Origin of the sequence: Bradyrhizobium sp. Mp19 (assembly GCF_029952935.1) — a bacterium.
Taxonomy (GTDB): domain Bacteria; phylum Pseudomonadota; class Alphaproteobacteria; order Rhizobiales; family Xanthobacteraceae; genus Bradyrhizobium; species Bradyrhizobium elkanii.
Genome location: NZ_JASAUT010000061.1, coordinates 1 through 45504, shown reverse-complemented (window position 1 = coordinate 45504; position 45504 = coordinate 1). Strand labels below are relative to the sequence as shown.

The following is a 45504-nucleotide window of genomic DNA, read 5'->3' as shown; positions in this document are numbered from 1 at the left end:
ACGCCTTCACCTCCGAGGAATGTGCCAACTACCTCAAAAATTCAGGCTATCGAACTTAATGCCATCACGCTTTAGGCCTCCGCGCCTCTGCGACAAAGAAAAAGGGTGGGCAACGCGCCCACCCTTTTTGCTTTTGGCGTGCAGGGCAAGCGAACCGCACTCGCCCTGCAATTTCCGCCTTAGTTCTTGCTCTTGTCGACCAGCGCACCCTTCTTGATCCAGGGCATCATGTCGCGCAACTTGGCGCCGACTTCCTCGATCGGATGCTGCGCGAGCTTGGCACGGGTGGCCTTGAACGAGGTCTGGTTGACCTTGTTCTCGAGCATCCAGTCGCGGGCGAACTTGCCGCCCTGGATGTCGGCGAGCACGCGCTTCATCTCGGCCTTGGTCTCGGCCGTGACGATGCGCGGACCGGTGACGTACTCGCCGTATTCGGCGGTGTTGGAGATCGAGTAGTTCATGTTGGCGATGCCGCCTTCATAGATCAGGTCGACGATCAGCTTCACTTCGTGCAGGCACTCGAAATAGGCCATCTCGGGCGCGTAGCCGGCCTCGACCAGCGTCTCGTAGCCGCCCTTGATCAGCTCGACCAGGCCGCCGCAGAGCACCACCTGCTCGCCGAACAGGTCGGTCTCGCACTCTTCCTTGAAGGTGGTCTCGATGATGCCGGCGCGGCCGCCGCCGATCGCCGAGGCATAGCTGAGGCCGAGGTCATGGGCGTTGCCCGACGAATCCTTGGCGATCGCGATCAGGCAGGGCACGCCGCCGCCGCGCTGGTATTCCGAGCGCACGGTGTGGCCGGGGCCCTTCGGCGCGATCATCAGCACGTCGAGGTCGGCGCGCGGATCGAGCAGGTTGAAGTGCACGTTGAGGCCGTGGGCGAACACGAGCGCCGCGCCCTTCTTCATGTTGTCGTGCAGGTGCTCGCGATAGATGTCGCCCTGCAGTTCGTCCGGGGTCAGCATCATGACGAGGTCGGCCCACTTGGCGGCTTCGGCGACTTCCATCACCTTGAAGCCGGCGTTCTCGGCCTTCTTGGCCGAGGCCGAACCCTTGCGCAGCGCAATCGCCACTTCCTTGACGCCTGAATCCTTCAGGTTCAGCGCATGGGCGTGGCCCTGGCTGCCGTAGCCGACGATGGCGACCTTTTTGCCCTTGATCAGGTTCAGGTCGGCATCGCGATCGTAGTAAACTCGCATCGTGGTTTCCTCGTTTGAAGGGGGCCAAAATCGGCCGATGAATCAGGCTTTCGGAAGGTCAGAACCGCCGGGCGCCCGCGAATTTCCGGCGTTGTCTAGAGCATTTTCCCCCTCAGGGGAAACCCTCATCTCGCATGGCGCGGTGCGGCATCATGCGTCCATGAAGACCGGATAGAGCGAGGCCAGCAGCAGGATGGCCATCACCACATTGAAGGCGCGGATCGCCCGGGGCGAGGTCAGGACCGGCCGCAAGGCGGTCCCGAACAGCGCCCAGACGACGCAGGACACCGTACCCAGGATCAGGCTCAGGCCGACCTGGATCGCGATGTTCCAAGGAAAGGCGGCAATCGCCGCATAGGCCGTGATGGTGCCGATCACCATCACCCAGCCCTTGGCGTTGATCCACTGGAACATGGCGGCGCCCCAGAACGTCATCGGGCCGCGGCCGCCCCTGTCGTCCTTGTCCGCTGAGGGCGGCTCGGCCATGGCGATGACGGCGGCGAGATAGATCAGGTAGACGACGCCGCCATATTTCAGGATCGTCTGCAGCACCGGATAGGCGATGAAAACGGCCCCTAACCCGACGCCGACCGCGCCGACCATGAAGGCGAAGCCAACCGTGATGCCGGCGATGTGGGGCACCGTGCGGCGGAAGCCGTAGGTCAGCCCCGACGACAGCAGCATGATGTTGTTGGGGCCCGGCGTGAAGAACATCACGACGGCGAACACGACAAAGGCGAACAGCAGCGAATTCGACATTGCGCCCTCACGCGACTTTCGGCAGAGCTTTTGGCCGTTTCGACAGCAGCATCACGGCGATGCCGGCGATCACAGTGACCATGCCGGCCAGTCGCAGCGGCCCGAATGTCTCGCCGAACACGATGCTGGAGGCGGCGGAGCCGACGAACGGCACCAGCAGCGCGAACGGCACCACCTGCGCCGCCGGATAATCCCGCAGCAGGCGGCCCCACAGCCAGTATGCGATGCTGGTCGAGATGCCGCCGAGACAGAGCATGCAGACGAGCCCGGTCAGCGACATATGGGTCAGCGCATGCCAGGTCGGCTGCGGGCCGTTGGTGATCAAGGTCAGCACCGCAAGCGGCACCGCGGCGGACAGGCACAGCCAGGCGAACAGATCGAACATCGGCGCGCCGTTCGCCTGCCGCAGAAGAAGATTGCCGATCGCGAAGCTGATCGGACAGATCATGATGATCGCAAACGCGGCGACGCTGAAATCGTAGCCGACCGTCCCGCAGATCATCAGCAGGCCGAGCGCGGCGATCGCGATGCCGATCGCCTGGATCCGCGTCGGGATTTCACCGAAAGCCAAGGCAGCAAAGGCGATGGTGAACAGCGCCTGGCTCTGCACGATCACGCTGGAAAGCCCGACCGGAACGCTATGCGCGATCGCAAAGGCCTGTGCGAGGAACTGGCCGAGGAACAGCGTGGCGCTAATCGCGATCAGAAGCGGCCAGGAAACGCCGGGCTTGCGCAGGAACAGGCACGGCAGCGCGGCGATGGCGAAGCGCAGCGTCGTCATCAGCTCCGGCGAGAACTCATCGAGCGCGATCCGGCGTGCGACGAACGCAAGCCCCCAGATCACCGCGACCATGACGGCGATGCCAACATCGGCCGGCTTCATTGTTGTTCTTCTTTTGCTTCCGTTTCGGTCGGGATCTAGATCTGTTCGTCGGGCTTCGGTTTGCGCAGCAGATAGGTGCCGTGCAGCGGCGCGTGGTAATCAACGGAGACCAGCGTGAAACCGGTCTCGGTCAGCATGCGCTCCATCACCCAGCCGAAGGTCGAGTATTCGTCGCGCATATGGGTGATCACGCTTTCGCGCTCGAAACCGTGATTCTTGATCGAGAAGTCGGCCCATCCTTCGACATCGCGATCGACACCGTCGGGCATACCGACGAACACCATGTCGCGCAGATAGAAGTTTGCGCCGGGCTTCAACGCGTTGAAGATTCGCGACAGCGCCACTGCCTTCCAGAAGTCCGGCAGATGGTGCAGCGTGAACTCGCTGACGATGAGGTCGTAGGAATTCGGTTGATAGGCGAACGACAACAGGCCGGCCGGCTGGGTCCGGATCTTCGCCTTGCGGTCGCGCGCATAGATTTCGGCAAGCCCGATCATCGCCGGCGAGATGTCGATGGCATCGACCTCGGCGCCCATCAGCGCCGCCTCGGTGGCCAGCACGCCGTTGCCGCAGCCGATATCCGCGATCCGCCAGCCCGGCTTGACGCCGAGCATGGTCAGCGCCTGGCGGGCACGGACATCACTGTCCTCGCTGACGTCATAGATCGAGGCCACCGCGGTATCGAGACCGACCTGCCGCCGTTGCGTGTAGTACCAGTCGCGCGCCAACATGACTCACATCCCTTCCGGCCCACGCGTGATCGCGGCCACCCCGGTTCGTGACACCTCGACCAGGCCCAACGGACGCATCAGGTCGATGAACTGACTGATCTTGGACGAATTGCCCGTGATCTCGAACACAAAGCTCTCGGTCGTGGCGTCGATCACCCGGGCGCGGAACGCGTCCGCCAGCCGCAGCGCCTCGACGCGGTGATCGCCACCGCCCCGCACCTTGACCATCGCGAGCTCGCGCTCGATCGAGCTGCCGGTCAGCGTCATGTCGACGACGCGGTAGACCGGGATCATGCGGTCGAGCTGATGCTTGATCTGCTGGATCACCATCGGCGTGCCGGTGGTGACGATCGTGATCCGCGAGAGATGTTTCTGGCTCTCGGTCTCCGAGACGGTGAGACTCTCGATGTTGTAGCCGCGGCCGGAGAACAGGCCGATCACGCGCGCGAGCACGCCGGGCTCGTTCTGCACGAGCACGGACAAAGTATGCGTCTCGTTGGGATCGTGACGCTCTTCGAGGAAGTAGGCGGATGCGGGCTGGTTCATGGTCGTCCCCTTACATTCTGTTCACGCCACCGCCCGCTGGGCGGCCGGCGCAGCATCCGTCCCGATCCAGGTCCGGAACAGATCGAAATCGATATTGCCGCCGCTCAGGATCAGGCCGACCCGCTTGCCGGCGAGCCTGCTCTTTTCCTGCAGCGCGGCCGCAAGCGCCGCAGCGCCCGCGCCCTCGGCGAGATTATGGGTGTCGGTCCAGTAGGCGCGGATCGCCTGCCCGACCTCGTCGTCGCTGACCTGCACGATGCGGGACGCCCCCTGGCAGATCAACGCGAACGCATCCGCGTCTGGAATCCGCGTCGCCATGCCGTCGGCAAGGGTGTTGCTGGTCTCGGTGGTAACGATCTTTCCGGCCGCAAACGACAGCGCGTAGGACGGCGCCTCGGTCGACTGCACGCCGACGATCTCGGTCTTCAGTCCGAGCAGGTCGCGCGCCATGATGCAGCCGCAGATGCCGGAGCCCTGCCCGATCGGCACATAGAGAATGTCGAGATCGGGCGCGGTACGGAACAGCTCGAGCGCGTAGGTCGCGACACCCAGCACGAGGTCCGGGTGGAACGACGGCACCATGTGCAGGCCGGCGAATTGGGCGCGGCGCTCGGCCTCTTCCCGCGCGGCCTGGAAGTCGTCACCGTGCTCGACGAGCTCGGCACCGAACGCGTGCATGGCGCGGTTCTTCTCGACCGAGTTGCCGCACGGCACGTAGATCGTCGCCGGCACGCCATGACGCCCTGCCGCGAACGCCAGGCTCTGGCCGTGATTGCCGCGCGTCGCCGAGATGATGCCGGGCACGTCGGGCCGCTCGCGCTTCAGCCGCTCGAGATAGACCAGGCCGCCGCGCACCTTGAAGGCGCCGGTCGGCGTGTGGTTCTCATGCTTGACCACGACCTCGGTGCCGAGCCGCTCGGCGAGCAGCGGCCAGGCGTGCGCCGGCGTCGCCGGCATTGCGGTGCCGACGATCCGGTGCGCGCGCTCGAGCTCGTTGAGGTCAAACATGGGAGCCGCCCTCCATCCGGGCGCGCGATAGGCTCCCTCGCCCCGCTCTTCGCGGGGAGAGGGTTGGGGTGAGGGGCTGCCTCCAAGAAAGCGGTGAGAGACGGACTCGCGGAGACTCCCCCTCACCCGGATTGCGCTCGCGCGCAATCCGACCTCTCCCCGCAAGCGGGGCGAGGTGAAGAGAGAGTGCTCCGCGCCGATCCATCATCACACCAGCGCCTTGCCACCGGAGAAGGCCTTTGCGGTGGCCTCGTCGGTCGCCTCTTCCGGCAGCAGCATCTCGTTGTGCGCCTTGCCCGACGGGATCATCGGGAAGCAGTTCTCCAGCGCGGCGACGCGGCAGTCGAACAGCACCGGGCGCTTGATCGAGATCATCTCCTTGATCGCGCCGTCGAGATCGGACGGCTTGGTCGCCTGCAGGCCGACGCAGCCATAGGCGTCGGCCAGCTTGACGAAGTCCGGCAGCGCCTCGGAGTACGAGTGCGACAGGCGGTTGCCGTGCAGCAGCTGCTGCCATTGCCGAACCATGCCCATGTACTGGTTGTTCAGGATGAAGATCTTGATCGGCAGCTCGAACTGGACCGCCGTCGACATCTCCTGAATCGTCATCTGCACCGAGGCGTCGCCGGCGATGTCGATCACCAGGCTGTCCGGATGCGCCACCTGCACGCCGACCGCGGCCGGCAGGCCGTAGCCCATGGTGCCGAGACCGCCCGAGGTCATCCAGCGGTGCGGCTCCTCGAAGCCGAAGAACTGCGCGGCCCACATCTGGTGCTGACCGACCTCGGTCGTGATGTAGGTGTCCTTGCCGCGGGTCAGCTCGAACAGGCGTTGGATCGCGTATTGCGGCAGGATGATATCGTTGTTCTTGCGGTAGGACAGCGAGTTGCGCGCGCGCCATTGCGCGATCTGCTGCCACCACGACTTGATGTCCGGCTTCTTGGCTTCGGCCTTGAACACCTGCAGCAAATCGCCGAGCACGTTGCCGGCGTCGCCGATGATCGGCACGTCGACGCGGATGTTCTTGTTGATCGAGGACGGGTCGATGTCGATGTGGATCTTCTTCGAGCCCGGCGAGAACGCGTCGGTACGGCCGGTGATGCGGTCGTCGAAGCGCGCGCCGACGCACAGCATGACGTCGCAATCATGCATCGTCATGTTGGCTTCGTAGGTGCCGTGCATGCCCAGCATGCCGAGCCAGTTCGGGCCCGAGGCGGGATATGCGCCCAGCCCCATCAGGGTCGAGGTGATCGGGAAGCCGGTCGCCTCCACCAGCTGGCGCAGCAGTTTCGAGGCCTCGGGACCCGAATTGATCACACCGCCGCCGGAATAGATCACCGGACGCTTTGCGTTGGCGAGCAGCGCCACCGCCTTGCGGATCTGGGTCGCGTCGCCCTTGACGCGCGGCGTGTAGGAGATGTGCACGTCCGATTTGCGCGGCGGATGATAGGTGCCGGTCGCAAACTGCACGTCCTTCGGCACGTCGACCACGACCGGGCCGGGCCGGCCGGTGGTGGCGACATAGAAAGCCTCGTGCAGCACCCTGGCGAGGTCGTTGACGTCGCGAACCAGCCAGTTGTGCTTGGTGGCGGGCCGCGTGATGCCGACCGTATCGCACTCCTGGAAGGCGTCGTTGCCGATCAGGTGGGTCGGCACCTGGCCGGTGATGCAGACCAGCGGGATCGAATCCATCAGCGCGTCGGTCAGCGGCGTCACCATGTTGGTGGCGCCCGGGCCCGACGTCACCAGCACCACGCCGGGCTTGCCGGTCGAGCGCGCATAGCCTTCGGCGGCATGGCCGGCGCCCTGCTCGTGGCGGACCAGGATGTGCTCGACTTCGCTCTGCTGGAAGATCTCGTCATAGATCGGGAGCACCGCACCGCCGGGATAGCCGAAGACATGTTGCACGCCGTGATCGATGAGCGCGCGCACGATCATCGCGGCGCCGGTCATCTGATTGGGATCGTGGCTCTTGTCGGTCATGGTTCGCTCCGGATGCGCTTGTTTTTGCGCGGCTTTTGTCAGTTCTCGTCAGTTCGGCTTCGGGCAATAAAAAGGGGCCCCAGAGGCCCCATGCACACCGCCCGAATTTGGATGGCCGCTAGCCATCCCCGGCGGTGTGCCTGGGTACGACGGCGATAAGCAGCTTGGTAATAATGTTGCGCACGAGACGACCCAGTCTTCCCAAAGGTTGCGCGAACATAGCGGCCAAAGCCTGAATGTCAAGGCAAGGCAAGCACTTTCGCGATTTCCGTACTCTACCGGGGTTCCGCTCGTTCGGCGAGTGTTTTTGCGCAGGCGAACGCGCATGGCTGACGGGCGTGCGGGAAGCTGGCCCGGGCTACCGGACCCGGCTCTCCAGCCATTCCCGGCCAGCTTCCGGCACCACCCATTCGAACTCCGGGAGCTGATGGCGAAACCAGGTGAACTGGCGCTTCGCATAATGGCGGGTGTCGGCCCGGCCGATCTCAGCCGCCTCCTCGCGGCTGATCTCGCCCTTGAGGTGCCGGATCAGCGCCGGCACCCCATGGGCCTTCATCGCCGGCAGCAGCGGATCGAGCCCACGGGCCGCCAGCGCCGCGACCTCGTCGAGCGCGCCGGTATCGAGCATGACACCGAACCGGGCGTCGATCCGTGCATAGAGCGTCTCGCGCTCCGGCGCGAGGAACAGCGCATGAAAATCGCCCGGCGGCAGCAGAGGCGGCAGGCCCTCGCGATGCCAGTCCGGCAGCGGGCGGCCGGTGGCCTCGACCACCTCGAGCGCCCGCGCGATGCGGGTGCGGTCGCGCGGCTTCAGCCGTTCGGCCGACACCGGATCGCGCTCGGCAAGCTCGGCATGCAGCGCCTCGACGCCGCGTTGCTCGAGCCGTGCGCGCACGTCGTCGCGCACATCAGCCGGGATCGGCGGCACCGCCGACAAGCCGCGCGTCAGCGCCTTGAAATAAAGGCCCGAGCCGCCGATGAAGATCGGCAGCCGTCCTTGCGCACGCGCCTCGCCGAGCACCTTCGCCGCATCGGCCACCCAGGCGCCGGCGGAAAAATTCACGCCGGCGTCGACATGGCCGTAGAGCCGGTGCGGAACCAGCGCCTCTTCGCCTGCGGTCGGCCGCGCGGTGATGATCCGGAGGTCACGATAGACCTGCATGGAGTCGGTGTTGATCACGACCCCGTCGGTCCGCTGCGCGAGCTCGAGCGCCAGCGCCGACTTGCCGCTGGCGGTCGGCCCTGCGATAAGCACTGCCTTGTTCAACAATCCCGAATGCGCCTGCATGTCCCTCGTTGCCACGCTGATCTGCAATCCGGCAAGCCCCGCGCTCGACTCCACCATCGTCGACGGTGCGCGGGCCGTGCTGCCCTCACCCGGCCCGGCGCAGTGGCTGTTCAACGAAGTCGCCGCCGACATTCCGTTCGACAGCGAGGACAGCAGCAGGGACGGTATCAAGGCGATCGAGGAACGCCTTCGCCAGGCCCGCGGCGACCTGCCGATCGACATTGTCGTGCAGCCTCGCATCGCCCGGCGCAAGAAGCTTTTTCTGGCCGACATGGATTCCACCATGATCGGCCAGGAGTGCATCGACGAGCTCGCCGACTTCGCCGGGCTCAAGGCCCATGTCGCCGCGATCACCGAGCGCGCGATGCGCGGCGAGATCGAGTTCGAATCCGCGCTGCGCGAGCGGGTGGCGCTGCTCAAGGGCCTCCCGGTCGGCGTGGTCGACGAGGTGCTCGACAAGCGGATCACGCTGACGCCGGGCGGCCGCGAACTGGTCATGACCATGCGCGCGCACGGCGCCTATACCTGCCTGATCTCGGGCGGCTTCACCTTGTTCACCAAGGTCGTCGCGGCGAAGGTCGGCTTTCAGGAGAACCGCGCCAACCAGCTGCAGGTCGCAGGCGGCAAGTTGACCGGCGAGGTGGTCGAACCGATCCTCGGCCGCGCCACCAAGCTCGCCACCCTGATCGAGCTCACCGAATCCTTCGATCTCGACGAGATCGACACGCTGGTGGTGGGCGACGGCGCCAACGATCTCGGCATGATCCAGGCTGCGGGCCTCGGCGTTGCCTATCACGCCAAGCCGGCGGTCGCGGCCGCGGCCGCGGCCCGGATCGACCACGGCGATCTCACCGCGCTGCTGTACGCGCAGGGCTATCGGCGGGATGAGTTCGTCGAGAATTGATCCTCGGCGTCGTCCCGGCCGAGTGCGCGCTTGCGCACGGAGCCGGGACCCATAACCACCGATGCCGGTTACCTAGAAAAGCCCTTGCCCACTTCCTCAACAAGAGAGGCCGCGGCGTATGGGTCCCGGCTTTCGCCGGGACGACACTCCTACTGCACGCCGAGCGCGACGAAGCGCAGTTCGCCGTCGCCGTTCGAGACCAGCAGCAGCACCGACTTCTTGCCGTCCTTCTTGAGCTGATCGACGCGCTTCTTGATGTCGGCGGCACTCGACACCGCCTCCTGCGCCACCTCGACGATGACATCGCCCGCCGACAGCCGCTTCTCGGCGGCATCGGAGTTGCCGTCGACGCTGGTGACGACGACGCCCTTTACGCTGTCCTTGATCTTGTACTTGGTGCGCAGGTCCTTGCTCAGCGCGGCGAGGTCGAGACCGAGCGCCTTCTGGGTCACCGGCTTCTCGGCGGTGTCGTCCTTCGACTTGGCGTTGACCTGCTGAACCTTCTCGTTGTCCTCGAGCCGGCCGAGCGTGACCTTGCGGGTCTCCTCATTGCCCTTGCGGATGACGACGACGTCGACTTCCTTGCCGACCGCGGTGTCGGCAACGATGCGCGACAGATCCTTGGGATCCTTGACGTCCTTGCCGTCGAACTTGACGACGACGTCGCCGGGCTCGATGCCCGCCGGCTTGGCCGGCCCCTTGTCGTCGACACCGGCAACCAGCGCGCCGCGCGCCGGCTTGATGTTGAGGCTGTCGGCGATCTCGTCGGTGACCTGCTGGATGCGCACGCCGAGCCAGCCGCGGCGCAGCTCGCCGAATTTCTGCAGCTGGTCGACGACGCCGGCCACGGTCTTCGACGGCACGGCGAAGCCGAGGCCGATCGAACCGCCGGTCGGCGAGATGATCAGCGTGTTAACGCCAATCACCTCACCATCGAGGTTGAACAGCGGACCGCCGGAATTGCCGCGGTTGATGGCGGCGTCGGTCTGGATGTAGCTGTCATACGGGCCCTGGCTGATGTCGCGGTTCTTGGCCGAGACGATGCCCGCGGTCACCGTGCCGCCGAGGCTGAACGGGTTGCCGATCGCGACCACCCAGTCGCCGAGCCGGATCTTGTCGCTGTCGCCGAACTTGACCGCGGTGAGCGGCTTCGACGGCTTGAATTTCAGGACCGCGAGGTCGGTCTTCTTGTCGACGCCGACCAGCTCGGCCTTGATCTTGGTGCCGTCGTTGAGGATGACGTTGATCTCGTCGGCGTCGGCGATGACATGGTTGTTGGTGACGACGATGCCCGCGGTGTCGACGATGAAGCCCGAGCCGAGCGAGTTGGTCTTGCGTGGCTGGAACTCACCGCTCTTGTCGCCGCCCTTGCCAGGCGGCCCGCGGCGGTTCTTGAAGAAGTCGTCGAAGAATTCCTCGAACGGCGAGCCCGGCGGCAGCTGCGGCATCGTCCGGTCCTTGGCCTCGACGGTCTGCGACGTCGAGATGTTGACGACGGCGTCGATCACCTTCTCGGCGATGTCGGCGATGCCTTCAGGACCGCGTGCGAACGCCGGCACGGAGCTCAGCATGCTCGCAGCACCGATCGAGATCGCGGCTCCCATCATGCGGAAGCGGCGGCTCAGGGCTGGTCTGGCAGCGGTCATGTCGGAGTTTCTCCAGGCAAACGGGTTCAAATGAGCTGGTTACAGAGTGCGCCCGAACGGGCATACGGCGCAAGCATCTCACCCCGGCATTTCGGCGAAAAACCGGCTGCGAGAGGCTCACGATTATGTTCAGTCTTGCTCGTCATTCCGGGGCAGCCCGACAGGGCTGAACCCCAGAGGCGCAATTGCGCCTTGGGGAATCTCGAGGTTCCCCGATGCGCAATCGCGCATTGGCGGTCATGCTTCGCATGCTCCGGAACGGCGACTATCTTCGCACCACCCAGATCAGCACAAGCCCGGCGACCGCCGAGCCGATACCGACGATGCGCAGGATGTTGTCGGGCGTCGCCAGCGCGCTCTTCATCGCCCGGCGCATCCAGGCCGGGCTTGCCGCGAACAGGATGCCTTCGAGGACGAACAGGATTCCCAACCCGATGAGGAAGTCGCCGAACGCTATGGACTTCATCGGATGGCAGCCTCCCGCTCGATACTTGTTGTTTTGGTCGGCGGCGAAGCGTCATCCGCATCGCCGCCAAGTCCTGATGTTCAAGTCGTGACGTTACTGTTTCGGCGCGGCGGCCGCCTCAGGCAACCTGCCGTTTGCGCCGCCGAAGTATCTGAAGAATTCCGAGTCCGGCCGCAACAGGAAACGCGTGTCGCTGGATCGCAGGCCGTTCTCATAGGCCGTCATCGAGCGATAGAACGCGAAGAAGTCCTTGTCCTTGCCGTAGGCTTCGGCGAACAGGCGGTTGCGCTCGGCATCGCCCGCACCGCGGGTCTGGTCCGCGGCTGAGTTCGCCTCGGCGACGATCACGGTCGCTTCGCGGTCGGCCCTGGAGCGGATCTCCTGCGCCTTCTGGTCGCCCTGGGCACGGAACTCGGCCGCCTCGCGCTCGCGTTCGGTCTTCATCCGGTTGTAGACGGCCTGGCTGTTCTGCTCCGGCAGGTCGGCACGGCGGATTCGGACGTCGACGACCTCGATGCCGTATCCGTCCGCTTCCCTGTCGAGCTGCTCGCGAATCCGCTGCATCAGCTTCTCGCGATCGTCACGCACCACGGTGATGAAGTTGACCTCGCCGAGCACGCGGCGCAGCGCCGCGTTCAGCAGCGTGGTCAGCTGCAGATTGGCGGCCTGGATCGAGCCGACGCTGGTGTAGTAGCGCAACGCGTTCTTGATGCGATAGCGCGCGAAGGCGTCGACCACGAGCCGCTTCTGGTCGGAGGCGATCACCTCCTGCGACGGGTTTTCCAGATCGAGGATGCGCTTGTCGACGTTGATCACCGAATTCCACGGCGCCTTGAAGTGCAGACCGGGCTCGGTGACGATGTCGACCGGCTCGCCGAACCGCAAGACGATGGTCTGCTCGGTCTGCTGCACGGTGAACACCGAGCTGTAGCCGACGGCGAGCACAATGAAGAGGATGATCAGGGACACAATGCCGGTGACGGGGGACCTCATCGGGTGGCTCCCTGCTGCTGGCCGGTCGTGGCCGGTGCCGCCGGACGCCGCGGCGTCAGTTCGCCGAGCGGAAGGTAGGGCACGATGTTCTGGCCCGGGCCGCCGTCATAAACCAGCTTCTCGGAGCCGCCGAGCACTTTCTCCATGGTCTCCAGATAGATGCGCTCGCGCGTCACGTCGGGTGCCTTCTTGTACTCTTCATAGACTTTCAGGAAGCGTGCGCTCTGGCCCTTGGCGTCGGCGACCGCCTGCTCCTTGTAGCCTTCGGCGGCCTGCAGGATCTGCGCGGAACGACCGCGCGCTTCCGGCACGATCCGGTTGGCGTAGGTCTGTGCCTCGTTCTGCTTGCGCTCGAGGTCGGCGCGCGCCGCCTGCACGTCGCGGAATGCGTCGATCACTTGCGCCGGCGGATCGACCTTCTGCATCTGCACCTGCGTGATCTGGATACCCGCGTTATAGGTATCGAGCGTCCTCTGCATCAGCTCCTGGACGCTCTGCTCGGTGACGTTGCGCGCCCCGGTCAGGATCGGCTGGATCTGCGAGCGGCCGATCACCTCACGCATCGCGCTTTCGGCAACCGCCTTCACGGTGCCTTCGGGATTCTGGATGTTGAACAGATAGGCGCCGGCCCCACCCGGCTTGATGCGCCACAGCACCGTGAAGTCGACGTCGACGATGTTCTCGTCGCCGGTCAGCATCAGGCTCTCTTCCGGCACGTCGCGCATGGTGCGGCCGCGGCGAGCGGGATCGTCGATCAGCGTCATGCCGATCGAGATCGTGTTGACGCGCAGCGCTTTCGGCAGCAGCACTGTCTCAATCGGATATGGCAGGTGATAGCGGAGGCCCGGCTGCGCATCGCGGACATACTTGCCGAAGCGCAGCACGACGCCGAGCTCTTCGGACTGCACGCGGAAGATGCCGGTCGCGAACCAGATCGCCAGCGCGGCGACCAGCACCAGCGCGACGCCCATGCCGCTGAAATGCCCGCCGGGCAGCCACTGCTGCAGGCGGTCCTGGCCGCGCCGCAGCAGATCCTCAAGATCCGGCGGCCTTGGCCCGGCTGACTGCGGACCGGTGCCCCATGGCCCTTTCGGACCCGAGCCCCAGGGCCCCCCGCCTTGATTTTTCCACGGCATCAAACATCTCCTCGGCAAGTCCGGACGGGACGCCCGGCCTCGAATGTCCGGCCCGGTTATAGGGGACCGCTAGGGCCCTTACAACGCAAGCTTCCTGGCCGGACGAGCTATGCGCCGGGGCATAATTGTCAATGCAAACATTGGTTAACCCCGGCCGCGCCGACGATATGTCACATAGGAGAAGTCGGCACTGTCGTCCGGACCTGCCGGATTTCGCACGCGCGCCACCTCGTCCCATTGCTGCGCATCGATTTTGTCGAACCGTGTGTCGCCGTCCGGCCGGGCATGGACCTCGGTGATCTCCAGGCGATCGGCGGTGCCCATCCACTGCGCGTAGATTTCCGCGCCACCGATGATTGCAATCTCAGTGGCGAAACGCCGCAGCGCGTCACCAAGCGCAATGGCGCGGGCGTTTTCAAACGACGTCGTGACGATGGCGCCGCGCGCGCGGTAGTTGGCATCGCGCGTCACCACGATGTTGGTGCGGCCCGGCAGCGGCCTGCGCAGGGACTCAAAGGTCTTGCGCCCCATCACGACGGGCTTGTTCAGCGTGATCGCCTTGAAGCGCTGCTGGTCGGATTTCAGCCGCCACGGAATAGCGTTGTCGCTCCCGATCACGCCGTTCTCGGCGACCGCTACGACGAGCACGATCTCCATTAGCGCGTCCCTTCCGCGAGCGTCGACAGCGCCTTGCCGGAGACGCGGCAAATCGTCCATTCGTCCATCATCTCGGCGCCGAGCGACTTGTAGAATGCAATCGACGGCGCGTTCCAGTCGAGCACCGCCCATTGCAGGCGCGACCAGCCATTGGCGAGGCATTGCTTCGCCAGATGCACGAGCAGCGCCTTGCCGATGCCCTTGCCGCGCAGCGCCGGACGCACGAAGAGGTCTTCGAGATAGATGCCGTGACGGCCGGCGAAGGTCGAGAAGTTGACGAACCAGACCGCGAAGCCGGCAGGCTCGCCGTTCCATTCCGCGATGTCGCAATAAAGCCGCGGATTGGCGCCGAACAGCGCGTCGGCGATATCGGCCTCGCTGGCGTGAACCTCATGCAGAAGCTTTTCGTATTCGGCAAGTTCGCGGACCAGCGAGAACACCAGTCCGGCCTCATCGGGCCGCGCGCGGCGGATCGTCAGCGACATTCAATCCCTCGGACCGCAACTCATACCGCCACCTCGGCCTTGATGTGCGGATGCGGGTCGTAACCTTCGAGTTTGAAGTCCTCGTAGCGGAACGCGAAGATATCCTTCACGTCCGCATTGATCGCCATCGTCGGCAACGGCCGCGTCGGCCGCGTCAGTTGCAGGCGCGCCTGCTCGAGATGGTTCGAGTAAAGGTGCGCGTCGCCGAGCGCGTGCACGAAATCACCGGGCTTAAGCCCGGTCACCTGCGCGACCATCATGGTGAGCAGCGCATAGGAGGCGATATTGAAGGGCACACCGAGGAAGACGTCGCCCGAGCGCTGATAGAGCTGACAGGACAATTTGCCGTTGGCGACATAGAACTGGAACAGGCAATGGCACGGCGGCAGCGCCATCTTGTCGACCTCGGCCGGATTCCAGGCGCTGACGATCAGCCGCCGCGAGTCCGGATTGCGCTTGATCATCTCGACCACGCCAGCGATCTGGTCGATGCTGCGGCCATCGGGCGCTGGCCACGACCGCCATTGCGAGCCGTACACCGGACCAAGGTCGCCGTTGGCGTCGGCCCATTCGTCCCAGATCGTGACGCCGTTGTCGTTGAGATATTTGATGTTGGTGTCGCCGGCGAGGAACCACAGCAGCTCGTGCACGATCGCCTTCAGCGGCAGCCGCTTGGTGGTCAGCATCGGGAAGCCGGCCGCGAGGTTGAAACGCATCTGATGACCGAAGATCGACAGCGTCCCGGTGCCGGTGCGGTCGTGCTTCTCGGCACCGTCGGCGAGGATGCGTTCGAGCAGGTCGTGATACTGGTTCATGGCGTCTGTTTCGGGCTTTCGAGAGAACGGCCAATGTAGCGGCCAAGGCCGCCGGTCGGCACGCTGATTCGGCTGAACGCGCCGATTATACCCCGAAAAGTGAGCACTCCGCGCCAAACGACAAGGGGCGGAACTCGCGTCCCGCCCCTGTCCTATCCACTTGATCGTGCTGGATTAAGTTGCCGGCTTGAGCACCGGCGTCCACTTCGCGATCTCGTTCTTGACGAGGGTCGCGAGCGCCTCCGGCGTGCGGTTGGCGGGCGCCGGGATCACGCTGCCGAGCTCGAGCAGGCGCTTGCGGACGTTCTCATCGTCGAGCGCCTTGATGGCCGCGGCATTCAACGTGGCGATGATCGCGGGCGAAGTTCCCTTCGGCGCGAAAATCGCGTTCCAGGCCTGGGCCTGGAACGCCGGCAAGCCGGCTTCCGTCGTGGTCGGCACATTGGGCAGCGATGGGTTGCGCTCGGGGGTGGCGACCGCATAGGCCTTGATGGTGCCGGCGTTGATCTGCGGCACCGCGTTGACGATCTGGTCGCACATGTAATCGACCTGGCCGGCGACCAGCGCATTCATGGCCGGGCCGGTGCCGTTGAAGGGCACGCCGACCGGCTTGATGCCGAGGATCGAGTTCAAGAGCTCGCAGGAGGCGTGCGAGACCGAGCCGATGCCGGCATGCGCGGCGTTGACCTTCTCGGCATTGGCCTTCACGTAGGTGACGAATTCCTTGAGATCCTTCGGCGGAAAGTCCTTGCGGGCAAGGATCAGGATCGGCGTGCCGGCGAGCAGCGCGACGGGCTCGAAATCCTTTTCCGGGTGATAGGCAAGCTTCGGATAGAGCGGCACGGAGGCGGCGTGCGTGCCCATATGCCCTGTGATCAACGTATAGCCGTCATTGGCGGCGCGTGCGGCGCGCGTCGTGGCGGTGGTGCCGCCGGCGCCGACCACGTTCTCGATCACGATGCTCTGTCCCAGCGTCTGCGCCATGTTCGCGGTGACGATGCGCGAGATAACGTCGGTCGGGCCGCCGGCTGCGAACGGCACGATCATGGTGATGGTACGGGTCGGATAATTTTGCGCGGACGCCGGCATGGCGAATGTGCCGAGCGCTACAAATGCCGAAAGGCATGCGCCCGCAAGCGAGCGAATGGACATCATCTCAATTCCTCCCGGAACGTTTGACCAATAGAAATGCCGGCCAAATCGGCCGGCATTTTCATTTCACGGGACGACATCGAGTGTCGATTCGACTTCCGCCTGCGGCGCGCCGACGCAGGGCCGGCGGCTCGCTTAGCCCTCGGATTCCACGAACACTTCGTCGCGCTTGGCACGCAAGGTCGGCAGCACGGCCAGCACCAGGAGACCGGCCGCGATCGCCAGCAGCACCGCCGACAGCGGCCGCGAGACGAACACGCTCCAGTCGCCGCGCGAGATCAACAGCGCGCGACGCAGGTTCTCCTCCATCAGCGGGCCCAGCACCATGCCGAGCAGCAGCGGTGCCGGCTCGAAATCATGCTTGATCAGCCAATAACCGACGAGGCCGAACACGCCTGCGAGCACGACGTCGACCGGCGCGTTGTTCACCGAGTAGATGCCGATCGCGCAGAACACCACGATCGAGGGGAACATCAGCCGGTACGGCACGCGCAGCAGACGGACCCAGATGCCCACCAGCGGCAGGTTGATGATGATCAGCATCAGATTGCCGATCCACATCGAGGCGATCATGCCCCAGACCAGATCGGGCTGCTTCTGCATCACCTGCGGACCCGGCACGATGCCGTGAATGGTCATCGCGCCGACCATCAGCGCCATCACCGCGTTCGGCGGGATGCCGAGCGTAAGCAGCGGGATGAACGAGGTCTGCGCCGCGGCGTTGTTGGCGCTTTCCGGCGCCGCCACGCCCTCGATCGCGCCGCGGCCGAACCGCTTCGGATCCTTCGCCAGCTTCTTCTCCAGCGTATAAGCCGCGAACGAGGCGATCACGGCGCCGCCGCCCGGCAGGATCCCGAGGATCGAGCCGAGCACGGTGCCGCGCAGGATCGCCGGCGTGGAATCCGCGAGGTCCTTCCTGGTCGGCATCAGGCCGGTGATCTTCTGCTGCACCAGGTTGCGGTTCATCTCGGCGCCGTGGTCGAGGTTGCGAATGATCTCCGCGAAGCCGAACACGCCCATCGCCACCGTGGCAAAGCCGAGACCGTCGGCGAGTTCGGGGATGTTAAAGGCCATGCGCGAGGCGCCGGTCTCGATGTCGGACCCGACCATCGACAGCAACAGGCCGAACACGATCATCGCGATCGCCTTCAGCACCGAGCCCTTGGCGAGCACCACCGCGAAGATCAGGCCGAGCACCATCAGCGAGAAATATTCAGCCGGGCCGAACGCCAGCGCGAGCTTGGTCAGCGGCGCGCCGAGCACGGCGATCAGCACGGTCGCGACGCAGCCGGCGAAGAACGAGCCGATCGCGGCGATCGCCAGAGCCGGACCGGCGCGGCCCTGCTTGGCCATCTGGTGGCCGTCAAGCGCGGTGACCACGGAGGTCGCCTCGCCTGGAATATTGACCAGGATCGAGGTGGTCGAGCCGCCATATTGCGCACCGTAATAGATGCCGGCGAGCATGATCAGCGCACCGACCGGCGGCAGGCCGAAGGTGATCGGCAGCAGCATGGCCACGGTGGCGATGGTGCCGATGCCCGGCAGCACACCGACCAGCGTGCCGACCAGCGCGCCGATCAGGCACATCAGAAGGTTGATCGGCGAGAATGCGACCGCGAAACCGTGGGCGAGATTGGCGAACAGTTCCATCACGCCCTCACTGGATCAGGAAACGCGGGAACATCGGCATCGGAAGTCCCAGCACATAGGGGAACAGCAGCGCGCAGCCGAGGGTCAGACAGGCGCCGACAATGACGGCCTCGACCAGTTTCGTCTCCTGCGAACCCATCGCCGCGATCATGAAGGCGGCAAAGGCGGAGACCACAAGCCCGAGCGGCCGGATCGCCAATGCGAAGAACACGATCGCCGCGGATACGAACAACGGGCCGCGCCAGGAATAGGCCGCGATATGCGGGCCGGCCTGCAGAACTCCCATCAGCGCGACACCACCGCCGAGCAACAGCAGCAGCACGGCGAACATGCGCGGCGCGGTTCCGGCGCCGAACGAAAATCCGTGCATGCCCTGCAAATCGCTCGAGGCCCACAAGGCAAACAGCGCAACCGCCATCATGGCGAGCCCGCCGACAAAGTCCTGCGGACCGCGCACCCATTTCGGCAAGATCGATTTGACCGGCGCCTCGCTCGGCGTATCGCTCATGACTTCGCTTCCCCCGTCAGGGCTGTCCCGCCCGTTTTGATTGAATGGCTGGCTTGCGGTCCGTTGACCGAAAGCCTTGCTAGCGATTTTCGTCAGATAACGCCAGCGAAACCCAAGAGGCCTCCGGCCAGCAACATCCACAAAGGGTTGATCCGCGTCGCAAAAGCAAGCGCGGCCGCGACAATGGTGATCAGGACCGCGATCCAACTTTGGTCTGAGGTCTGCGCCACGATCAGGCCGGACGCCGCCATCAGACCGATCGACAACGGAACCAGTGCCGCCTGGATGATCGCCGGCCAGCGCGCGTCGCGCGAGCGATCGAGGAAACGGCTCACATAATAGGCAAGCAGCGCGGTCGGTCCGCACATCGCCACCGTCGCGGCCAACGCCCCGGCGACGCCTGCGACAGAATAGCCTATCAAGGTCACGATCAGCACGTTCGGCCCCGGCGAGAGCTGCGAGATCGCGAATACGTCGGCGAACTGCTTGTCGGTCAGCCAGTGATGCACGTCGACGGCGGCACGGTGCATTTCGGGAATCGCCGAATTGGCGCCGCCGACCGCAAACAGCGACATCAGCCCGAAGGTCCAGACCAGCGCCGCGATCGGATTGGACTCGGAGCTCATGCCCGCACCATGCGGCGGGCCAGGACCGTCGTCGCAATGCTGAGCGGGATCGCCACCAGCAGCACGATCTGGAGCGGCCACCGGATCAGTCCGATCGCGACGAAAACCGCAGCCAGAATGACAAGGCCCGTGACATCGCGCCGCTTCAGGAGCGGCATCATCATCTTGAAGACGACGGCGCACAGCAGCCCGACCGCGGCGCAGGCGACGCCGGCGAGCGTCCGGCGCAGCACATCGATGTCGCCGTAACGGGCATAGAGCGCGGCAAGGATGGTCGCGATCACCATCGGCGGCCCGACCAGCCCGGCGAAGGCCGCGAGCCCGCCGGCTATGCCGCGAAAGCGCGAGCCGAACACGACCGACAGGTTGACGATGTTCGGACCTGGCAGGAAATGGCACAGCGCGAAGGTCTCGTTGAACTCCTCCGCGGTCATCCAGCGGTGTTGCTCGACGATCGCGCGTCGGGCCCAGACCAGAACCCCGCCAAAGCCGGCCAGCGACATCTTGGCAAAGGCCAGGAACAGCTCGAGCAGGCCGGGCTGGTGGGGCGGCGATGGTGTGGAGGCATCCGGCGCCGGGGCGGCAACCGGCGGAGATTCCGGAGGCATGGACAAAACCTAGAACGGCGCCGGGACAGCGCCAAGACCCTGGCCAACCCCAAATCGGTGGGTTTTCACAGCCGAAAGGGTCTGAATCGGCTCTGTTTTTCTAAGACTTTGCCGCTATATTGGGGGTGCCGGTTCGCCGGCTATGGAAATAAATGACCGTCGCAATAAACCATTCGGACCCGGGGGCGGTACCCGGCGCCTCCACCAAAACCCATCCGTCGCGGTGGCTTTCGGCGGGGGCGAAATAGGATCGACGAGGGCGTAAAGGGCGTGTTTTTTCTCGGTATGGTTCCGCCGACATCGGGCCAATGCAATAGTTGCCAACGACAACTTTGCTCCGGTTGCTCAGGCTGCGTAACGCAGTTTGAAAGACCATCTTAAAGTCCTAGCGGGTTAAGCTCCGCTAGGCGGGGTTCGGAGGCACCTGGCAACAGAAGCCTCCACTTCATTCCTTGTTTCCCAATCGGGCGCCGCGCGCATTTCAGCCGCCAGCCCTGCTGATTTCCGGCTCCCGGCGGGGTAGCATGGCCAAAGGGCGAGTCGGACGATCCGGCACCGCCCTGGCGGGCATTTTCGAAGCGACAGGATCACCATGGCGACCGATCACATCCGATATGACGTGCTGGCGCGCGATGCGCTGCGCGGGGTGCTGCGCCGGGTATTGTCCGACGCCGCCGAACATGGCCTGCCGGGCGAGCACCATTTCTACATCACCTTCCTGTCGCACGGCGACGGCGTGAAGCTGTCGCCGCGGCTGCTCGCGCAATATCCGGAAGAGATGACCATCATACTGCAGCACCAGTTCTGGGATCTGGTGGTGACCGAGGATCGCTTCGAGGTCGGCCTGTCGTTCGGCGGGATTCCCGAGCGGCTGACCGTGCCGTTCGCCGCGGTGACGCGCTTCCTCGATCCGTCCGCGCCGTTCGATTTGCGCTTCGACGTCTCGGACGCACTATCCGAAGAAGCCCCTCCCGCTACAGCGCCGGCCTCTCCCCTGCCCGCCCCTGCGGCCCACGCAGCGGCCGAGAGCGCCGAGACCGAGCAGGAGCCGGCGAAGCCCAGCGAAGGCGCCGAGGTCGTGCGGCTGGACCGCTTCCGCAAGAAATAATCTAAGCGCAGATCACGCCTCGACCTTGTAGGATGCTTGCCGGGATCGGGATGGCAAATCGTCGTCCCGGCCTATCTTCTGCATGAACGTGCCCTTCGCGCGGACGCTTTCGCGTTGCCGCGCTGGATCACGTTTTGATGACGCAACGGCAAGCATCCACGGAAAGCATGATGGCTCGATCGACGATCCCTTCCAAGGCAAAGACCCGCAGCGAGACCGACAGCTTCGGTCCGATCGACGTTCCCGCCGACCGCTATTGGGGCGCACAGACTGAACGCTCGCGGCAAAATTTCAAGATCGGCCACGACCGGATGCCGATCGCGATTGTCCATGCACTCGGCATCGTGAAGCTTGCGGCTGCGGAGACCAATCGCGAGCTCGGCCAACTCGATGCGCGCCGCGCCGGCGCCATCATCCGCGCAGCGAAGGAAGTGATCGAAGGCAAGCTCGACGACAATTTCCCGCTGGTGGTCTGGCAGACCGGCTCGGGCACGCAGAGCAACATGAACGTGAACGAAGTGATCGCCAACCGCGCCAACCAGATGCTCGGCGGCGAGCTTGGCGCCAAGAAGCCGATTCATCCGAACGATCACGTCAACATGAGTCAGTCGTCGAACGACTCGTTTCCGACCGCGATGCATATCGCCGCGGCGAGCCGCATCGTCGCCGATCTGATTCCGGCACTCACCGAACTGCATCGCGCGTTGCGCAACAAGGAGAAGGCGTTTGCCAAGATCGTCAAGATCGGGCGCACCCACACCCAGGATGCGACGCCGCTGACGCTCGGCCAGGAATTCTCCGGCTACGCCGCGCAGGTCGAGAGCGGCATCGCGCGGCTGCGCGTCGCGGTGAAGGATCTGTTTCCGCTTGCGCAGGGCGGCACCGCCGTCGGCACCGGCCTCAACTCGAAGCCGAGATTTGCGAAAACCTTCGCGCGCCACGTCGCCAAGATCACCAAGCTGCCGTTCACCAGCGCGGCCAACAAGTTCGAGGCGCTGGCTTCCAACGACGCCTATGTGCTGGTGCACGGCGCGATCAACTCGGTGGCGACCGGCCTGTTCAAGATCGCCAACGACATCCGCTTGCTCGGCTCGGGCCCGCGCTCGGGCCTCGGCGAGTTGATCCTGCCCGAGAACGAGCCGGGCTCGTCGATCATGCCTGGCAAGGTCAATCCGACCCAGTGCGAAGCCATGACCATGGTCTGCTGCCAGGTGTTCGGCAATCAGACCACGATCACCGTCGCCGGCAGCCAGGGCCATTTCGAGCTGAACGTGTACAAGCCCGTGTTGGCATATTGTATGATAAATTCCATTCAGTTGCTGTCTGACGTTGTCCGCTCATTTACTGAGCATTGCGTTGTCGGAATACGCGCCGACGAAAAGCGCATCAACGAACTAATGCAGCGCTCGCTGATGCTGGTCACCGCGCTCGCGCCGAAGATCGGTTACGACAACGCAGCCAAGGTCGCCAAGTCGGCGCATGCGCGCGGAACGACGCTGAAGGAAGAGGCTTTGCGGCTCGGATTTGTTTCCGCGGATGAATTCGATCGCCTCGTGCAGCCGGACAAAATGACACACCCGGGCTAAAGCGAAGCGCGCATTGTCCGGATAATTACGGTCAGCGCGCGTGATATAATTATGGATCATAACGCCTAAAGACTAAGGCGCGTTACCTATGAGGTCTGCGCTGGCGCGTGGTACAGACGTCTAGTTTTCGCAGAGCGAAACGGATTCTTTGATGCTATCAGAGCATCAAACGGGGATTCGGGATGGATATCGAGCCGGGCGCGTAGTGCAGTCGCTCTTGCTTTCGTCACGATGCATCACCAATTCCGCTCTGGGGACGATGAGGACGACGAGCATGGGCGACGTGGTCAACTTGAAACGATTCAAGAAGCGCGGTGAGCGCGAACAAGCAGCGAAGCAGGCCGAAGCCAATCGTGCGCTATTCGGTCGCACCAAATCCGAACGAGCGCGTGACGAATTTCTCGGCGAGCGCAACGCGCGTGTGCTCGATCAGCACCGCATCGAAAACGGAGACGCGTCATGAAGTCTCCCGTCGTCAAGCGCTCGATCGTCGTCGCCGGACACAAGACCAGCGTCAGCCTCGAAGAAGCCTTCTGGAATGGCATGAAGGAGATTTCCGGTCTGCGGAACATGACGCTGTCGGAGTTGGTCGGCGAGATCGACAACAACCGTCAGCAGGGCAATCTGTCCTCCGCGATCCGGCTTTTCGTGCTCGACTACTTCCGCTCGCGCGCCACGCCGGCGGTGCCCACGGATGTCAGGCCGCAACAGGTCGACACGCGTCAGCAGGCCTGACGGCCTCTCCGACCGTCGCCATCGGCAGACGGTCGTTCCGACGCGCGGGCTTCAGCATGAAGGTCAATCGGATCGTCGCGAACGTTGCCGCACCAGATACAGCGGCAGCGAAGTCGTTCTACCGGGACGTGCTTGGCCTCGAGCCACTGATGGATTTCGGTTGGGTTGCGACTTACGGCTCATCCGAAACAATGCAAGCTCAAATCAGCTTCGCTTCCGAAGGCGGCTCCGGCACGCCGGTGCCTGATCTCTCCATCGAGGTTGACGATCTCGACGAGGCCCTGCGCCGGATGAAGGCAGCCCGCATCGCGATCGAATACGGACCGGCGGACGAACCGTGGGGTGTGCGGCGCTTCTTCGTCCGCGATCCCTTCGGCAAGCTGATCAATATTCTCCAGCACCGATCATGAGCCGGCGCTTCGTTTGATGCGCTTTCTTGAGGCGAACCGGTGCCCACTTCGCTTGAAAGCGCGTTTAGTTCTGCATCGCCGGCCGCGGCGGCGGATTGGCGACCTGTGGCGTCAACGACAGTGGCGGTCGCAGCGGCCTCGACTTGGCTGCGCCGGGCACCGGTTTGACCTCGATCGGCGGCGGCAGCGGCGCCAGCTGCGGCTGGCTCGCAACCGACGCGGGCGGCGCAATGGCGGGCGCGGTGACGACCGGTGGGACAGTCGGCGGACGCGGCGCAACGATCTTCGGCTTCGCCGGCACGCGGCGCGGATCAGGGCCGGGCCCCGGCAAGTTGGCAGAAGGCAATCCTGTCGAATTTGGGTTGGACGCATCCGGCGCCGGCTCGGCCGGATGCGGAAGGGCCGTCGGGGTCGGCGGCGGCGTCGGTTCGCCACGCTCGATGGCGTCGAGCCGCTTGGTCTCCCGGTCGATCGCGCGCACCGCAAGCCACGACGACAACGCCGCAATGTCGATGCTGCGCGACAAGCCGTCGGGCGTGCCCACGGCAAGCAGCTGGATTTCCGGTCGGCTGTTGGCCGTGCCGACCTGCGTCGATGCCAGGGCGGCGCGGATGTCGGCCTGGTCGGCCGGAATGTCGTAGCCGCCGGATACGATCGCATTGGCGCCGTTCGCCGCGAGCGTGGTGGCGCCGACCCGGAGGCGGCCGTCGCGGATGTTGAAGGGGATTTGCGCCGAAGCAATCGACAGCGCGCCACCCGCGAGCGCCGGTTCGACGATCTGCCGCAGCCGCGTGTCGTCGGTCGCCTGCCCGGAATCGCTGGCGCGGATCGCAACCTCGAAGGCGCGCGGATCGAGACCCGGAAGGCTCAGCCCCTCCAGCGTCACGGTGCCGCTGCCGGACAGCGCGCCGGTCAACGCCGAGGCGCTGCGGCCCTGCGTCAACAGTGTCATCTGCATCGAGGTACGTCCCTTGGGCATCGCGAGACTGCGGTAGCGCAAGGCTGAACTGTCGATGCCGGACAGCTGCACATTGGCGCTGAGCGCAAGTCCGTTGGCGCCCTGTCGCGCATCGACGGTGGCAGTCGCCTCGCCGCCGCCGATCTTGCCCTTGATGCCGTCGAAGGTCAGCGACTGCCCGTCCGACCTGATGGTGCCGCTGACCGGTTGCAGCTCGGCGCCACCCGGCAGCAGACCGTGCAGCGCTTCGAACGTGACCTTGCCGCGCCAGGCGCCTGTGAGCCCTTGGCCGAGCGGCTCCGTCGCTTCGTGACCGGCCGCGCCGATCGCGGCCGCGAAAATCGGCGCCAGCGTGATCTGATCGAGACCGACTTCGCCGTCGACGCTCTTCTGATCGGCGAGCGTCAGCGCCAGATGGCCGCGCAGCCGTGAACCGGCGATGATGCTGTCGAGATCGTCGAAGTTCAGCCTGTCGCCCGCGAGCGTCAGCTTCGACGACAGGCGGATGTTTGCGACCGGATCGGCTGGTTTCAGATTGAGCAGCGGACTGATGTCGGCGCTGCGAACGCGGAGGCTGATGCTCGATTTGCTCGCGCTGGCCCCGTCCTTGGTCCAAGGCTCCGCGGTCCCTTCGGCATCCGCGTCGAGCCCTGCGCCCCAGAGCCTTGCCTTCAGCCGCAACGGCGCGCGCCAGGCACCGCTCAATGTACCTTCGAATTGCGTCGCGCCCGCACCGGCTGCGACCGCATGGTCGAGCCCAAGCAGCGCCAGCAAAGCATTGCCATCGCCGGCCGAGAATTTCGTCTCCGCTGTAACCTCGTTGCTGCGGAGTGCATCGAAATCCAGCGCACGGATCGCGGCCACCTGCGGCGTCGCCGAGATCACTGTATTGCCCTTGAGCTGCGGCGTGTCGAGATCGAGCGTCGCGCGCGCGCTGACGCGATCGGCGGCCTTGCCCTTGCCGAGGTCGAGCGCGAACCTGGCGCGAACCGGGCCGGCATCCGCGCGGAGCACGCCAAGCCGCGCGGCCAGCGCCGGCGCGAACGGCTGAACCACAGCGGTCAGCCGGCCAAGCGACGCGGCGGTCGCGTCGACGGCAAGCTTGCCGGTCGAATTGGCACGGTCGAAATTGCCGCTGCCGTCCAGCGTGACATTGTCGGGCTGGCCGATCTTGACGCGTTCGAGCACGATATTCTTCGGGCTATAGGCGATTTTCGCCAGCAGCGGCCGCAATTCCTGCCCGGAAGAGACCGCGCGCCCGACGTCGAGCGACAGCTGCGCCTCGTCGGGCCATTCGCCTTGCGGACCGGCCAGCGAGCGGATCAATGCCGCGGTCGCGTCGAGATCGAGCCGATCCGCCTTCAACTGCGCCTCGACCTTCGAGCCGCTGGTTGCCTCGCGGTGCGTAACCGCGACGCGGCCCTCGAGCGTGCCGCTTTCGATCTCTGCCTTCATCGCGTCGATCGAAAAGCCTGATGGCGATACCATGACGTCGCCGCGCAACCGCAGCGGCCGTTGGCTGCGATAGGTGGCGTCGCCGCGCCCCTGCAGCCAGGTCATCAGCACATCGGGATCGGACGATTCGATGCTGAGCGCGGTCTTGAAGCTGTTCGCCGCTCCGGCTTGCGCGCTGGCACCGCTCATCGAGACCCGCGTGGATCCCGGCGCGCGAAACTCCAGCCGGCGCACCGTCCAGGATTTCGCATCCGATTGCAGCTCCGCCGAGATGTCCTGCAACGGACGGCCGCCGAGCATGATCTGCTCGGATGCCAGCTCGACCTGCGCCGGTATCGGGCTTTGCGGAAGACCCGACAACACCGCGCGTATCGCCGGCAGCACGCGGGCCGGCTCGACGTTGCCGTTGTTGCTGTCCTTGGCGCCATCCTTGGCGGCGAACTTGTCGCCGTCGAGCTGCCGCGCCGTAAGCGAGGCGCGCAGCAGCGGCGACGCACCGAAACGCAGATCGCCATTGCCGGCGAGCTTCAGCGCACGATCCTCGGCGCCATAGCTCACGTCGATCTGGTCGAGCCGCGCCGCCGAATAATCCGATTTCACCTTGGCGGCGATCCGCCACGGCGGCGCATCGCCGCCGCGCTGGCCGGGCGCACCCGCCAGCGTCAGTGTGCCCTCGAACCGCGGCGCGCGGGCCTCGAAGGTGAGGATGCCGTCGAGATCGGCCGACACCGGCCGCTGCCCGGGATCGATGCTGAAGTGCAGGCGGGTGCCGCTGCCATCGGCGCTTTGCCCCGAGGAGACCCGAAACGGGTAGCGGTTGCCGTCGAACATGAAATTGCCGTCGCCGCGGATCGCGCCGGCAAGTGAGCGGACGTCGCCGCTGAAGGCAATGTCGTTCAGCTCGAGCGTGCTGCGGCTCGCGGCATCATGCAGCGCGAGGCGGCCGGTCAGGTTGAGCCGGTCGATCGCCAGCGAAGCGAGGTTGAAGCTCCCGCTCGACGGCGACCAGTCGATCCGCCCTTTTGGGTCGAGTCCGAGATCGAGCGACGCGCCGTTGATGGTGAGCTCGTTCGCGCGCCACTCGCCGCGCATCAGCGAGCTCAGGCTGAACTCGACGTCGAGATTGGCGGCCCGGACCTTGCCAAGGTCGTGGGCGCCGCCGACGGTGACGGTCTTCAACCGCAGCGAGGGTGCCGGCAGCAGACGCGCGTCCAGATTGCCGGCGACCCGGACCGGCACGCCGATGATCTTGGACGCCTCCACCTCGAACTGCGGCCGGAACTGGTTCCAGTCAACGAAATACGGACCGACCAGCGCCGCGACCAGTGCAAGAATGAAGGCAATTGCCAGGCCGAGCAGCGTCGTCTGCACGGTGTCTCCCTTTGAGCCAGCTCCGCGGCAGCCTGCTCATGCTGAACCCTTTGCCAACCTTGGCCGGAGCAGCCCAAATATAGAGACAAGTACGGCGAAGTCACAGCCGGTATACTGCTGGGACTTCGGACAGATAGTGGATTTCCCGTTCAAGCGTGCGTGTGCCGGCCTCGCCGAGGATCGCCGCCCCGCGGGAACGTCACCAGCTCGCCGGCAGCCGCTTCAGCCCGCGCAGCACGAAGGTCGGCCGCCACTCCGGATTTTCCGCGTCATCGAGCCGCAGGTCGGGAATCCGGCGTAGCAACGTCGAGATCGCGATCTCGGCCTCGATCCGCGCCAGCTGGGCGCCGAGGCAGAAATGGATGCCGCCGCCGAACGACAGCGGCTTGACGTTCGGCCGCCGGATGTCGAGCCTTTCGGGGTGATCGGGATAAACAGCCTCGTCATGATTGGCCGAGCCCAACAGGCACAGCACGCTCTCGCCCTTCGGGATGCGCTTGCCACCGAGGTCGTCGATGTCCTCCAGCGCGACGCGGCCGGTCAGCTGCACCGAGGAATCGTAACGCAGGAACTCCTCGATCGCATTGGTGATGAGGCCGGGATTGGCCTTCAGCAGCGCGAGTTGGTCCGGGTTACGGAACAGCGCCAGCAGGCCGTTGCCGATCAGGTTCACGGTCGTCTCGTGGCCGGCGCCGAACAGCAGGATGATGTTGCCGGTCAGTTCCTCATTGGTGAGCTTCTGGCCGTCCTCTTCGGCCTGCACCAGTTGGGTGGTGAGGTCGTCGCCGGGCTGCTTGCGGCGCAGCTCGAACAGCTGATGGAAATACATCGCCGCCATCGCATTGGCAGCGTTGCCCTGCTTGATTTCCTCGGGTGTCAGCGGCACCGGTTCGAGGATACGGCCGCCATCGCGCGAACCGTTGTAGAAGGCCTCGCGGTGTTCCTCGGGGATACCGAGCATGTCGCAGATGATCGTGACCGGCAGGCGGAACGCGAAATCCTCGATCAGGTCCATCTTGCCTTGCGGAATGATGCGATCGAGCGTCTCGTCAACGACGTGCTGGATGCGCGGCCGCATGTCCTCGACCCGGCGCGCGGTGAAGGCTTTGACGACAAGGCCGCGCAGGCGGGTGTGGTCGGGCGGATCCTGCTGCAGCATCCAGTGGCTCATGCTGCGGAAGACCGGCTCCTCCATGATCTTCGGACCGTAGCGGCGGATCGAGCGCTCGGCAAAATCCTTGCCGAACCGCTTGTCGCGCAGCACGAGGCTCGCCTCGGCGTGCCGGCTGGCGACGAAGGCGCCGTGCACATTGACATGCATCGGATCGAGGCGGCGCAGCCGCTCGTAATACGGATAGGGATTGCGAATGAATTCAGGCGCCAGTGGATTGAAAAGCGGCTCGCCGCTCGCCGGCTGAACTTGCTCGTTCATGGTGACCTCCTTCGCTCGCTACGCCGGTGCATGCAACCTGGCGCGCCCTGGTGTCATCCTCAAGACCGCATCATCACGGATGCGGCTGTTCTGGTTCTGTCGAATGCAACTCGATACACTCTTGTATCGAGTTGCATTGTGCCCTAAAATGCGCCGATGTCAAGGGTTCGAACCAGACCGACACGGGACGACACCTGCGAGAAGCTGTTCGAGGCGGCGGCGCGGGTGTTCGAGGAACAGGGCATCGGCGGCGCCAGCATCGAGGCGATCGCGGCCGCGGCGGGCTTCACCCGCGGCGCTTTCTATTCGAACTTCAAGAGCAAGGACGAGCTGATCTTCGCGATGCTTGAGGATCACGTCGAGCAATCGATCCGACGCAATCTCGATTTGCTCGCCCGGCACAGCAACCTGGCCGACTTCCTCGAGGCGCTGCGCACCATGGACCGCAGCCGGCAGGATCCGCTCGGCCGCTCCCCTCTCCTGCACATGGAGATGATCCTGTTCGTGGCGCGCGCCGAGAAGCGCCGGCCCGAGCTCGCCAAGCGTCTGCGCGCGCGGCGCAAGCTGATCGCCGACATCGTCACGACTGCGCAGAAGAACAGCGGCAGGAACGGCCGACTCGATCCGGATTGGACCGGAGCGATCGTGCTGGCGCTGGAAGATGGTTTCCGCCTGCACCGCCTGATCGATCCGGAAACCACCCCCGCCGACAGCTGCCTGCGCGCGATCACCGACCTGCAGCGCGCGATCGGAGTTTCGTCGGCCTGACGCGTCAGGCCGCGCGTGCGACCTTGTGCATCTGTCCGGCGACGGCGCGGACCTTGCGGGGCGAGGCCTGCCAGATCGCAAATGCCGACAGCAGGCTGACGGCGATCCCGAGCAGGAAGGCGCTGGTATAGCTGCCCGAGAGATCATAGAGTTGGCCGGTGATCCAGGGGCCCGCAGCGCCGCCGGCGAGCGCAGCCAGCATCACGGTGCCGAAGATGCTGCCGTAATGCTTGCCCTGGAAGATCTCCAGCACGACCGGTCCCATCACGGATGTCAGGCCATAGCCCAGCGCGCCCTGGGTGAAGACCATGAGATAGATCAGCGCCATGTTGGGCCAGTATTTCAAGGCGGCGAGCGCGGCGAAGCAGATCACGAAGCCGAAGCAGGAGATCGCCCACACCCATTCCCGGCCGATGCGATCGGAGAGATGCCCGAGCCAGATCTGGCCGGGAATGCCGAGCAGGCTGACGACGCCAAGCGCCCAGACGCTGACGCTGGAGCTGAAGCCGATGTCGAGCAGGAATTTGGTCTGGTGCACCTGCACCGCGTACCAGATGTACAGGCCGCAGAAATAACCGGTCGCGATCCACCAGAACCGCGCGGTGCGCAGCGCACGCGACAGCGTCCAGTCGGTGCCGGCCCACACCGGGTCGACGATGTTCGATGCCGGCCTGGCTGACGTCGCCGTCGGCGCGGCATCGCCGTCCGGCTGCAGGCCGATGTCCTCCGGCCGCTTGTGCAGCAAGAGATTGATCGGCGCGAGCACGACCAGCACCACGATCCCCATTGCGGTGCAGGCGGTGCGCCAGCCGGTGTGCTCGATCATGTGCTGCACCCACGGCAGCAGCGTCACCGAACCGATGCCGACGCCGGCGAAGGCGAGCCCGATCGCAAGTCCGCGGCGGCGGAGGAACCAGTTCGGCACGAACAGCGATTGTCCGGAATAGCCGAGGCAGACGCTGCCAGCGCCGACCAGCACGCCGATCGTGAGGTAGAGGTGCCAGGGCTGCGTCGTCAGCGGCGCCAGCAGCAGGCCCGAGCCCATCAAGAGCACGCCAAGCTCCATCACCGCGCGCGGACCGCCGCGGTCCATCAACCGCCCGATCAGCGGACTTGCGATCGCCGAGGCGACAAAGCCGAACGAGAAGGCGCCCGCCGTGATGCCGCGCTCCCAGCCGAATTCAGAGATGATCGGCGGATAGAACAGCGAGAACGCCGTACGCGCGTTGACGCCGATCGCCATGGTGACGAAGGTCACCGCGACGATGATCCAGCCGTAGAAAAAGGGAAGTCGCATGTGGGTCTTCGTTGCCAGGGTCAGAGGACGAATACCTGTTTCAGCCCGCGCCCGCTGACGGTCAAGTCCCATGGACCGACAAAGTGGCACCAGCCCGCGTCAACTCGCTCAATGAACGGTGCAAATTGTGTGAAGCAATTCATAGACAGTCAGGCCTGACGCGGCAGACTTGCGCGCGATGTCAACCACCTCGGCCACGCCAGTGACTTTCTGCTATCTGCGGGAATTCCGACCAGGCTCGGTCGGACGACTGGCAGCACCGGATACAACGATGGCGATCACTCCGACAGTACCGCCGCGCTCCCGGCCAAACTCGCCCATGATCGGCGGCAAGCGGGAAAACACCATTTCCTGCATTGACGCAGATCAATGGTGACGCGTTTTCGCCGCGAGATGATCCAGCCATGAAGTCGAGGGACGCATTTGCATCGCATGCTCAAGGCGCGAATGCCGCTTGGTCCGCACCCGGCCCACCCGTTGGAGGCATCGCGCTTGCGCGTCCGCGACCGCCTCCTCAAAAGTTGCAAACATCATACTGTACCAGTCCACTCGGTTGGCACATCCCTGCCGGATGAAGTCTTCCTTTATGACCTTGATGAAGATATTCTTTTCGCGTTGAGGTCTTTTCCTTTGTGCCGGATTTTAATCGCGTATCAGTAAAATTTGCAGAAGTATCAATAATATGATGACCCCATCGACGCCGGAAGTTCGACGACGTCTTGCGGCAATCCTTGCGGCAGATGTGGTCGGGTATACGCGCTTGATGGAGGCGCACGAGGAAAACACCCATACCCGGCTGATGCAATTGCGCTCGGAAATCCTCGACCCGGGCGTCACGGCGCAAAACGGAAGGATCGTCAAGAATACCGGCGACGGCTTCCTTGCAACATTCGATACCGCGCGCGACGCAACGCGGTGCGCTCTCTCACTGCAAGAGGCTGTTGCCGTGAATACAGCCGGGATGCCCGCTGACGAGCGCATCAGCTTTCGCATAGGGCTGAATGCCGCGGATATCATCGTTGAGGAAAATGACGTCTATGGCGAGGGCGTCAACATCGCGGCACGTCTTCAGAACTATGCGCAAGCGGGCGGCGTCGTGATTTCGGGAGCCGTTGCGGAGCAGATCGGCCGGGACCTGGACGTCAGCGTGATTGATCTTGGCGATCTGCATCTTCGCAACATGGGCCGGCCTGTCCGCGTATATGCGCTCCACCGATCCATGCAGCCCGCGAAGCTTGTTGGCGAAGCCCCGGCAGGCTCGGAACCTCGCCCCTCGATTGCCGTTCTGCCGTTCCGAATGAACCTGACCACCCCGGAAGAGGGGTATTTCGCTGATGGTGTCGTTGACGACATCATTCGCGGCCTTGCCGGGCTCAAGGAGCTTTTCGTCGTATCACGCGGATCCAGCCTCGGCTTCAGCGGCCGCAACGTCGACGTGCGCGAAATCGGGCGCCGGCTCGGGGTTCGTTATGTCCTCTACGGGGGGATTCAGAGGACGATGACCTCGGTCCGTATCGTGACCGAACTCAGCGACGCCGAGTCGGGCGAAGTCATTCGCTCGGACTTGCATGAAGGCGACCTTCGCGAACTGTTTGCGCTTCAGGATCGGATTGCCATCAACGTTGTAAGACAGATCGCGCCGCAGGTTCGCGAGCGTGAGCTTATGCGATCGATGCGGAAACATCCGCAGAACCTCACCGCCTACGATCTCGTATTGCAGGCGCTCGATCTGTTGTACCGGATGGACTACGATTCCTTTTCCAAGGCGCGCGGCCTGCTCGAGCAAGCCATTTCACACGATCCAAATTTTTCGTTGGCCTATTCCTACGTCGCGCTGTGGTATGTGTTCCGGATAGGGGAAATCGGATCGCCGGATCCCGAGGGTGATGTCATCGCCGGCGCCAGATACGCCAAGGAAGCGATCGATCGAGGCGGCGACGATGCATTCGCGCTGGCGGTGTATGGTCACGTCCAGTCGTTCTTGCTGCATGACTTTCAAAGCGCAAGGAAAGCCCTCGACCGCGCGATTGCCGCCGGCCCAAGTTCGGCCATGGCCTGGACCATGGCGAGTGCTACATCCGGCTTTCTTGGCGATGGCCCAGCCGCCGTCCGCCAGGGTGAGCAGGGCGTCCGGCTCTCGCCGCTCGACGCGCGCTCGTTCTGGCACGAAGGGCTGTTCGGCCAGGCTCACTACGTGGATGGCGACTATGAGCAGGCGCTGGAGTGGGTGCGTGGCGCACTGAACCGCAACGGACTTATTCGCTTCAATCATCGTCTGCTCATCGTCACGCTTGGTGCCTTGGGCCGCCGTGAAGAAGCAGCGGAGGCGGCCCGTCGCTACCTGGAAATTCAACCCGGATTTCGCATTTCGTCCTACGCGCCACACTGCCCGTTTCGTGGCGGTGCGTTGGAAACCTGGCTCGGCCACCTGCGATCGGCGGGGCTTCCTGATTGACTGGTATTGCTGACGGCAACTGCCGAGAGAGGGAGAGACGTCGATGACAGGCAACACAGGTAACACGGGCAATACCGGAAACACCGGCAATACCGGCAACACCGGAAACACCGGCAACATTGGAGGGGGTGGCTGGTTTATTTCAGACCGCGTTGATTTGCCATTCGTCACGAGGCTCGACCCCTCGGGCACAGCCGAGCTTGGCAGCCTGCGACGGACGCCGCCGACGCATTTCGGCAGCCGACAATGGTCTGCAAACTGGTATGCGTGGCGTGTCCTGCATCAGTTCATCGCCAATGTCCCCACCTGGGCGGCCACCATCGATGCTGACGCCACCTTCACGCAAATTCGGGCCGACCTGATCGCCAATTATGCCGCCCAAATCGACAACCTCGTGCTTGCCGCGCGGGATGAACGGCCGGATGCCATGGGCGCGATCCTCTCGCAGGACGTTGAATTTTTCTCGGATTTTCTCGCCGTGCTGACCGCCAGGCCTGGTTCGCATCCGCAAACCTGGCGCCTATTGAATATCGCGAGTTTGATTGGGTCCTTTGCTGCATTGTATTTCAAGGACAAGTACGATTTGCCCCGGCCGTCGCAGATTTGTCCCGCTTTGCTGCCGCCGATCCAGGTCCCCGGTCACTCGTCCTGGCCCAGCGGGCATTCGACCCAGGCGCATTTTATGAAGAACTGCATGCTTCGGGTGTTCGCCGCAACGACAATGTCTGGGGCCGACCAGGGCGTATGGAAGTCCGACCTGTCGATTCTGGCGGATTCGATTGCCCGAAACCGCGAGATCGCCGGTGTGCACTATCCGAAGGATTCAGAAGCCGGCGCCAGAATCGCCGATCTGCTGGACACCGTCATTCTGACGCCAACCACCGTGCTGATGTTTGACGCCGCAATCACGGCTGCCGCAGGCGAATGGCAATGAGCAACCAGGATGGGCAGAGCCCCACATACGACGTCGAAGGCGCGACGAAGGTCATCAAGGATTCGACGACCAGCGTTCTTCCCCCCACCGGCTTTCGCACGTTGGTGGCGTCGCAGGACGAGTTGAAGGCGCTCGGTTTTCCAAGACGACCGGACCCGGCGCTTCAGCCGGCCGAGTATGCATTCTGGCAAAAGATGTTTAGTCCGACGGTGGCCTTCGAGGCCTTCGATTTCCAGGTGCTTTCCCCGGTCACTGCGGGCCTCCGCGGATCTTTCGCCCAATCGCCGCGGCGGGAAAGCAGCCTCAACTGGTCCGGTGCCTACATCACGCCGAGGGATGGCACCATCTTCTCGTCGATCTGGGGCAAGTTTCAGGTTCCAACACCAACCCGGCCGGCCGGCGGCCTGGCCAGCGAGACGTATCACAGCTCGACCTGGATTGGCTTCGATGGACAACGTCGGTATTACAGATCGACCTTGCCGCAAATTGGCACCGCGCAGAACATCGACCCAGCCACGGGCGCGGGCAGCCCGACGACGTCGTTCTTCGCGTGGTGGCAATGGTGGGTAAGGGGCGACCCGGCTCAAGCGTTTCCCGTAACGCTTGTGTCGCCGAAGGTTCATGCCGGCGATCTGATCATGTGCCTCATGCAGGTAGCGCCGGATCGCACGGGTGTGTCGTTCGTGATCACGAACCTTACGACCAGTCGCTCCGTACAGTTCTTTCAAACCGCACCCCTCACCCATCTTGGGCAGCCCTTCAAGATTCCCGGCGCGACGGCGGAATGGGTGATGGAGAGGTCGGCCGGCCCGGGAAATCCAACCCCCTTGCAGCTTCCAGACTACGGTACGGTGGTTTTCCACGACTGCGGCGCGTCGGCGATCAACACGGATACCGGAGCGATGGTGGAGCGCAATCTCTCCGGCGCGAGGCTCATCGACATGCATGTCGTGAAGGAGAAGGAGAAGCCGGAAAGAACCGAGAAGCCCTCCATCGCGAAGCCGATCGGTTCGACGGAGTTTCTGACGCACTTCCGCTAGCTTACCCCAACGCGTGGCTCTCATGACCGAAATAGGCGCGCTCGAGCCGGTGCGCGAGGTCGCTCTCCCCGGTCGGCGCCTCCAGCGCGATCGCGCCCTGCACCAGCGCGTAGACGCGATCGGCACAGGCGAGCGCCTTTTCCAGCAGCTGCTCAACCAGCAGCACAGAGGTGCCCTGCTCGCGCAGCCGGCCGATGACGTTGAGGACCCGATCGACCAGCACCGGCGACAGCCCCGCGGATGGCTCGTCGAGCATCAGGAGCCGCGGTCGGCGGACCAGGCCCTGCGCCACCGTCAGCATCTGCTGCTGCCCTCCCGACAGCGCGCCGCCGCGTTCATGCCGCTTCTCGGCGATCTCGGGAAAGAACGCCAACGCCTCCTCGATCCGCACGGCGCGCTCGGCGCGCGGCAGGTCATAACCGGCGAGCAGCAAATTGTCGGTCACCGATATCTGCGTGAACACGCGATGTCCCTCGATCACATGCACCAGCCCGGCCCGCGCGGCATCGCGCGGCGTCGCGTTGGTCATGTCGCGGTCGCCGAACCGGACCCGCCCGGCAGTGACCGGCAACAGTCCGGACATCGCGCGCAGCAGCGTGGTCTTGCCGGCACCGTTAGGCCCGAGCAGCGCCACGACCTCGCCGGCGGCAATCGTGACGTCGATGCCGTGCAGCACACGGATCTTGCCGTAGCCGGACTCCAGCCCATTGACCGCGAGCAACGGTTCAGCCGCCGAGATAGGCACTGACGACCTCCTTGTGGACACGAATCTCCGCCGGAGTTCCCGCCGCCAGCGTCCGGCCCAGATTGAGCACGGTGACCTGGTGGCAGATGTCGAAGATCAGATCGGCATGGTGCTCGACCAGCAGCACGCCGGTGCCGCGGCCGCAGACCGCCTTGATCAGGCTGGCGAGCCGCTCGATCTCGTCGTTGGAGAGACCCGCGGCGGGCTCGTCGAGCAGCAGGAAGTCCGGATCGAGCATCAGCGCCCGCGCGATCTCGATGAAGCGCAGCTCGCTGTGCTGCAGGCGATCAGCGCGTATGTCGGCGAGCGCCTCGAGGCCGACGACGCCAAGCAGCGCGTGCGCCTTGGCGGCGAGCAGACGCTCATCGGCGCCGTTGCGCGGCAGTGCGAGCATCGCCTCGACGAAATTGGCCCGGCCCTCGATCGAGCCGCCGATCATGACGTTCTCCAGCACCGAAGCTTCGCCGATCACGCGCGGCGTCTGGAAGGTGCGCGCGATGCCGCAGGCGGCGCGCTTGACCGGCTGGCCCGCGGCTAAAACTTCGCCGCCTAGCGTCATGGTGCCGGCTTTGGCGGCATAATAGCCCGAAATCACGTTGAGCGTCGTGGTCTTGCCGCTGCCGTTCGGTCCGATCAGCCCGTGGATCGCGCCGGGCGCGATATCGAGATCGAGACCGTCGATCGCCTTCACATTGCCGAAGCTCAGCGCGATGCCGCGCAGTTGCAGCGTCTTGCCGCCGTCCCTGCGGCGCACGATGTCGGAGAGTGCAGCGGGGCGCGGGATGATGGCGCGGTTGCTGGCGAGCGGACGGCGGTTGCGGAAATCGAGCAACGCCGCGATGCCGCCCGGCATCACCAGCACGATCACGAGCAGCAGCACCGCGTAGAGGAACGTCGACCATGCCGCGAGCGGCGCCGCGATCTCGGGCAGGATGGTCAGGATGATGGTGCCGAGCATCGGGCCAAGGATCGAGCCGCGGCCGCCGATCAGGATCGCGATGAAGAACAGCACCGAAAGATCGAAGGTGAAGGCATCGGGCGTGATGTAGGTCTGCAGGGTCGCGAACAATCCGCCGGCGATCGCCGCCAGCGCGCCGGCGAACAGGAAGATCGCGATCAGCATTTTCGGCTTGGAGATGCCGCTGGCCTCGGCGGCGACCTCGGCGTCGCGGACCGCGATCAACGCGCGACCGAACCGGCTGCGCGCGACATTGGCGCTCATCCAGGTGGTCAATGCGGCGAAGGCGATGCAGAGGGCGTAGAAGCCCCACGGCGTGTTGAACGGCGCCGGGAATTCCGGACCGGCAATGCCGATGCCGCCGCCGGTCACGCTCTGCCAGGCCAGCGCGATCTGGGTCACGATGGTCGCAAAGCCGAGCGTCGACATCGCGAAGTAGAAGGTGCGCAGGCGCAGGGCCGGCAGGCCGACGACCACGCCGAAAATCGCGCCGATCAAGCCGGCGATCGGCAAGGCGACGAACACCGGAATCGCCGGCATCACATTGCCGGCAACCAGCACGCTCGTCGTGTAGGCGCCGAGCGTCAGCAGCGCGACATAGCCGATCGCAAGGTGACCGGCAAAGCCGACCACCAGATTGAGGCCCGACACCAGCACCCAATAGATCGCCATGCGGGTGCCGATCAGCACCCAGTAATCGTTGCTGACGAACGGCAGCAGCACCGCCGCCGCCAGAATGCCGAGGAACGGCAGGACGTGCGGCAGCGCCGTGCGCCATGCGCCGCTGTCGGTTCGGGACGGAGTGGCCACGACCGACGTCATCACACCCTCCGCGCGGTCGAAGCGCCGAACAGCCCTTGCGGCGCGGCGAGCAGCACCACGATGAACAGCGTGAACACCGCGACCGAGGAGAAGATGCCGCCGACCAGGAAGTTCGCGGCCTGCTGGAACAGGCCGAGCGCCAGCCCGCCGATGATCGCGCCTCTGTTGTTGCCGAGCCCGCCCAGCGCCACCGGCACGAAGCCGTAGAAGTTGAGCAGCGCGCCGTTGGCGAAGAAGGCGAGCAGCAACTGCCCGCCGGAAAACCCGGCGATGCCGCCGACCACGCCGGCAAGTGCGTAGCTCGCGACGCGCAGATTGCGCTCGGGCAAGCCGAGCGCCCGTGCCGCAAAATTATCCTCCGCGATGGCGAGGAACGCGCGGCCGACCAGGGTGCGGCGGTAGAGATATTCAAGGCCGATGATGGTGACGGCGCAGGCGAGGACCGGCAGCCAGAATTTCTCGTCCCAAACGCCCTCACCGAATCCTGCGATGCGCGGGAACGGTTGCGGCTCGGTGCCCCATTTGATCGCGGTGATTTGCTGGATCATCAGCGCGACCGCGAGGGTCGAGAGCACATAGAGATGCTGGTCGAGGCTCTTGAGCACCGGCCGCACCGCGACGAATTCGGTGATGATTCCGATCACCGCGCAGCAGAGCAGCGTCAGCGCGAAGCCGACGGCAATGGGCAGGCCGAGCTTCAGCGTGAACATCGAGCCGAACACGCCGCCCAGCATCGCGAGCTGGCCGGCGGTGAAGCTCATCACCCGCGAGGTCGAGAACATCGTGTTGTAGGTGACGCCGACGAGCGCGTAGATCGCGCCCGCTGCGAGACCGGATGCAAGGATCGAGGCCAGCATCGGCTGCGCCCTCGCCCTTCTATGTGTACCCCGGCGCCAGCGCGAAGGTGCCGTCCTTGGCGGTAGAGGCTTCCGACATCACGATCTCTTCGGTCAAATAGCCGTTGTGCTCGGTCGGCGAGAAGCGGTAATTGCCGAAATAGCCGGGATAGGTCGACAGCGTGTTCCAGTACTTGATGATGCCGGCGCTGTCGGTCGAGCCACTTTCGGCGACCGCCTTTGCGATCAGTTCGATGCAATCGATGCCGCCGGCGACCCACCACAACAATGTGTCGTTCAGCGCGATGTTGGCCGTGGTCAGGCGCGCGACCAGGTCCGCGCTCTTCGGCGGCAGCTTGCCGGCGCCGTCATAGCTGCAGCTCTTGTAGCCGATTGCGTAGACCTTCTTCCAGTTCTCCGGCTTGGCGACCAGGCTCGCAAGCTCGCCCGACGCCATCGAGGGATGACCGACGAAGGGCACGTCCCAGTTCATCGCGGCGCGGGTGTTGAACATGCGCGCCTCCATGCCGGTCGAGACGCTCCATACCACGATCGCTTCCGCGCCGGCATTCTTGGCGCGCAGCATATCCGGCGTCATGTCGGGCTGCGTGGCGTCGATATTGGCCTGATAGGCTACCTCGGCGCCGTCCTTCTTGAACGCCGCGACGGAGGCGCCGACCGCGGTGACGCCATAGCCGGTGGTGTCGCCGATCACCGCGACCTTCTTCACCTTGAGGATCTTGAGACAGTAATTGCGCACGGCATCGTCCCATTGGTTGTTCGACGGCGCGATGCGGAACGCGTTGGGGAACTTGACCGGGTCGATCAGGGTCTCGACGACGCAGGGATGCAGGTCCGGCATCTTGGCGCGCGCCATGATCGGCGTTGTCGCCAGCGCCTCGCCCGAGTTCAGCGGGCCCCAGATCGCATGGACCTTGGCCTGGCTGATCAGCTCCTGCGTGGCGTTCACCGCCTTGGTCGGATCGCCCTGGGTGTCGCGCATCACGAGTTCGATCTTGCGGCCCTTCACCCCGCCGGCGCCGTTGATGGCGTCGACCGCGAAGTTGACGCCGCGATTGAAGCCGACGGTCGGCGCCGAGCTCGGGCCGGTGATCGCCGCGAGACAGCCGATCTTGATCGGTTCCGACTGTGCGATGGCAGGCGCTGGGAAGGAAAATGATGCGGCGCCCAATGCGCCGGCGCTGCCCAACAAAACGTCACGGCGTGACATAGCCATGTGATGCCTCCCTGTTTCCCTCTCGGCGCCCGTCGTTTGTTGCGGGACGTCCGTTCATTGATTGTCCGCGCGCTCAGGGGCCGCGGTTATGCGGGCCAAGTCTGGGCCGGATGCGAAGCTCTTGTCCAGCCCCGCGGACGGCATTGGGCTTCGCCAAACTTTCATGGCCGAGGCCGCCGCGTCCAGTGCTCGGCATTGACCGCGCCGACGGGTATCTCGCCGGCAATGATCTTCGCGACCTGGCGTACCGTCTCCGATGACTGATGCTCGATCGCCTGCGGCGTCAGGCCGCCGACATGCGGCGTTGCGATCACATTGTGCATCTTCGCAAGCTCGGGCGTCGGCATCTGGTCCGGCGCGCGGCCGACATCCATCGCGGCACCCGCGATGCGGCCATCGCGCAGCGCGGCCGACAGCGCCGCCTCGTCGACGAGGTTTCCGCGCGAAAGGTTGATGAAGAATGCGTGCTTCGGCATCCGCGCCAGTGCGGCCTGCCCGATCAGGTTCTCGGTCTGCGCGTTGGCGATCGCGAGACAGACAACGTAGTCGGCGCGTGCCAGCAGATCGTCGAGCGGCAGATGCCGGATCGCCGCATCATCGATCGTTACGTAGGGATCGGCGACCAGCACATTCATGCCGAGCACCTTTGCGATCCCGGCAAGATAGCGCCCGATGCTGCCATAGCCGATGATGCCGATCGTGCTTCCCGTAAGCTGGTAGCCCATCACGACCTCGGGCACCCTACCCGCATGATAGTCTGCGGTTGCCCGTGAGACGCCGCGCGACAAATCGATCATGAAGCCGAGCGCGAGCTCGGCGACCGACTGGACGAAGCCGGCACTCGCCTGTGTCACCAGCACGCCGGCGGAGGAGGCCGCGGCCACGTCGATATTGCGGATATCGACCGCGCACCGCACAAAAGCGCGCAGCTTCGGCAGCTGCCGAAAGATTGCTCCCGGCCCCTGGGTCATGCGGTCGGCGACGATGATGTCGACATCAGCCGCGGCCCTGACCAGCGCGGCCGCGTCGAGCGCCTCCTCCCCCTCGTGCAACTTGACGTCGGCGACCGCGCGCAGGCCGTTCAGGCTGCGCTCGCCGTAATAATCGCGGCGCATCTGCGGGGTATGGGCGAGCAGCACCTTCACGATCGCATCCCCCTAATAGCCGAGCGCATGCGGCAAGGCCGTGCTGATCGCCGGTACGAAGGCGATCACCAGCAGGCACAGCAACAGCAGGCCGAGATAGCCCGCGATCGGCTTGATGGTCTGCTCGATCGGCACGTTGCCGATCAGGCAGGCGCCGTAGAGCCCAAGGCCAAGTGGTGGGGCAAAGAGCCCAAGCCCCATCGCGATCACAAGCACGACGCCGAAATGCAGCGGATCGATGCCGAGCTTGACGGCAACCGGCAGCAGCAGCGGGCCGAAAATGATCAGCGCCGCGGCGCCTTCGAGCACCGAGCCCATCACCACCAGCACCAGGATCGACAGCAGCATGAACAGCCAGACCCCGTGGCTGCCCGAGATCGCCAGCATGAGGTCGCCGACGGCATGCGGCACCTGCTGCAGCGTCAGGATGAAGGCCAGCGACTGCGCCGCGGCGACGATAAACAGCACCAGCCCCGAACGAACAGCCGACTGCACGAAGCAGTGCGCGAGGCTCTTCGCGCCGAGCTCGCGGAACAGCAGGCTGCCGACGGCGATGGCATAGACCGCGGCGAAGGCGGAGATTTCAGTCGCGGTGGCAAAGCCGCTCTTGAAGCCGAAGAAGATCATGAAGATTAGCCCGAACGAGGCGATCGCACCGGTCCAGAGTCCCGATACCGCGGCGCGCGGCTCGGCTTCCACGTTCGCGGCGGGACGCTTGCCGAAGATGATCGATACCGCAATCAGCGCCAGCGCCATCAGCGCGGCCGGCAGCATGCCGGCGACGAACAGTCCGCCGATCGAGAGGTTGGCGACGAAGCCGAGGATGATGAGATTGATGCAGGGCGGAATGGTCTCCGCCATGACAGCGGAGGCCGCGAGCAGCGCGACGGCTCCGCCCGGATTCTGCCGCGAGCGGCGCGCCGCCGGGATCAGCACCGAGCCGACCGCGGCAACGTCGGCCATCTTGGAGCCCGAGATGCCGGAGAACAGCACCATCGACATCACCATGACGACGTTGAGCCCGCCGCGCATCCGTCCGACCGCGCGCTGCAGCAGCTCGATCAACCGGACCGACATGCCGTTGGCTTCCATCAGGTAGCCGACCAGGATGAAGAACGGGATCGCGAGCAGCACGAAATTGTCGATGCCGCGCGCCATCTGCTGGGCGAGGATCACGCCGGGCAGCGTGCCCTCGACCCAGATGAAGATCAGCGCCGCCAGCGCCAGCGCAAAGCCGATCGGCAGTCCGCCGAACAAGGTGAGGAAGAAGCCGATCAGCATCAACGCCTGCGACGACAGCACGGACGATGGCGCCAGCGCATCCCAGGCGAGATACAGGCCGACGATGACGGCGGTCGCGACGATGGCTGCCGCCATGTCGCGCAGAGGCCGGCCACAGAACGTCTCGAACGCGAAGATCGTCATGAACGCCGCGCCGATCCCCATCGGATAGAACGTCCATTCCAGCGGCAGGCCGGAGCCGGAGGTCTGGCCGGTGGTCAGCCAGCCCATCTTGACGGCATTGAACGCAACATAGCCGGCGATGATGGTGACGAGCAGCGCACCGACCGCGTCGACCATCCGCCGCAGGGCGTGCGGCAGCATGTTGACGAAGAAGGCGACGCCGAGATTCTCGCTGCGCGCGAGCGCGCTTGCGGCGCCGAAGAAGCTCGACCCGACCATCAGGCCGCGGGCGACGTCGTCGGACCATTCGACCGGCGCATTGAACAGGAAGCGGGCCAGCACCGAGACGCAGACCACCACGAGATCGGCGGCAAGCAGGAGCGCGGCGATCGCGTCGCTGACGGCGAGCAGCGGCGCCGTGATCCGATCAGCGCTGCTTCTCGCCTCGACTGCGGCCACTGACATGCGCCGACCTCAGGCCTGCGTGGCGCGGATCAGGTCGACGACGGCCTTGGACTCGGGCCGCGCCTTGATGAAATTATCGGTCTGCGGCAGCACGCGCTTGCGGAACGCCTCCTTGTCGCATTCGACGACGGTGACGCCCTTCTCCACCAGCGCCGCCAGCGCCTCCTTCTCCACCGCAAGACCGTGCGCGCGGGTGTCGGTCGCGGCCTTGTTCGCCGCGTCGAGAAAGCCTTCGCGCAGCTTGGGAGCCATGCGGTTGAAGCTGGTGTCGCTGAAATACACCGCGAGCGGCGAGAAGATGTGCTGGGTCAGCGCATAGTGCTTCGCCGTCTCGTAGAACTTGCTCGCCAGGATGGTCGGCGGATCGTGTTCGAGGCCGTCGAGCACGCCGGCCTGCAGCGCCGTGTAGATCTCGCCGAACGCCAGCGGCGTTGCGGCGGCCCCCATCAGCCGCAGGCACTCGGTGATGATCGGATTGGGCAACGTGCGGATTTTCAGGCCGGCGAGATCCTCCGGCGTCTTCACCGGCTTCTTCGCCAGCACGCTGCGCGCGCCGAAATTATAGGCCCAGCCGATGATGTGAATGCTGGCGCCCTTGAGCAGCGCAGCCTCGATCGGCTTCGCCGCGCCGGCGTCGAACGCCTTGGTCTGCTGCTGGAAGCTGGTGAAGAGGTAACCGAGGTCGAAGGTGCCGACCAGCGGCACGAGATTCGCCGAGATCGACGAGCCCGACACCATCAGGTCGATCACCCCAAGCTTTACCGAGTTGATGACGTCGATCTCCTGGCCGAGTTGGTTGTCGGGGAAGAAGGTGACCTCGATCTGCTCGCCGAGCCCGTTCGCCTTCAGGCTCTTGACCAGATTGTCGTAGTAGACGCGGCCATTGGCATATTTGGGATCGTTCGGAAGCGACGACGAGCATCGCATCTTCATGGTCGCGGCCTCGGCGCGGCCGATGATTGCAGGCGCGGCGGCAAGCCAGGCGGTCGCGGCGACCGACGACTGCAGCACAATGCGGCGGCTCACGCGGTTCGACGTCATGATGGTGCTCCTCCCCGGGAACGGATCTTTATTGTGTTGGCCGCCCGCCTGACGGCGTGAGCTTGGCAGCCGATTTGTCATAATGTATGACAAAATGGATACGGTTGTGCAAGGGCGCGGCTCGGCGGCGGCGCAGGCTGCAACCGAAGCGAGGCCCTCGATGTTCCAGACATCCAACGCGTTGCGTCGGAGCGTGCACAGTCAGGTCACCGACCGCGTCGGCAGCAGCATCGTGCGCGGCGAGATCGGCGTCGGCGAAACGCTGCCGCCGGAAATCCGGATCTGCGAGATGATGGACGTCAGCCGCACCGTGGTGCGCGAGGCGATCCGCACCTTGACCGGCAAGGGCCTGATCGAGTCGCGGCCCAAGAGCGGCACGCGGGTCCGGCCGCCCGAGCAGTGGAATCAGCTCGATCCCGACGTGCTGCGCTGGCACCTCGAGAGCGCGGAGATCGACCGTTACCTGGCCAAGCTGTTCCAGCTGCGCACCGCGGTCGAGCCGGCCGCGGCAGCGCTCGCGGCGACCCATGCCGAGGAGGTCGACGTCGCCCGCATCCGCGCCGGATGCGACGGCATGGACGCGGCAAAGACCAATGAGGAGTTCGTCGCCGCCGACATTGCGTTCCACCAGGCGATCTATTTCGCCACCCGCAACGAGTTCTTCTGGCCGATCGCCCAGATGTTCGAGATCATGCTGCGCCAGAGTTTTACGATCGCAGCACCGGGCTCGCACCGTCCGCGGGCGTTGCGCGAGCACCGCGCAGTGCTGGACGCGATCTCCGCCGGAGATGCAGACGGCGCGCGCCAAGCTACGGTCGTGCTGCTGGCGAATTCCGCCGACGATCTGGTGCGAATCCGTGGCCGGGAGTTCGACACGCCGCGTCCAGCCAAGCGCCGATGATGTTGGTGACTGCGGTCGTGATGAGCTCACTGCTTCCACATGGTCGTCCTGGCGAAAGCCAGGACCCATAACCACCGCAAGTGGTTGTGACCGGGATCGTGGCCCCAGCGTCGCGCAAGACCTGACATTTGGGGTAATGGGTCCTGGCTTTCGCCAGGACGACATCGAATATGGGGCGTGACCTACATCCCAATCGTCGTCCCTGCGAAAGCAGGGACCGATACGCCGCGGCCGATGTTGTCGGCGGGACTCGTCGTTCCAGCATTGCGCAACCATTTGCCGCGGTGGTTATGGGTCCCTGTGTCTTGGAAGTCTGTCAGGATGAGGGTGGGCGGGAAGCCGTTGGGTCCTTGGCGCT

Annotated in this window: 41 protein-coding genes and 1 other RNA gene; 12 read left to right on the top strand and 30 right to left on the bottom strand. The window is 64.9% G+C overall.

From position 1 onward, the window contains the following. Positions 1 to 179 precede the first annotated feature (179 nt). The 8 genes from ilvC to miaA all read right to left on the bottom strand — a co-directional run bounded on the left by ilvC (position 180) and on the right by miaA (position 8397). Positions 180 to 1199, bottom strand: coding sequence for a ketol-acid reductoisomerase (ilvC, locus tag QJT82_RS37980; RefSeq protein ID WP_028342350.1), 1020 nt, complete (start codon positions 1197 to 1199; stop codon positions 180 to 182). 150 nt (positions 1200 to 1349) lie between these two features. Continuing rightward, positions 1350 to 1958, bottom strand: coding sequence for a LysE family translocator (locus tag QJT82_RS37975; RefSeq protein ID WP_028342349.1), 609 nt, complete (start codon positions 1956 to 1958; stop codon positions 1350 to 1352). Between the two features lie 7 nt (positions 1959 to 1965). After that, the gene (locus QJT82_RS37970; protein ID WP_264641782.1) at positions 1966 to 2841 is read right to left on the bottom strand and encodes an EamA family transporter; all 876 of its coding nucleotides are present in this window, start codon (positions 2839 to 2841) and stop codon (positions 1966 to 1968) included. A 35-nt stretch (positions 2842 to 2876) separates the two neighbouring features. Beyond that, positions 2877 to 3572: a class I SAM-dependent methyltransferase gene (locus tag QJT82_RS37965; protein ID WP_028332477.1), complete on the bottom strand. Its 696-nt coding sequence runs from the start codon at positions 3570 to 3572 to the stop codon at positions 2877 to 2879. Positions 3573 to 3575: 3 nt separating this feature from the next. Next, entirely contained in the window at positions 3576 to 4118 is a 543-nt protein-coding gene (gene ilvN / locus QJT82_RS37960; protein WP_016841057.1) for an acetolactate synthase small subunit, read from the bottom strand. Positions 4119 to 4139: 21 nt separating this feature from the next. After that, complete coding sequence (locus QJT82_RS37955) at positions 4140 to 5126, bottom strand: threonine dehydratase (protein WP_028342347.1); 987 nt, start codon at positions 5124 to 5126, stop codon at positions 4140 to 4142. 207 nt (positions 5127 to 5333) lie between these two features. After that, entirely contained in the window at positions 5334 to 7109 is a 1776-nt protein-coding gene (locus tag QJT82_RS37950; protein ID WP_016841059.1) for an acetolactate synthase 3 large subunit, read from the bottom strand. 358 nt (positions 7110 to 7467) lie between these two features. After that, on the bottom strand, positions 7468 to 8397 hold the full coding sequence (gene miaA / locus QJT82_RS37945) for a tRNA (adenosine(37)-N6)-dimethylallyltransferase MiaA (RefSeq protein WP_028342346.1): 930 nt from the start codon (positions 8395 to 8397) through the stop codon (positions 7468 to 7470). Here miaA and serB point away from each other — a divergent pair. Next, positions 8396 to 9301 (top strand): phosphoserine phosphatase SerB, encoded by a 906-nt coding sequence (gene serB, locus QJT82_RS37940; RefSeq protein ID WP_028342345.1) that lies wholly within the window; start codon positions 8396 to 8398, stop codon positions 9299 to 9301. The genes miaA and serB overlap by 2 nt on opposite strands. 149 nt (positions 9302 to 9450) lie before the next feature. Here serB and QJT82_RS37935 read toward each other — a convergent pair whose 3' ends face one another. The 12 genes from QJT82_RS37935 to QJT82_RS37880 form a co-directional block, all read right to left on the bottom strand. Beyond that, positions 9451 to 10947: a Do family serine endopeptidase gene (locus tag QJT82_RS37935; protein ID WP_028342344.1), complete on the bottom strand. Its 1497-nt coding sequence runs from the start codon at positions 10945 to 10947 to the stop codon at positions 9451 to 9453. 265 nt (positions 10948 to 11212) lie between these two features. After that, positions 11213 to 11413, bottom strand: a complete 201-nt coding sequence (locus QJT82_RS37930) for a DUF2065 domain-containing protein (protein WP_028332483.1) — start codon at positions 11411 to 11413, stop codon at positions 11213 to 11215. Between the two features lie 93 nt (positions 11414 to 11506). Beyond that, on the bottom strand, positions 11507 to 12406 hold the full coding sequence (locus QJT82_RS37925; RefSeq protein ID WP_028342343.1) for a protease modulator HflC: 900 nt from the start codon (positions 12404 to 12406) through the stop codon (positions 11507 to 11509). Beyond that, complete coding sequence (gene hflK / locus QJT82_RS37920; protein ID WP_028342342.1) at positions 12403 to 13542, bottom strand: FtsH protease activity modulator HflK; 1140 nt, start codon at positions 13540 to 13542, stop codon at positions 12403 to 12405. Before hflK ends, QJT82_RS37925 begins: the two co-directional genes overlap by 4 nt. 144 nt (positions 13543 to 13686) lie before the next feature. After that, positions 13687 to 14199 carry a dihydrofolate reductase gene (locus tag QJT82_RS37915; protein ID WP_028342341.1) on the bottom strand — a complete coding sequence of 171 codons (513 nt, stop codon included), beginning with the start codon at positions 14197 to 14199 and terminating at the stop codon, positions 13687 to 13689. Continuing rightward, positions 14199 to 14684 carry a GNAT family N-acetyltransferase gene (locus tag QJT82_RS37910; RefSeq protein WP_028342340.1) on the bottom strand — a complete coding sequence of 162 codons (486 nt, stop codon included), beginning with the start codon at positions 14682 to 14684 and terminating at the stop codon, positions 14199 to 14201. Before QJT82_RS37910 ends, QJT82_RS37915 begins: the two co-directional genes overlap by 1 nt. A gap of 20 nt (positions 14685 to 14704) precedes the next feature. Beyond that, entirely contained in the window at positions 14705 to 15499 is a 795-nt protein-coding gene (locus tag QJT82_RS37905; RefSeq protein WP_028342339.1) for a thymidylate synthase, read from the bottom strand. 174 nt (positions 15500 to 15673) lie between these two features. After that, a complete protein-coding gene (locus tag QJT82_RS37900; RefSeq protein WP_028342338.1) occupies positions 15674 to 16654 on the bottom strand; it encodes a tripartite tricarboxylate transporter substrate binding protein BugD in 981 nt (326 codons plus the stop codon). A gap of 132 nt (positions 16655 to 16786) precedes the next feature. Beyond that, positions 16787 to 18301 carry a tripartite tricarboxylate transporter permease gene (locus tag QJT82_RS37895; protein WP_028342337.1) on the bottom strand — a complete coding sequence of 505 codons (1515 nt, stop codon included), beginning with the start codon at positions 18299 to 18301 and terminating at the stop codon, positions 16787 to 16789. Positions 18302 to 18308: 7 nt separating this feature from the next. Continuing rightward, positions 18309 to 18809, bottom strand: coding sequence for a tripartite tricarboxylate transporter TctB family protein (locus QJT82_RS37890; protein WP_028332491.1), 501 nt, complete (start codon positions 18807 to 18809; stop codon positions 18309 to 18311). Positions 18810 to 18901: 92 nt separating this feature from the next. Continuing rightward, on the bottom strand, positions 18902 to 19435 hold the full coding sequence (locus QJT82_RS37885) for a chromate transporter (protein ID WP_028342336.1): 534 nt from the start codon (positions 19433 to 19435) through the stop codon (positions 18902 to 18904). Beyond that, complete coding sequence (locus QJT82_RS37880; protein ID WP_028342335.1) at positions 19432 to 20043, bottom strand: chromate transporter; 612 nt, start codon at positions 20041 to 20043, stop codon at positions 19432 to 19434. Before QJT82_RS37880 ends, QJT82_RS37885 begins: the two co-directional genes overlap by 4 nt. 88 nt (positions 20044 to 20131) lie before the next feature. Between QJT82_RS37880 and ssrA the strand changes: the two genes are divergently transcribed. The 6 genes from ssrA (at position 20132) to QJT82_RS37850 (ending at position 23882) form a co-directional block, all read left to right on the top strand. Next, positions 20132 to 20488: a transfer-messenger RNA gene (ssrA, locus tag QJT82_RS37875) on the top strand. A gap of 147 nt (positions 20489 to 20635) precedes the next feature. Then, complete coding sequence (locus tag QJT82_RS37870; protein ID WP_028342334.1) at positions 20636 to 21151, top strand: ClpXP protease specificity-enhancing factor SspB; 516 nt, start codon at positions 20636 to 20638, stop codon at positions 21149 to 21151. A 167-nt stretch (positions 21152 to 21318) separates the two neighbouring features. After that, positions 21319 to 22737 (top strand): class II fumarate hydratase, encoded by a 1419-nt coding sequence (fumC, locus tag QJT82_RS37865; protein ID WP_196238196.1) that lies wholly within the window; start codon positions 21319 to 21321, stop codon positions 22735 to 22737. Positions 22738 to 23011: 274 nt separating this feature from the next. Continuing rightward, a complete protein-coding gene (locus QJT82_RS37860; RefSeq protein WP_016841076.1) occupies positions 23012 to 23200 on the top strand; it encodes a DUF4169 family protein in 189 nt (62 codons plus the stop codon). Further along, positions 23197 to 23472 carry a ribbon-helix-helix domain-containing protein gene (locus tag QJT82_RS37855; protein WP_024580116.1) on the top strand — a complete coding sequence of 92 codons (276 nt, stop codon included), beginning with the start codon at positions 23197 to 23199 and terminating at the stop codon, positions 23470 to 23472. Before QJT82_RS37860 ends, QJT82_RS37855 begins: the two co-directional genes overlap by 4 nt. 56 nt (positions 23473 to 23528) lie before the next feature. Then, positions 23529 to 23882 carry a VOC family protein gene (locus tag QJT82_RS37850; protein ID WP_028342332.1) on the top strand — a complete coding sequence of 118 codons (354 nt, stop codon included), beginning with the start codon at positions 23529 to 23531 and terminating at the stop codon, positions 23880 to 23882. 64 nt (positions 23883 to 23946) lie between these two features. Here the strand turns inward: QJT82_RS37850 and QJT82_RS37845 are convergent, their stop codons facing one another. Together QJT82_RS37845 and QJT82_RS37840 are read right to left on the bottom strand one after the other, a co-directional pair. After that, entirely contained in the window at positions 23947 to 27666 is a 3720-nt protein-coding gene (locus tag QJT82_RS37845; protein ID WP_028342331.1) for an AsmA-like C-terminal region-containing protein, read from the bottom strand. 199 nt (positions 27667 to 27865) lie between these two features. After that, positions 27866 to 29098, bottom strand: a complete 1233-nt coding sequence (locus QJT82_RS37840; RefSeq protein ID WP_028332498.1) for a cytochrome P450 — start codon at positions 29096 to 29098, stop codon at positions 27866 to 27868. A 156-nt stretch (positions 29099 to 29254) separates the two neighbouring features. Here QJT82_RS37840 and QJT82_RS37835 point away from each other — a divergent pair, with 156 nt between their 5' ends. Beyond that, positions 29255 to 29866 carry a TetR/AcrR family transcriptional regulator gene (locus tag QJT82_RS37835; protein ID WP_028342330.1) on the top strand — a complete coding sequence of 204 codons (612 nt, stop codon included), beginning with the start codon at positions 29255 to 29257 and terminating at the stop codon, positions 29864 to 29866. A 4-nt stretch (positions 29867 to 29870) separates the two neighbouring features. On the opposite strand, the gene QJT82_RS37830 is transcribed toward QJT82_RS37835, so the two are convergent. Next, a complete protein-coding gene (locus tag QJT82_RS37830) occupies positions 29871 to 31163 on the bottom strand; it encodes an MFS transporter (RefSeq protein WP_028342329.1) in 1293 nt (430 codons plus the stop codon). 682 nt (positions 31164 to 31845) lie between these two features. Here QJT82_RS37830 and QJT82_RS37825 point away from each other — a divergent pair. The 3 genes from QJT82_RS37825 to QJT82_RS37815 are packed head-to-tail and all read left to right on the top strand — an operon-like array spanning position 31846 to position 35592. Next, the gene (locus tag QJT82_RS37825; protein ID WP_028342328.1) at positions 31846 to 33618 is read left to right on the top strand and encodes an adenylate/guanylate cyclase domain-containing protein; all 1773 of its coding nucleotides are present in this window, start codon (positions 31846 to 31848) and stop codon (positions 33616 to 33618) included. A gap of 43 nt (positions 33619 to 33661) precedes the next feature. After that, positions 33662 to 34552, top strand: a complete 891-nt coding sequence (locus QJT82_RS37820) for a phosphatase PAP2 family protein (protein ID WP_028342327.1) — start codon at positions 33662 to 33664, stop codon at positions 34550 to 34552. Beyond that, positions 34549 to 35592, top strand: a complete 1044-nt coding sequence (locus tag QJT82_RS37815) for an A4/G1 family peptidase (protein ID WP_028342326.1) — start codon at positions 34549 to 34551, stop codon at positions 35590 to 35592. Before QJT82_RS37820 ends, QJT82_RS37815 begins: the two co-directional genes overlap by 4 nt. Position 35593: 1 nt before the next feature. Here QJT82_RS37815 and QJT82_RS37810 read toward each other — a convergent pair whose 3' ends face one another. The 7 genes from QJT82_RS37810 to QJT82_RS37780 form a co-directional block, all read right to left on the bottom strand. Beyond that, positions 35594 to 36337: an ABC transporter ATP-binding protein gene (locus tag QJT82_RS37810; protein WP_051447974.1), complete on the bottom strand. Its 744-nt coding sequence runs from the start codon at positions 36335 to 36337 to the stop codon at positions 35594 to 35596. Further along, positions 36318 to 38117: an ATP-binding cassette domain-containing protein gene (locus QJT82_RS37805; protein ID WP_028342324.1), complete on the bottom strand. Its 1800-nt coding sequence runs from the start codon at positions 38115 to 38117 to the stop codon at positions 36318 to 36320. Before QJT82_RS37805 ends, QJT82_RS37810 begins: the two co-directional genes overlap by 20 nt. Then, complete coding sequence (locus QJT82_RS37800; RefSeq protein ID WP_035632132.1) at positions 38117 to 38974, bottom strand: branched-chain amino acid ABC transporter permease; 858 nt, start codon at positions 38972 to 38974, stop codon at positions 38117 to 38119. Before QJT82_RS37800 ends, QJT82_RS37805 begins: the two co-directional genes overlap by 1 nt. A gap of 19 nt (positions 38975 to 38993) precedes the next feature. Then, the gene (locus QJT82_RS37795) at positions 38994 to 40190 is read right to left on the bottom strand and encodes an ABC transporter substrate-binding protein (protein ID WP_245288797.1); all 1197 of its coding nucleotides are present in this window, start codon (positions 40188 to 40190) and stop codon (positions 38994 to 38996) included. A gap of 161 nt (positions 40191 to 40351) precedes the next feature. Next, positions 40352 to 41335, bottom strand: coding sequence for an NAD(P)-dependent oxidoreductase (locus QJT82_RS37790; protein WP_028342321.1), 984 nt, complete (start codon positions 41333 to 41335; stop codon positions 40352 to 40354). 12 nt (positions 41336 to 41347) lie between these two features. Beyond that, on the bottom strand, positions 41348 to 43204 hold the full coding sequence (locus tag QJT82_RS37785) for a TRAP transporter large permease subunit (RefSeq protein ID WP_028342320.1): 1857 nt from the start codon (positions 43202 to 43204) through the stop codon (positions 41348 to 41350). A gap of 9 nt (positions 43205 to 43213) precedes the next feature. After that, positions 43214 to 44245 carry a TRAP transporter substrate-binding protein gene (locus QJT82_RS37780; protein WP_028342319.1) on the bottom strand — a complete coding sequence of 344 codons (1032 nt, stop codon included), beginning with the start codon at positions 44243 to 44245 and terminating at the stop codon, positions 43214 to 43216. 160 nt (positions 44246 to 44405) lie between these two features. On the opposite strand from QJT82_RS37780, the gene QJT82_RS37775 reads away from it, so the two are divergent. Beyond that, positions 44406 to 45146, top strand: a complete 741-nt coding sequence (locus QJT82_RS37775; protein ID WP_028342318.1) for a FadR/GntR family transcriptional regulator — start codon at positions 44406 to 44408, stop codon at positions 45144 to 45146. Positions 45147 to 45504 lie beyond the last annotated feature (358 nt).

Coding starts and splice junctions, on each gene's coding strand:
- ilvC (WP_028342350.1), bottom strand. CDS start 1,199: ATGCGAGTTTACTACGATCGCGATGCCGACCTGAACCTGATCAAGGGC.
- QJT82_RS37975 (WP_028342349.1), bottom strand. CDS start 1,958: ATGTCGAATTCGCTGCTGTTCGCCTTTGTCGTGTTCGCCGTCGTGATG.
- QJT82_RS37970 (WP_264641782.1), bottom strand. CDS start 2,841: ATGAAGCCGGCCGATGTTGGCATCGCCGTCATGGTCGCGGTGATCTGG.
- QJT82_RS37965 (WP_028332477.1), bottom strand. CDS start 3,572: ATGTTGGCGCGCGACTGGTACTACACGCAACGGCGGCAGGTCGGTCTC.
- ilvN (WP_016841057.1), bottom strand. CDS start 4,118: ATGAACCAGCCCGCATCCGCCTACTTCCTCGAAGAGCGTCACGATCCC.
- QJT82_RS37955 (WP_028342347.1), bottom strand. CDS start 5,126: ATGTTTGACCTCAACGAGCTCGAGCGCGCGCACCGGATCGTCGGCACC.
- QJT82_RS37950 (WP_016841059.1), bottom strand. CDS start 7,109: ATGACCGACAAGAGCCACGATCCCAATCAGATGACCGGCGCCGCGATG.
- serB (WP_028342345.1), top strand. CDS start 8,396: ATGTCCCTCGTTGCCACGCTGATCTGCAATCCGGCAAGCCCCGCGCTC.
- miaA (WP_028342346.1), bottom strand. CDS start 8,397: ATGCAGGCGCATTCGGGATTGTTGAACAAGGCAGTGCTTATCGCAGGG.
- QJT82_RS37935 (WP_028342344.1), bottom strand. CDS start 10,947: ATGACCGCTGCCAGACCAGCCCTGAGCCGCCGCTTCCGCATGATGGGA.
- QJT82_RS37930 (WP_028332483.1), bottom strand. CDS start 11,413: ATGAAGTCCATAGCGTTCGGCGACTTCCTCATCGGGTTGGGAATCCTG.
- QJT82_RS37925 (WP_028342343.1), bottom strand. CDS start 12,406: ATGAGGTCCCCCGTCACCGGCATTGTGTCCCTGATCATCCTCTTCATT.
- hflK (WP_028342342.1), bottom strand. CDS start 13,542: ATGCCGTGGAAAAATCAAGGCGGGGGGCCCTGGGGCTCGGGTCCGAAA.
- QJT82_RS37915 (WP_028342341.1), bottom strand. CDS start 14,199: ATGGAGATCGTGCTCGTCGTAGCGGTCGCCGAGAACGGCGTGATCGGG.
- QJT82_RS37910 (WP_028342340.1), bottom strand. CDS start 14,684: ATGTCGCTGACGATCCGCCGCGCGCGGCCCGATGAGGCCGGACTGGTG.
- QJT82_RS37905 (WP_028342339.1), bottom strand. CDS start 15,499: ATGAACCAGTATCACGACCTGCTCGAACGCATCCTCGCCGACGGTGCC.
- QJT82_RS37900 (WP_028342338.1), bottom strand. CDS start 16,654: ATGATGTCCATTCGCTCGCTTGCGGGCGCATGCCTTTCGGCATTTGTA.
- QJT82_RS37895 (WP_028342337.1), bottom strand. CDS start 18,301: ATGGAACTGTTCGCCAATCTCGCCCACGGTTTCGCGGTCGCATTCTCG.
- QJT82_RS37890 (WP_028332491.1), bottom strand. CDS start 18,809: ATGAGCGATACGCCGAGCGAGGCGCCGGTCAAATCGATCTTGCCGAAA.
- QJT82_RS37885 (WP_028342336.1), bottom strand. CDS start 19,435: ATGAGCTCCGAGTCCAATCCGATCGCGGCGCTGGTCTGGACCTTCGGG.
- QJT82_RS37880 (WP_028342335.1), bottom strand. CDS start 20,043: ATGCCTCCGGAATCTCCGCCGGTTGCCGCCCCGGCGCCGGATGCCTCC.
- QJT82_RS37870 (WP_028342334.1), top strand. CDS start 20,636: ATGGCGACCGATCACATCCGATATGACGTGCTGGCGCGCGATGCGCTG.
- fumC (WP_196238196.1), top strand. CDS start 21,319: ATGATGGCTCGATCGACGATCCCTTCCAAGGCAAAGACCCGCAGCGAG.
- QJT82_RS37860 (WP_016841076.1), top strand. CDS start 23,012: ATGGGCGACGTGGTCAACTTGAAACGATTCAAGAAGCGCGGTGAGCGC.
- QJT82_RS37855 (WP_024580116.1), top strand. CDS start 23,197: ATGAAGTCTCCCGTCGTCAAGCGCTCGATCGTCGTCGCCGGACACAAG.
- QJT82_RS37850 (WP_028342332.1), top strand. CDS start 23,529: ATGAAGGTCAATCGGATCGTCGCGAACGTTGCCGCACCAGATACAGCG.
- QJT82_RS37840 (WP_028332498.1), bottom strand. CDS start 29,098: ATGAACGAGCAAGTTCAGCCGGCGAGCGGCGAGCCGCTTTTCAATCCA.
- QJT82_RS37835 (WP_028342330.1), top strand. CDS start 29,255: ATGTCAAGGGTTCGAACCAGACCGACACGGGACGACACCTGCGAGAAG.
- QJT82_RS37830 (WP_028342329.1), bottom strand. CDS start 31,163: ATGCGACTTCCCTTTTTCTACGGCTGGATCATCGTCGCGGTGACCTTC.
- QJT82_RS37825 (WP_028342328.1), top strand. CDS start 31,846: ATGATGACCCCATCGACGCCGGAAGTTCGACGACGTCTTGCGGCAATC.
- QJT82_RS37820 (WP_028342327.1), top strand. CDS start 33,662: ATGACAGGCAACACAGGTAACACGGGCAATACCGGAAACACCGGCAAT.
- QJT82_RS37815 (WP_028342326.1), top strand. CDS start 34,549: ATGAGCAACCAGGATGGGCAGAGCCCCACATACGACGTCGAAGGCGCG.
- QJT82_RS37805 (WP_028342324.1), bottom strand. CDS start 38,117: ATGACGTCGGTCGTGGCCACTCCGTCCCGAACCGACAGCGGCGCATGG.
- QJT82_RS37800 (WP_035632132.1), bottom strand. CDS start 38,974: ATGCTGGCCTCGATCCTTGCATCCGGTCTCGCAGCGGGCGCGATCTAC.
- QJT82_RS37795 (WP_245288797.1), bottom strand. CDS start 40,190: ATGGCTATGTCACGCCGTGACGTTTTGTTGGGCAGCGCCGGCGCATTG.
- QJT82_RS37785 (WP_028342320.1), bottom strand. CDS start 43,204: ATGTCAGTGGCCGCAGTCGAGGCGAGAAGCAGCGCTGATCGGATCACG.
- QJT82_RS37780 (WP_028342319.1), bottom strand. CDS start 44,245: ATGACGTCGAACCGCGTGAGCCGCCGCATTGTGCTGCAGTCGTCGGTC.
- QJT82_RS37775 (WP_028342318.1), top strand. CDS start 44,406: ATGTTCCAGACATCCAACGCGTTGCGTCGGAGCGTGCACAGTCAGGTC.